Origin of the sequence: Legionella worsleiensis (assembly GCF_001467535.1) — a bacterium.
GTDB classification, from domain to species: domain Bacteria; phylum Pseudomonadota; class Gammaproteobacteria; order Legionellales; family Legionellaceae; genus Legionella; species Legionella worsleiensis.
In genome coordinates, this window is the sequence record NZ_LNZC01000022.1 from 41,960 (window position 1) to 92,915 (window position 50,956).

The window sequence follows — 50,956 nt, forward strand, 5'->3', positions numbered from 1 at the left end:
GCGACTTGAGGAGATAGGGCATCGACCACCTGTATTACGACTTCGTCTAATACAGGCTACATATGCTAAATGAGTCACAAATCCGTTGATGTAGCCTGTAATAGACGGAGTCGTATTACAGGGTGTTTAATCTGGGAATGTTTTTTCATGGCTGGGGGTTGTCGAGGTGATTCATTTGGTGCGTCTGTTTTTTTGCGACTTGAGAAGATAGGGAATCGACCACCTGTATTACGACTTCGTCTAATACAGGCTACTTTAGGGGTTTTACTTGTCAATGATATGCAAGACCGACTTGATTTAGTAAGTAAAAAAAATCCCGGCAAAAGCCGGGATCCAGGTAGAGGAGACGTTGTCAGTCACGACCTGAGAAAGCGCTTAGCAAATTAAGCAGGCTGACGAATAAGTTATATATGGATACAAATAAACCAACTGTTGCAGAAATGTAGTTGGTTTCACCACTGTGAATAATTGCACTGGTTTGCAAAAGAATTAAACCTGAGGAAATTAATACAAAAGCTGCAGAAATTGCTAATTGTAAGGCAGGGATTTGAATGAATATACCTGCTATCATGGCCAGCAGTGCAACCATCACGCCTACGAAAAGGAATCCGCCAAGGAAGCTGAAATCTTTTCTGGTTGTCAAGGCATAGCCTGAAAGGGCAAAAAATATCATTCCAGTACCGCCTAAGGCTGTTGCAATAATCTGGGGACCGTTAGAAAAACCGGCAATGTAGTAGTTTAACAGTGGGCCAAGGGTGTATCCCAAAAATCCGGTAAAAGCAAAGACGCTGACCAGACCCCAGACGCTGTTTCTTAATGCTTGGGTTAAAAACATGAGACCATAGACTCCGACTATCATCAGCAGTGGATTCATTGGGCCGGCACCGCTGGCAAAAGACATGTATGCAGTGAAGGCACTGAATACAAAGGTCAAGCTCAGCAAAAGGTAGGTATTACGCAGTACCTTGTTGGTTGCAAGCACTGATTCGCTACGTTGAGTTAGAAGAGTGACATCATTTCGGTTCATATTGAGAACTCCAGTTTATTTATGTTGAGTATAGCATATCTATGGTCTGGTTTCCTGTTTTCAAGTAATTTACTTGGGCAGTGCACTCCAGACTTTTAACTAGACGAATACTGACACGCTATTATTAAGTTGAAAATGGTGTTCTGTCAATTTAGTTATTTAATCTCAATGTATTGACGATTCTGTAGTGCTCTATACTTGAGGTATAGTACTATCGGGTTATGTGAAACTTATGGAAATAACATGAAAAAGGTTGCTTTGTTACAGATGGTGTCTTCACCCAGGATTGACGAGAATTTACAGCAGGTTGAGCATTTTATGTTGCAGGCTCGTAATGAGCGTGCCGAGCTGGTTGTCTTACCGGAAAATTTCGCATTTATGGGGCTTAAAGAGACTGATAAACTAGACCTTGCCGAAACCTACGGTGATGGGCCAATTCAGCATAAAATCAGCAAATTAGCGAAAAAAAATGGTTTATGGGTTGTTGCTGGTACTATCCCTGTTAAAGGAATGACCAGTAAAGTCAGATCAAGCTGCATTGTCTATGACGATCAGGGGCAGCATGTTGCACGTTATGATAAAATACATTTGTTTGATGTACGTGTTTCTGAGCATGAGGCTCATCAGGAATCGCTCACTGTGGAACGTGGCCACAATCTAGTCGTTGTTGAAACACCTGTTGGTAAAATTGGACTTTCCGTTTGTTATGATTTGCGTTTTCCTGAATTATATCAACAACTGGCAGCAAAAGGAGCCGAATTGTTTACTATTCCTTCGGCATTTACCGAGGTCACCGGTCTTGCTCATTGGGAAGTTCTGCTCAGAGCAAGGGCCATAGAAAATCTGTGTTATGTTGTAGCTCCCAATCAGGGTGGAGTTCATGAAAATGGCAGAACAACTTATGGTCATAGTATGGTTATAGAACCCTGGGGTAAAATTTTGGCGCAAAAGCAGGTTGGTTCTGGCATGATTACTGCCGATATTGATTTGCAACGGTTGGATCAGTTAAGAAAGCAATTTCCTTGTATGGAACATCATGTTTTAGCATGATCCTGAATAATCAACGAATAGGTAAAGAAATGACACACGCTCTTGCAATAGCAAAAAAACTGTTACTGGCTCCCGCTGCTCTTGATGAATCAGGAATAGAAAAGTTATTTAAAACCATGATGAATCATCATATTGATGATGCTGATTTGTATTTTCAAAGCTGCAGTTTTGAATCCTGGTATCTGGAAGATTCTGAAGTGAAAAGTGGAAGTTATTCTTTGGATAAAGGCGTAGGTATAAGGGCTGTTAGTGGTGATAAAACAGGTTTTTCTTATTGTGATGATATCGTGTTATCTTCCATGTTGCGAGCAGCAGATGCCGCTCGCTCCATTGCCCTAACTGGTTCCAAAGTGGTGCAACCCATTCATGTCAAGAGTTCACCGGTCAGCCGTTATGAGTCTCTTAATCCTATAGAGGGCATGACGAAACAGGAAAAAATCGCCCTTTTGGAGGCAATTGACAGAGAGGCTCGCAGTATTGATCCCAGAGTGATTCAAGTGAATGCATCCTTAAGTGGCTGTTATGAAGTAGTTATGGTGGCCGGAATGCATGGGCAATTGATTGCTGATGTTCGACCCTTAGTCAGTGTTAATGTGAGTGTTATTGTTGAGGACAAGCAAGGAAGACGTGAGTCTGCACGAACCGGCGGTGGCGGCAGGGTTGCTTATTCATATTTCACAGAACGTGATAATGCCTTGGTTTATGCAAGGGAGGCTGTTCGTGAAGCCTTGATCAATCTGGAAGCAAAGCCAGCTCCAGCGGGGACTATGCCTGTGGTCTTAGGCCCAGGATGGCCGGGAGTTTTATTACATGAGGCCGTAGGTCATGGTTTGGAAGGAGATTTTAATCGCAAAGGGCTTTCCGCTTTTTCTGGTCGCTTGGGACAACAGGTTGCAGCGCCTGGGGTTACAGTAGTTGATGACGGTACTTTGGCCAATAGACGGGGTTCATTAACCATAGACGATGAGGGAACTCCATCGCAATGCACTACCTTGATTGAAAATGGCATTCTGGTGAATTACATGCAAGACAAGTTAAATGCCAAGTTGATGGGGATGCAGTCAACAGGAAACTGTCGCCGAGAATCCTATGCCCATATTCCCATGCCCAGAATGACGAATACCTACATGTTGGCAGGACAGCATGATCCTGAAGAAATCATTCGTTCCGTTGAATACGGATTGTATGCTGTTAATTTTGGTGGTGGGCAAGTGGATATTACTTCGGGCCAATTTGTTTTTTCAGCAAGTGAAGCTTATCTAATCGAACACGGAAAAGTAACTCAACCCGTTAAAGGTGCGACTTTGATTGGGAATGGCCCTGATGTGATGAAAAAAATCAGTATGATAGGTAATGATTTGGCTTTGGATAGAGGAATAGGGGTGTGCGGTAAGGATGGACAATCTGTTCCTGTAGGCGTTGGACAACCAACTCTTAAAATTGATGCTTTAACGGTTGGTGGAACCCGCTAATTTTTTAAGTCTCTGTTTTTACGTTTATTGGTCTAAAATTATATACAACTGGCCAATAAACGGATAATCCATGCATGATGAAACAAAAGCTAACAGCTTGTTTCAGTTGCTTTTAAAAAAGGAACAGGAATCTGCCAACAGAGTGTATTTAAGACAACCTCGAAATGGGGTATGGCACGAATACACTTGGGCAGAGGTGATGCTGCAAGCACGCAAGGTAGCCCGATTTCTTCATCAGCTCAAATTAAAGAAAGGAAGCCATGTTTCCATAATTTCTAAAAATTGTGCTGAATGGTTTATTACTGATTTTGGCATTCATTTGGCCGGAATGGTCAATGTTCCCTTGTTTGCCAATCAAAATGAAGACAGTGCCCGCTATGTTTTGCACCATGGTGATGTTAAAGTGGTTTTTATAGGCAAGCTGGATCGCCATCAACAGGTTCGTCAGTACATTCCAGAAGGTTATATAACAGTAAATTTTAACTATCATTCTGATTTAAAGGTCGATTACACCTGGGCTGAGGTGATGGCGTATGAGCCTTTGGTTGATTTGAGTGAGCCTGGGCCTGATGATTTGTATACCATTATTTATTCATCGGGAACCTCTGGATCACCAAAAGGAGCGATGTATCCCAATAAAACCATAGCCAATTACCTTACTCTTTTTCCAAAAGATCTTTTGCGTGTCCAAAACGCAGCTTATTACAAACTAATCTCATATCTTCCTTTGGCTCATATTTATGAGCGCTCTGCAATCGAGCTGGCCAGTCTTACCATTGATTGTGACGTTTCCTTCGTTGAAAGTCTGGAAAAATTTGCTGAAAATTTAAAAGAAATCCAGCCTACATTTTTTACAGCAGTACCTCGTATCTGGGGCGTATTTAAGCAAAAAATTGAGCAAAAACTACCGCCTGCCAAGTTAAATCTGTTACTAAAAATACCATTTATATCCTCATTGATTAAAAAGAAAATAATCCATAACCTTGGCTTGAACGAGTGTTTGAATGCATTTTCTGGCGCTTCACATCTTCCTGTTCCTATGATTGAATTTTTTGAAAAAATAGGAATAAACATCCAGGAAGGATACGGTCAAACAGAAAATCTGGCTTATGCGACTTTAACGTTACTTAACCAACAAAGAAAGGGTTATGTAGGTACTCCAAGATTGGATGTTGCCATTAAATTAGGTGAAGATTCTGAATTATTAATCCATTCCCCCTGTCTTATGTCGGGGTATTATAAAGACAAGCAGGCATCAAAGAATGCATTTTTTGACGGCTGGTTGCGTACAGGCGACGTTGCAGAAATTGACGCAGAACAAAGGGTCAAGATATTGGGGAGGCTGTCTGAACATTTTAAAAATCAGACCGGGGAATTTGTGGCACCTTCTCCTATAGAAAAACGATTCACCACAAACAACGATATTGACCAATTGTGTCTGGTTGGACGAGGCCTACCCACTAATGTGCTTTTGATAACTCTAACTGATGCCGCTCGGTTAAACAAAAACAGGGATAAAATTAACCAATCATTACAGCACAGCTTGCATCGAGTTAATGAACAGTTAATGAAATTTGAAAAAGTCAGCCATATCATTGTGTTAAAAGATGCCTGGAGTACAAATAATGATATGTTAACGCCTACGCTAAAAGTAAAACGCAGAGTTGTGGAGCAAAAATATGAGCGTTTGATTGAGGATGTTTTGCTCAATCATCAAGCGATAGTCTGGGAGTCTTAATGCAGGCATAACTCACCTTGAGTTAACTGGTTGTCTGGTCAGAAAGATGCAACGAACTCCGGTTGACGGACTGAAAGCAGCCCTATGTTATTTTGAGTTCGTTGAGCCGGTTAATTGATTTAATAATGAATCGATTTCAAAAATACGCTCCTCGGGTACTGTGCTATCCAGAGTAAAGCGTAATCGTTGTGGGCCTTCCATCTTGTAGCGTTGGGCGTGAACTTGAATCAGATGAATTAATGCACCGGGATCAATAGCTGGTTTTTCGCTAAAATCGATTTTTCCTTGCGCTCCGCTGGCACTGATTTTATGTATGCCTAATTCTGTTGCCTTTAATTTAAGTTCCGTGATGAGCAGCAAATGTTTCACTGGTTGGGGTAATAAACCAAATCGGTCTATAAGTTCTATTTGCAGGTCATGGATCTGTTGTTTGTTTTTGGCATTGGATATACGTTTGTACATGATCAAACGATTATGGATGTCTGCTATGTAGTCTTCAGGTATGACTGCACTGATGCGTAAATCAATTTCTGGCCCCTGATGCATGGGCGCTGATAGTTCAGGAATTTTACCTGCTTTTAAATCATGTACTGCTCTATCGAGCATTTCCATAAATAAATTAAAGCCTATGGCGTGCATGTTACCGCTTTGATCTTCTCCCAGTAATTCTCCAGCGCCTCTGATTTCCAAATCGTGAGTTGCCAGGGTAAATCCTGCTCCTAAATCTTCAAGAGACACTATGGCCTCAAGACGTTTTACTGCATCAGTTGTTAATGTTTTCTCGTCTGGCGTTAACAAGTATGCATAGGCTTGATGATGAGAACGTCCAACACGGCCACGGAGCTGGTGCAGTTGGGCTAAACCGAATTTATCGGCTCTATCAATAATAATTGTATTGGCTGTGGGTATGTCTATACCGGTTTCTATGATAGTTGTGCAGACTAACACATTAAAACGATGATGGTAAAAGTCAGACATCACCCGTTCCAGTTCTCGTTCGCGCATCTGTCCATGCGCACTGCGAATTTTTGCTTCGGGTACCAGGGTTTGCAGATCCTGGCATATTCTGTTTATGGTTTGCACGTTATTATGCAGGAAAAATACTTGTCCGCCCCTGAGAATTTCCCGAAGAACAGCTTCTCTGACGACTATGTCTTTCTTTTCTTGCCAGAATGTTTTAATCGCCAGGCGTTTTGCAGGCGGCGTTGCTATCAAGGAAATGTCTCGTATGCCTGCCATGGCCATATTGAGGGTTCTGGGTATAGGTGTTGCGGTCATGGACAGGATGTCTACATGAGTACGTAATGACTTCATGTGTTCTTTTTGTTTGACGCCAAAGCGATGTTCCTCATCAATAATCAACAAGCCCAGATTTTTAAAGTTAATGCTGCTTTGTAATAATTTATGAGTCCCTATCACAATGTCAACTTTGCCTGATGATAGCGATTGCAGTACTGATTCTGATTCTTTGGTGCTGCGAAATCGAGATAGCAGCTCAATAGTAATGGGAAAATCTGCAAAACGATCGCGAAAGGATTCAAAATGTTGACCTGCCAGTAAGGTAGTAGGCACAAGGACGCAGACCTGTTTGCCGTTTTGCACGGCCACAAAAGCCGCTCGCATGGCTACTTCAGTTTTTCCAAAGCCCACATCCCCGCAAATTAATCGGTCCATGGGTCTTGGGGATTGCATGTCTTTAACGATTTGCTCTATGGCTTGCAGTTGATCTGCCGTTTCAGTGAAGGGAAACGCACTGGCAAACTTGACGTATTCACTGTGATCAAACTCATGCTGGTGTCCGGGTTGGGCTTCTCTTTTGGCATAGAGATCCAGTAATTCAATAGCAACATCGTGAATTTTTTCAGCCGCTTTTTTCTTTTCTTTTTGCCATTGATCAGTGCCCAATTTATGTAGGGGAGCATGTTCACTGTCTACTCCCGTGTAGCGACTTATCAAATGCAGCGAAGTGACAGGCACATAAATTTTATCGTCACCTGCGTAGGCAAGCACCAGAAATTCGCTGGAGATACCATTAGTGCTGATATATTGCAGTCCTTGGTACCTTCCCACGCCAAATTGGAGGTGAACTACTGGAGCACCTAATCTTAACTCCGCCATATCACGAATAATCAAATCAGGATCTACTGATTTTTGTGTTGCTCTGCGTTGTGGAGTGCTTTGTTCACCAAATAATTGCGATTCTACGATTAGGATAATATTGCGGTTATTTAATTCGCAACCGTAAATCAGTGGTCCTGTTGTAATGCTGATTGGTGCATCATCCTGAATAAAGTCAACCCATGAGTGGACTACTTTGGGAACGATGCCACTGACTTTGAGTAAATCAAGTATGACTTCACGTCGTCCGGCACTTTCAACAACGATTAAATATCTAAATGCAGTTTTTGTGCAATAGCGACTTAATTGTTCTAAAGGCTCCTGATTTTTTCTGTCTATAGGTAATTGAGGTGCTTTACCAATATCAAAATTAACCACAGCGCCTTTTTTTGAAGAGGGTTTATGGAATACACGCAATTGCTCGTATGTATTGGCATGGGTTAATAGTTCTGTGGGAGTGATGAAGCAGGCATAGGGAGTTAGTATTGGGCGGCTGATGTCATAACGTCTTTGTTCGTAGCGTTCGGTTAATTCGTGCCAAAATTGTTCGGCATTGTCCTGAATGTCTTCAATTAAACATACTTTGGAATCAGTGGGAAGGTAATCAAAAAAAGTAACGGTTTTTTCAAAAAACAAGGGAAGATAATATTCTATTCCGGCAGGAAATTGGCCATTGGAAATGGATTCATAAATGGGGCATTGACTGGGATTACCCGGAAACAGCTCTCTAAAGGTTCTTCTAAACAGCGTCTGGCTTTGCTCGTTTAAAGGAAATTCACGAGCGGGTAGTACGTTAATTTCCTTTATTTTTTCTATGGTGCGTTGGGTTTCTGTGTCGAAACGCCTTAAGCTGTCTATTTCATCATCGAATAATTCGATTCGAAAAGGAAGGCCACTCCCCATTGGATAAACATCTATAATCGAACCTCGTAGAGCATATTCGCCATGCTCCAGTACTTTATTAACGCAGTGATAGCCTGCCTGTTGCAATTGGTGTCTGAAGGTATTGAGATCGAGTTTTTGCCCCTCTTTCAGCATTAAAGCATACTGATGTAAGAATTCAGGCGGGCATAGTCGGTGCATTAAGGTGCTGGCGGAGGTAATGACTACAGCGTCTTTCACCTGCTGCATACGGCTTAGAGTGTAGAGCCGTTCAGAAATTATGTCCTGATGCGGTGAAAACTGATCATAGGGTAGCGTTTCCCAATCAGGAAAAAATAACAGTTCTTGTTGTTGTTTTTGCGGATTAAGAAAAAATTGCAGTTCGTCTTGCAGCTGACTTGCACTGAGATTGTCCTGAGCAATCAGTAGCTTGATTCCAGGCGTTTCCTGACAATATTCAGCCAAGGCAAGAGCCAGGCTGCTGCCGTAAAGTTGCCCCCAAATGTGTTTGTTTTGCGTTGGATGGTAAATCAGTGTTTCAGTATTCATGAAATGGTGATGCAGTCAAAACCTTTAGGTGAGGCATTATACCTGTATCTTGTGTATTGTGCATCTCCAAAAGAGGTACGTTCAGGGCAAACGCATCTAAATTATGAACATAAATCTCTACCATTTTGCCTACGTCCTGCGCTTTATGCGCAGGATCCATGCGATCTTAGTGCAGGCAAAGTTCTGAATTCTGCGCATAAAGCGCAGAACGTAGGCATCTGGGTCTTAGATAATACGTTTAGATGCGTTTACCCTGGAGGTGGGTTTCAGGACTGATGAACTGTCAGTGGCATTTAGAATGCAACTAATCGGTGCTTTATCTGGCAAGGAGCTGACAAATCAAGTCATCGCTTCAAACTTAGCGGGATGTCGCTTTCTGTTTATTCATTTTGCGCAAGTAACCCTATTTACTCTTCCTTGCAAAACGTTACTTAAAAGCGGGGCGTTATGACTTTGGGTTATTCTGTTTCGATTAAGTCAACTTGAGCTAATTCAGGTTCATCCAGTTCTATATCAACAGCTTCAATTTTTTGGAAACGTGAAGTAATTTTTCGAGCTGAAGTATTCACCTCATTAACATCCTGATGAGCCAGATCGATGTGTTTGGATAATTTATCCATGCGTTTCTCAAATCTTTGGAAATCGTCTGCGAGGGCATGTAAATGTTTTTGAATGATGTGAACCTGTTTTCGGGTTGCATCGTCTTTGAGTACTGCTTTAGCTGTGGTCAATACAGCCATCAGTGTGCTGGGGGATACCAGCCATACTTTCAGGCGTTGCGATAGGGAAATGAGATCAGGGTAATTGGCGTGAATTTCGGCAAAAATAGATTCTGCAGGGATAAACATCATGGCGCCATCAGTTGTTTCATTGGGAATGATGTATTTTTCCGCTATATCCTTGATGTGCTTTTGGATGTCCTGCCGAAATTGCTGTTGGATGGATTTTCTTTCTACCGACATGGCATCTGTGTTGATTAGCTTTTGATAGGTTTCAAGAGGAAATTTCGCATCAATGACTACATTTCCAGTTGGTTCAGGTAAGAATAAAATACAATCAGCACGCTTTTGATTGCTCAAAGTGTATTGCATCTGGTAATGAGATGCCGGGATCATATTGCTGATTAGGGTAGCAAGCTGTACTTCACCAAAGGCGCCGCGAGCTTTTTTATCCACCAAAACATCTTGCAAACTCACCACATGATTGGACAGTTCGGTAATTTTTTTTTGGGCTTCATCGATAATGGTAAGTCTTTTGACTACATCAATAAATGTTGATGAAGTTTTTTCGAACCCTTCGGTTAATTTATGATTGACTTGTTGGGTCAGGCTGTTTAGATGCGTTCGTATCTCTTCTGTGAGAAGCTGTAAATGAGAGGTTAGCGAACTGGCGTGTTGTCGAAAACTATGATTCATTTGCTCTCTGACGTCCGTCATTTGTTTTTGGACCGTATCGCTGATAATTTGTTGGGTAATCAGCTGACCTCGAGCTATTTTTTCATTAACACTATTTTGACTGTTTTGCTGGGATTGGCTTAAATCAAGATGCAGCTGATGCAACTGAGAGGTCAGGGCATGCTGAATTTTTTCATGAATGCATTCGCTAAGGATTTTTTGTTGTTTTTGCTTTCTGATACACCAGAGGGTAAGAAACAATTGGAGGGCAAAAGCACAGGCTATGCCCTCCATCAGGCTTAAAGAAGAAAAAAACGTCATGCACTAATCCACAAGTTGGGTGAGCTTGATGGGCTGATTGTACTGATAAACCGTTTTCAATTGCCCGTAATCTATCAAGCGTAAATAACCTAAATAGAGTGTATCGTCTGATAACTGATGGGAATTGTCAAAGGTAAACTGAATAATCTGTTTTCCGGGTTCAAGCCATTGTGCACTTTGCGAGGTTTCAATGGGTATGGGCTCGCCTGTAGCACTTTTTTTGTAGAGAACACTTTGTAAGGCGTAACGACTTGCAGTCGCTACATCTAATGTAGCAACAAAGGTTAAGGGTTTTGTTGCTAACTTTTTAACATTTAGCATACTGGCTGAGGGTACTGCATAGGAAAAAGCAGTATGCCCGCTGCGCCGAATCAGGCTGGGTCCGTATTCAGAGAGAATGTTTGCTTCAAGATACCAGTTTTCCCCATGATCATTAGTCTCGGAGTCCAGAACTGCGACTGCTTCAAATTGGTTTTTCTTAACTTTTGTTAAATCCAGTGGAATGTATTTTCCACCCGGACCAATCAGTTGAGCGTCTATGTCATAAATATCGTATTCAGTACAATCGTCGGCCAGTGTGATTTTTGCAGTCAGTTTGTCGCCATATTGATAATGAATGGAGTCAGTTTGTACTTCGAGATAAGTGGCAGAAAATTTATCAAAGACATTAACTAAATAAGTATCGGAGTCGTTTGGTAGGTTTTTTTCACTTTTAATAATAAATGTTCCAGCGCCTAATTCCGGTTTTAACTGCATCATGGTTTGGTGTGCACTGGATAAGCTTGTATCGCCAAAGGGTTCATCCTGGCTGAATAATGCTGAGGCATTTTGTGCTTTTAATAATTGATTTTTTGGGGTCTTTATGACGAGTTGTGGAATTTGTCTGTTTTTTTGCATGGGAGTAATGCGTATTACAGCTCCGGGCGCAGTTGTTGTGATCGCCACTCCGGTACGCAGCTGTTTGAGGCTTATGCGTTGTTTGTAACCGTAACTTTTTTGGCTGTTGTTAACATGCAAATTAAACGGTTCGCTGGTTATGCTCCATTTATCTTGTAAATTCTCATGAGATAATTGGCTGCATACATCACAATCGTATGATTTTACGGGCTGTCTAGGTAAGGTTAGCGCCTGCGCCTGGGTAAAACACAAGACAGAACAGAGTATCAGTTGCGTTTTTTTCATTGTACCGCTCCTTCTGTAGATAAGGTACTTATCAGAATATTATCAAAGCCAAAACAGGAGTGACGGCTTTGGTTATGACTGAGCGGCATGCGGTTTTCTGTTTTATCTTTGTCGTAGAACAACAGTTCGCCTGCAGCCAATTGCGATGTGCAATTTAAAAATCCATCGGCACAGTTATCCAGATAAAGTTTCGTAATCTTTAATCCACTGTTAAGCAAATACCCATTACAGTAACTTGACGATGAGAATGGGGATGCCTGAACGTCGGTACCAACAATGACTTTGAAGGGCGTAGACAGTGAGGGGCGGCCTTTACCACCGAGCAATAGTTCGTCGTTGTAAATGAGCATATCGCCAACACGTTGCTGCTTTACTGCATCGGAGAGATAGCCCAAAAGCCAGGCAAGGCTTGTTTCAAGAACACCGCCACCCAATACCTCATCGGCTAAAGGAGTTCCCAAACTGGACGGTGCTATGGCGATAACTTGCTTGATTTTGGGCTTTAGCGCCAGATAACGACGGTCATAGGTAGGATTGGAGAGTATCCAGCGGATGATATTGGCTCCATCCGAATGGGTATAAACAGTCATGGAGCTTATTTTTTTTTCTTTAATAAAATTAATCAGCTGATCTGCTACACAGTTTGCTGCATCTTCGTGCCACATGTACTGACTAAAGTCGCAATGCACGACAAATAAATTTTCTGGTTTGGTCAAAGCTTTAGACATACTGTCTATAAAATCAATTTTCCAATATCCGCCATAGGCATCTACTCTGTGATCACGGGTTCCATGAACCAATGCCACGCCCGGGTTGGGTTTATTGTCTGGGAGCGCCTGGGTAAATGGTGAAAATAACACGAAAAAGAGGGCGATTAGTTTGCGTAGAAAGTCCATTTCTTTAATACCTTATCTAAATCAGAAACGTATCTATATCATAATTCTCCTTAGGGGTTCAAGCAGAAAACTATAGGATCAGAGTTTAGTTTTGGTTATTCGAAACCAGGAATAAAAGTGGTAAACTGATTTTTTTTAAATCGGGAATCTTTTCAATGAGTCATGATGAAATTAAAGAGCATATTCAAGAGCTTAAAAATTTAATTGTAACCTATGATCATCATTACTACGTGCTCGATGAACCGTTGGTGCCTGATGCAGAATACGACAGAACCTTCAAAGCGCTGCAGGAACTGGAAACCCAATATCCTGAGTTTTTGACTGCAGATTCACCCACTCAACGAGTTAGCGGAACCCCTGCTGATGCGTTTATGCCTGTTGCCCATAAACAACCTATGTTATCTCTTGCCAATGTGTTTTCAGATGAGGAGCTGCAGGCTTTTATCAAGAGGGCAACTGACAAGCTGGACGAACCCAATCAACAACTTATCTTTACCTGTGAACCCAAGCTTGATGGTCTTGCTGTGAACATAACCTATGAGCATGGGTTATTAACGCATGCGGCAACACGGGGGGATGGGGCTACTGGAGAAAATATTACCGCAAACATTAAAACAATCAGCTCGGTTCCTTTGAAATTAAGAACAGATAATCCACCTGGCCTGATTGAAATTCGTGGCGAAGTGTATATGCCCAAGGCGGGCTTTGAGCAATACAACGCTAAAGCTCGGGAGGCTGGTGAAAAAACCTTTGTAAATCCTCGCAATGCCGCAGCGGGCAGTTTAAGGCAATTAAATCCGGCAGTAACGGCAAGTCGTCCCCTGGCCATATACTGTTATGGCATTGGTGCATGCGAAGGGTATCAGTTGCCTGACAGTCATTGGGAGCAGTTGCAATTACTCAAGGACTTTGGTTTTAGAGTATCTTCTGAGTCTAAAAAAGAAGTGGGAATAACAGGCTGCCTTGATTATTATCACCACATGCTGCAAAAAAGACAGCAATTACCTTTTGAAATTGATGGCGTAGTTTACAAAATAGACAGTAATTCCTTGCAGCAGCAATTAGGGTTTGTATCACGAGCTCCTCGCTTTGCCTGTGCGCACAAATTCCCTGCTTCTGAAGAAATGACCCAGTTGCTGGCTGTTGATTTTCAGGTTGGACGAACTGGTGCCTTAACTCCAGTAGCTCGCCTTACTCCGGTCAATGTTGGGGGAGTGACCGTAAGCAATGCAACCTTGCATAACATGGATGAGATCTCCAGAAAGGATATTCGTATTGGTGATACGGTGATCATCAGACGAGCAGGTGACGTTATCCCAGAAGTAGTTGCAGTTGTGACTGCCAAACGTCCTGATTTTACTCAGGCTATAGTTCTTCCCGCCCATTGTCCGGTGTGTGGTTCGGATGTGGTTCGTGAAGAGGGAGAAGCTATTGCCAGGTGTGTAGGCGGTTTGTTTTGCAAGGCGCAATTAAAGAGGATGATGTGGCATTTTGCGTCTCGTAAGGCCATGTATATTGAGGGCTTGGGATCTGTACTTATTGAACAATTGGTTGATGAGGGGCTGGTTCGTCATCTTGCTGATCTGTATGAGTTGGATTTATCAACCCTGGAAAATTTACCTAGAATGGGTAAAAAATCTGCTCAAAATCTTTTGTTAGCGTTGGAGCAAAGCAAAAAAACCACGTTTAATCGATTTTTGTACGCCTTGGGAATCAGAGAAATAGGGGAATCCAGCGCACGGGTTTTAGCAGAGCACTATTCGGATATTAGCGCACTTCAATCTGCAAGTCTTGACGAATTAATGTCTTTACATGACATAGGGCCTGTAGGAGCTTCATACATTGTTCACTTTTTTGCACAACCACATAATATAGAGGTCATTAACCGTTTAATAGCGCTTGGTGTGTGCTGGCCTAAAACCGAAAAGAAAGAAGTGAATAAAGAGAATCCATTTTTTGGAAAAACAGTAGTTTTGACGGGAACTTTGGCTGAAATGGGAAGGGAAGAGGCCAAGGCTTTGTTGCTTTCGATGGGCGCCAAGGTAAGCGGCAGCGTTTCTACTAAAACAGATTATGTTATTGCTGGAAGCGAAGCCGGATCCAAATTAGTCAAGGCCAATGATCTGGGTGTTAAAGTGCTGGAGGAAGAAGCATTCAGGGCAATGCTGTCTGCAGGGTAAAAACAGACTCGCTAAATACTTGAAGATAGGGATATACTTCTATGAATAAATTATTCAATTTAGCACAGGGATATTAAGTGCGGCATCTTATCTTAACAGCGATGTTAATTTTATTGCAGTGTACTTTGGGGCTTGTTCATGCGGGCTCCTGGGTTCTTAATAACCCATATCCAGACAGTGAGGCAGATGAGAATATTTATTATTCTTCGTTTATTGAGCAGCCCAAAACCCTTGATCCGGCAAAATCTTATTCTGCAAATGAATACCTGTTTATTGCGCAGATTTATGAGCCTTTGTTGGAATACGATTATTTTGCCAGACCTTATAAGTTGATTCCTTTAACGGCTGCTCAGATGCCTCAAATTACCTTTTTGGATGTGCATCGTAATCCGCTTTTGCCGAGTGAACAAAGTAATGCCGCATACAGTGTTTATACCATTCAAATCAAGAAAGGAATTTATTATCAGCCGCATCCCGCTTTTGCCAAAACAAAAAAAGGAGAATATCGCTACCATCATTTAGCAGCAGATTACCTTGATGAGCATGATATCAATCAGCTTTCTGATTTTAAGTACACAGGTACAAGGGAACTGGTGATTGATGATTATATTTACCAGATCAAACGCATGGCTTATCCCGGGGTGAATTCTCCCATTTACGGATTGATGCAACAGTATATCGAAGGATTTAAAGAATTCGGGCAGACGGTTCCGTACGCACCATTGTCCAATAATCATTTTATTGATTTGCGACAATATCCCCTGCAGGGTGTAAAAAAAATCGATGATTACACTATGGAGCTGACCTTAAAAGGGCAGTATCCGCAGTTTTTATTTTGGTTGGCTATGCCGTTTTTTTCTCCTGTTCCCTGTGAAGCCGATCTGTTTTACTCACAAGAAGACATGGATGATAGAAATTTATCTTTTGGTTGGTATCCTGTTGGTACAGGACCTTTTATGTTGAGTAAAAATAATCCTAACCGACAAATGGTACTGGAAAAAAATCCTAATTATCGCGAGGTTTATTTTCCGGTTGATGCTACAGAAAAAGACAGACGTGATGGATACACAACTAATATAGGCAAGAGACTTCCTCTAATTACCAAGGCAGTTTATACCCTTGAAAAAGAATCTATCCCTCGTTGGAATAAATTCATCCAGGGTTACTACGACATATCCGGAGTTAGCGCTGACAGTTTCGATCAAGCAATTCATATCAATCGTTTTGGAGAGGCAATTTTAAGTCAAGAAATGATCGATAAAAAATTGCACTTAACTCAAACTTTGGAACCTTATATCTATTATATGGGGTTCAATATGCTCGATAGTGTAGTAGGTGGACGAAGCGAAAGAGCGCGGAAATTAAGACGGGCTATCTCTATTGCCGTGAATTATGATGAAAATATTGCCATCTTTTTTAATGGTCGAGGTATTCCCGCACAAGGCCCCATACCGCCAGGTATTTTTGGATACAGGGAAGGAAAAGAGGGCATCAATCCTTATGTGTATCAATGGACGAATAATACGCAAAAACGGCGCTCTCTGGCTGAAGCCAAACGGCTCATGCGGCAAGCAGGATATCCGGGTGGTATTGACCCTAAAACCGGGAAAGCTTTAATTTTGCATTATGATGTAACCACCAAGGGGGGGCCTGAGGATAAGTCCATGCTGGATTGGATGCGTAAACAATTCGCCAGTATCGGTATTCATTTGGATATCAGAGCCACTTTGTATAACCGTTTTCAGGAAAAAATGCGTATGGGGAATGCGCAAATATTCAGCTGGGGTTGGAATGCGGATTACCCAGATCCTGAAAATTTTTTCTTTTTACTGTACGGTAAAAATGGAAAAGTGCGTTTTGGTGGTGAAAATGCAGCTAATTATGCGAATCCTGAGTTTGATCGTTTGTTTAATTTGATGAAAAATCGGAGTAATGATGAACTCCGGCAAAAGTATATAGATAAGATGATAAAGCTGGTTCAGTATGACGCTCCATGGATATGGGGTATGCATCCAGAAGATTTTATTTTATCTCAAAGTTGGGTTTCTAATGTCAAACCCAATGCAATTGCTTTGGGCACTTTGAAATATGTATCCATCAACACTAAAGAACGAAATCACTTGCGTGAGGTATGGAATCAACCGATATTTTGGCCTTTAATTCTTATCTTGCTTTTACTGGCAGCCTTAACTCTTCCATTAATTATTGCGTACCATAAAAAAGAAAAACAACCAGCAAAGAGGGCGAATATATAATGCTGCATTATTTATTTCGAAGAATGGTGTATGCCATTCCTATTTTATTTGGAATCAACCTGCTTACCTTTATTCTTTTTTTCATGATCAATACGCCTGATGACATTGCCCGCATGCATTTAGGCAACAAACATGTTGATCAACGCATTGTTGATGACTGGAAAAAGGCTCATGGCTATGATTTACCTTTATTCATCAACCAGAATAAACAGGGAATTAATGCGCTTAAAGAGACTTTGTTTTATCAAAAATCCTTGATGTTGTTTACGTTTAATTTCGGGGTATCGGACTCTGGAAGGGACATCAGCCATGACATTACCTACAGAATGTGGCCAAGCCTGGCTATTGCTCTGCCTATTTTAATTTTTGGTATTTTGATTAATATTATTTTCGCTATGGGTATGGCTTTTTTTCGTACATCTTATCTTGATTTGACCGGGGTGGTGATTTGTATCATTTTAATGTCCATATCCAGTCTTTTTTACATCATAGGAGGGCAGTATTTGTTCGGAAAAATTCTGCGTTTGTTTCCTATTTCTGGTTATGATGGCGGATTTGAAGCGCTTAAATTTATTATTCTTCCTGTCGTTGTTGCTGTGTTAAGTCAATTGGGATCGGGTTCACGATGGTATAGAACTTTATTCCTGGAAGAAATTCACAAAGATTACGTTAAAACTGCTAAAGCCAAGGGATTGTCTGAGCAACACATTTTATTCAAACATGTTTTGAAAAATACTCTTTTACCCATTTTGACCGGAGTAGTGGTAATTATCCCTTCATTGTTTATGGGCAGTTTGGTACTTGAATCATTTTTTGGGGTGCCTGGTTTGGGAAGTTACATCATAGACGCAATCCAGCAACAAGATTTTGCCATAGTGCGGGCTATGGTTTTTCTCGGCTCAATTCTCTATATCATTGGATTGGTAATGACCGATTTTTCTTATATGTTGGTTGACCCCAGGGTGCGATTGTCATGAAATCATTTACTTTAACGGACTTTAAATTGCAGATGAGCGTTGAATCATGAGCTTTGAATTTCTATGGACTGATGTGTGTTTTCTTACCCTTTTAATTTTGGGGGGATTGGTTACTTTAGCAGGCTTGCGAAAGCAACACATCAGATTATCTTTTGCTATAATCCTGCACAGACCGATGGCGTTGAGTGCGGCCATTGTATTAATGTTATTTTTGACAGTGGGTGTATTAGACTCCATTCATTTCAGAACCACCGCCGCTGGTTCTGATGTTGCTGAGTCTTTATTGGATAAAATATTAGCACCCCTGGGAACCTCTTATGAAAAAACCTATTCTGCTCCGCTTGCTTTAACGTTATTTGTAACAGAAACCGAACTGATAGATGGCATAACAAAACAAATTTATCCTCGTTTAAAGTATCCACCAAAATCCATTAAGAATGAAGCTGATAAATTTATTATTATTAAAGGAGAAATACTTCGAGCCTTGTTGTTTAGTATTGGGATCACATTTGCAGTCTGGGGAGTTGTTGTTCTGGTGAAGCTCTGGACTCAATCCAGGCCATTGTTTCGTTTAAGCAACAGAGGGTTAAGTGTACTATTAACCTTAGCCTTGCTTTCTTTTGCTGTTTTATCGAGTTATTGGTTGTCGCGGTATTTTCATGTTTTTGGCACAGGTCAGATTGGGCAGGACATCTTTTATTTTAGTGTTAAAAGCATCAGAACCGGTTTGATTATTGGCTTACTGACTACTTTGTTTATGCTGCCTTTGGCTTTGTTTTTGGGGATAGTTGCCGGGTATTTTGGTGGATTGGTCGATGACATCATTCAATACGTTTATACCACTTTAAGCTCTATTCCTGGTGTTTTGTTAATTACGGCTTCTGTATTATCCTTGCAAACCTACATAGCCAGTCATCCAGAACAATTCTCTACTTTGGCAAAAAGTGCAGACGCACGTTTATTGGCATTATGCCTCATTTTGGGAGTCACCAGCTGGACGAGTTTGTGCCGTTTGTTACGTGCTGAAGCCTTGAAATTACGTGAAGTGGATTATGTCATTGCGGCACGTGCCCTGGGAAGCAGCTGGTTTACCATTATTCATAAACATTTGCTGCCCAATGTCATGCACATCATCATAATCACCTTAGTGCTTGATTTTAGTTTTTTGGTCATGGCTGAAGCGGTATTGTCTTATGTCGGTGTGGGTGTTTCTCCCATGACCATCAGCTGGGGAAATATGATTAATGGTGCTCGATTGGAATTGGCTCGTGACCCGGTGGTTTGGTGGCCAATTTTTGCAGCTTTTCTTTTTATGTTTATTCTGGTTCTGGCCATTAATCTGTTTGCTGATGCCGTTAGAGATGCTTTTGACCCGCACCAATCGTGAATCCGGGGTGCTGTGTTTAAAAAGGGGTTTAATAAAATGATGCGGCAAAAAGAAAAATCGAAAAACCTAGTGGATCCCATCTTGCTATTTGGGGTAAAGTTGCCTAATTAGTTTTAATGAGTTTATCCTCTTATGCAACAACGTTTTGTTCATTTGCGTGTACACACAGAGTTTTCTTTGGTTGATGGCCTGGTTCGAGTGAAGCCACTCATGAAGACCTTACCTTCACGGGGAATGTGTGCGGTGGCAGTGACTGATTATTGCAATTTATTTGCGGCTGTAAAGCATTATAAAAACGCAGTCGATGCAGGAATTAAACCCATTATTGGCAGCGATCTGCCTTGTCATAATCCTGAGTTACCCGATGTCGTCTCTTCTCTCGTTTTACTCTGTCTTGATGCACAAGGCTATAAAAACCTAACCTGCCTGGTATCCAAAGCCTATCAGGAGGGACAGTATCAGGGGCAACCCCGTGTGCAGTTTGCATGGATTGAACAATATTCTGAAGGCTTGATTGCTTTATCCGGGGGCAGAGCTGGTGATATTGGGCAGGCACTTTTGGCCGATGATGACTCGCTTGCCACTGCAAGGGCAAAACACTGGATGCGTCTCTTTCCTAATCGATTCTATCTGGAGATTCAACGCACCGGCAGGGCTGATGAAGATTTATATAACGAAAAAGTAATTGCTCTGGCGGAACAATTGCAATTACCTATTGTGGCTACTAATGATGTTCGATTTCTTGACGCTGATGACTTCGATGCCCACGAAGCCAGGGTGTGTATTCATGAAGGATATACTTTGGCCGATCCTCGCCGAGTCCAACAGTACAGTGCCCAGCAATATTTGCGTTCAGCAGAAGAGATGGAGGCGTTGTTTGCGGATTTACCAAGCGCAGTAGCCAACACTGTAGAAATCAGTAAACGATGTAATGTCACCCTTAATCTGGGTAATAATTATTTACCTAACTTTCCTGTGCCAGAGGGTTCAACCGTTGAAGAGTATTTATCGCTGATTTCCGAGCAAGGGCTTGAGGAGCGATTAAGGCACCTGTTTCGCAATAAATCCGAAGAGGAGTTAAATGCCTCACGCAGTGAATACGATGCTCGTTTGCAAATTGAGTTGAAAGTCATTAATACCATGGGATTTGCGGGGTACTTCCTAATCGTTGCGGATTTTATTCAGTGGGCAAAACAAAACGGTGTTCCTGTAGGGCCAGGCCGTGGATCGGGTGCTGGATCCCTTGTTGCTTACGCCTTGAAAATCACTGATCTGGATCCTTTAGAATTTGAACTGCTTTTTGAGCGTTTTTTGAACCCTGAGCGGGTGTCTATGCCTGACTTTGATATTGACTTTTGTATGGAGGGTCGTGACAGGGTCATTGAGTATGTTGCTGAAAAATACGGCAGACAAAGTGTGTCGCAAATTATTACCTTTGGAACTATGGCGGCAAAGGCTGTGGTTAGGGATGTGGGGCGAGTATTTGGTCATCCTTATGGTTTCGTGGATAAATTGGCTAAATTAATTCCCTTTGAAATAGGCATTACTTTAAGCAAGGCAATGGAACAGGAGCCGGAACTTCGTCGTCGCTATGATGAAGAAGAGGAAGTTAAAGAGTTAATTGATCTTGCGTTAAAACTGGAAGGAATTACCCGTAATGCGGGCAAGCATGCCGGAGGAGTTGTTATTGCTCCATCGCAGCTGACTGATTTTACCGCCATTTATTGTGAAGAAGGTTCGACACAAATCGTCAGTCAATTTGACAAGGATGATGTAGAAGCCGCAGGACTGGTTAAATTTGACTTTTTGGGCTTGCGAACCCTAACTATTATTGATTGGGCTTTGGCGACGGTTAACAAACAGCGTGAAGAGTCAGGGTTGGCTCCCATAGACATTAGTCACATTCCAATCGATGACACCAGTTCATTTGATTTGCTCAAGGCATGTAAGACAACCGCCGTCTTTCAGCTTGAATCACGGGGTATGAAGGAGCTTATCAACAGATTACAACCTGATTGTTTTGAAGAAATCATCGCTTTGGTGGCCTTGTTTCGTCCGGGGCCGTTGCAGTCGGGAATGGTGGATGATTTTATAGACAGAAAACACGGAAGAGCCGCCGTTGATTACCCTCATCCTGACTTGGAACCCATTTTGAAACCAACTTACGGCGTTATCCTGTATCAGGAGCAGGTAATGCAGATTGCTCAGGTTCTGGCTAACTACACTCTGGGTGCCGCTGATATGTTACGTCGTGCCATGGGTAAGAAAAAACCCGAAGAAATGGCAAAACAACGTGAAATATTTACCAAGGGAGCGACAGAACGAGGTGTCGCAGAAGAGGTAGCGACTCATATCTTTGACTTGATGGAAAAATTCGCAGGGTACGGATTTAATAAATCGCATTCAGCCGCTTACGCCTTGGTTGCCTATCAAACAGCATGGCTTAAAGCCCATTATCCTGCTGCGTTTATGGCTGCGGTTATGTCTTCTGATATGGATAATACGGATAAAGTAGTTACTTTTATTGATGAATGCGCACACATGAAGCTCAAGGTTTTGCCGCCATCGATCAATCAATCCATGTATCCTTTTACAGTGAAAGATGATGCAACCATTATTTATGGTCTTGGTGCGATTAAAGGAGTGGGAGAGTCTGCTATTGATTGCATTGTTCAGGAGCGGAGTTTAAATGGCCCTTATTCTGATTTATTCAGTTTTTGTCAAAGACTGGATTTGCGTAAAGTCAACCGTCGTGTTTTGGAAGCGTTAATTAAAAGCGGTGCATTTGATGATTGGCACGTTGAGCGGGCGGTTTTAACTGCCTCTTTGGAAAAAGCATTAAAAGTGGCTGAAAAAGAACACCAAAATCAATCAAGCGGCCAATTTGATTTGTTTTCTCTTTTAGAAGACAAAGCCGATGAACAAGATTATTTGCCTTGCAAACCTTGGTCTGAGGCGCACAGGCTAGAAGGGGAACGAGAGGTATTAGGTTTTTATCTTACTGGTCACCCTGCAGATCAGTACAGACGAGAGTTTGGCGATTTTATTATTCCCATCAGTCAACTCAATCCATCCATGCATAAGAAAGCAAACATTTGCGCTCAGGTTACTGCAATTCGAAAAATCATTACCAAACGGGGCAAAAAATTAGTGATTATTGGTATGGATGATTCTACTGCACGTATGGATGTTGTTGTTTTTGGCGAAGTATTTGATCTGTATAGTGAGCCATTGGCTTCAGGAAGCATGTTGGTAATAGAAGGTGAAGTTGCTCATGATGATTATAATGGGGGCGTGAAAATGACGGCTAGTCAACTTCACAGTATTTCGTCCGCACGCACTCGATTTTCCCGATGTTTGGAATTAAAGTTAAGCCAGTCAAGTCAATCTGTTTTGACAACGCTGCAATCTATTTTGCAGGCTCATCAGGGCAATTGTGTGGTGCAGTTTTTATATACTAATGAATTTGCACGGGCTTACTTAAGTCTGGCGCAGAAGTGGCATGTTACTCCCAGCGATGAATTGATAGGACTTTTAAAAAATACTTTGGGCGAAGAACACGTTACAATGCGTTATTAATGATTTTCATCTTGATGGCCTGGTGATTGAGTAGGCAGTTGATGAGCGTAATCCGGGTGCGTTGCGAACGCACCCGGTTTAACTTAACTTGTAAGTTCAAGTTGAAAGGGTGAAGAACTGGCTGGTTTTGATTCTTCATGAGCGCTTTGGTCAGTTTGACCGCTTAATTGCAGTTGCAATTGTTGGATAATTTCCGCAGGAAACTGACTCTTGATATCGTCGATTAAAAATGGCTTTTGGTTAATGTAAAGATTTCCTTCTTTAAATTCAATTGCTTGAACGTCAGGGTGCAGTTCAGGGGTGGTTTCTGAGTCAGGACTGAATTTTATTTCAACACCACTTATCATGTGGGCCCCGTCTTTAATGCGAATACCTGTTGTAGTATTAGGTTTTTCCGAATAATAACTGCTAATAATTGCACAGGCTTTACAAAGTAAATTATAAGCAGCATCTAAAGGTAAGCCCACTCCAACACCAACTCCTTGTCCCATGATTCCCATTACTGTACCAAGAATGTGTGCAAGACTAATACTGCAAAAAGTTGTGATTAATTTGCATGCAATAATTTGAGAGAATAAGGCCACACCCATAGGACCTGCCGATCCTATCATCAATAACGAGCTGCCAATTAGCGCAGTAAGTTGGAATTTTACAGGAATACCTTGAACCGAGTCAGTCAATATTTGGCCACTCATACAACCTAGGGTTGCTCCTGTGTAGGCAAAGGCAGCCCCAAACATGGGTTGAGTGATGGATGTGATGGGGTAATTTTTATAGGGATTTTCCTCTTTGGCATTTTCGCATATTCCGGCGAGGTATTTACAAAAGGCATTCCACTCATCTTCTGAAAAAGGTTCCATATCGGCTTCTCGAAGTTTCTGATTGGCATGAGTAAGCGCCATGAGAGATGAGTTAATGAAGCGATTTGCAGTCATATAACAGGCTAATTTATCATCTTCTTCAAGATAATTTTGCTCATTTATACCTAAATCCCTATTGATTAAATTATATAAAACCGAGTTTTTTTTTGGTTTGGATATTTGTGATTGCACATAAATACACGCAGCAATCATGATTTTAGAGGCGATAAAATGAGCTTCCAAAGGACCGGCCCATAAGGTGGCATTCTGTTGCATGGTCTGAACTTGTTCGTCACGAAGCAGGTTTGCTGAGAAAACAACGAGCATTTTTTTAATAAATTTTGTTTGCACGTCACGTGCTACTACGTCTGTACCGCCAAGTATAATGGGTTTACCAAACATGGAAGGAGTTTTGTCCAGGTCGACTTTACGTTCTTTTTGATAATCATCACGCAAAAAACTGATACTTGTAAATACACCCGGTGGTAGAATATAACGCATAATAGACCTCATTTCCTATGATGAATTTCCTTTAGTATTTTTTATATTACTAATTCATTGATTAATTGCAATCATATTTGGTTATTTTTTATAAAATTTTTGCCCAATAAGTTTGAGTTCAGGCGTAAAAAATCTTGTTTTTTTATTTTAATTTCCAATGATATGGTTGAAGAAAAGGGTGGAGGTAGTTATTCTAGGCAAGCCTTTTGCTGATTGAGCAAGATTGAAGTGTGACGCATTTTTAGGGTAAAAAAAGGGTTGGGTTTAAAGAAGTCCATTTAATAAAGACTAAATTACAGACAGTCTCCAAAAAGGTACGATTCATGAATAGGTTAATTAATTTTTTTTTACTGCTTAGGGTATCTCATTGGAGTAAATCGGTCTTTGTTATGCTGGGGTATTTTTATACGCCTGTGCCCGGGTATTTGGTCCCCGCTTTATTGGCTTCATTGTCTTTTTGTTTGATATCCAGTGCTGTATACATTTACAATGACATTCAAGACCGGAATGAGGACAGTTTACATCCCTATAAATGCCATAGACCTCTGGCCAGTGATCTGGTTTCTGTTTCCGATGCTGTCATTATGTTGTTTTTGCTTTTGGTTGCTGGATTGATTCTGGCCGCTTTTATCTCGAAACAACTGGCGATTATTCTAACCGGGTATTTATTGGTTAATCTGGCATATAACCACATGTTAAGGTTAATACCCATTCTTGATGTAGGCTGCATTGCTTTGGGTTTTATGCTCAGAGTACTTGCTGGAACAGTGGGGATAGGACTTCCTATTTCGGGTTGGCTGATTGTTGCCGCAACCTTGTTAAGTTTATTTATCGCTTTAAACAAGCGTCAATTGGAGATGCATTTAGGATTAAAAAACTCCACTCGTATTGTTCTTAGAAAATACAAACCTGCGCTTCTTCAACAGCTTATTATTGTAACGGGAGTAGCCAGTTTTGGTACTTACTTGTTTTACACCGTATATGCACGTGATGAGTCATTTTTCTTTATATTAACTTTGCCGTTTGCTGCAATTGCATTATGGCGATTTGCCTGGTTATCTCACTGTAATGTTGAAAATGATGATCCTGTTAATGTATTTCTCGGTGACAGATTATCTCGGTTGAATCTTTATTGTTTCGTCATTTTGACTTTCATGGCTTTGACTTCATGAAATCTGGTTTGCGTTGGTATGACGGCTTTTTTGTTTTGTTGTTTTTTTATTTGCTGGTGTTACAAATTCAGGCGATTTGGCCTTTTACTGTAGATGATATGTACATTTCCTTACGCTATGCCAAAAATTGGGTGTCAGGAGATGGTTTGCTATGGAACGTTGGTTCGCCTCCGGTTGAGGGATATTCCAATTTCTTTTTTGTTGTATTAGCTGCGTGTTCTTTATTAGTCAATGCAGATCCGGTGCTTACTCTAAAATTGGCAGGTTTTGCTGGTTTGATTTGTCTTTGTATTTTTCTGTATTTATTAAGCCGATTTTGGTTCACTCCAAGGGTATCTCTTATTCCTTGCATTGTAGCCTTATTGTATAAAGGACAAATCATCTGGGCTGTTAGCGGTTTAGAAACAGCCTTTTATCAGGCACTGATTTGTGGTGCTGTGTATTTTATCTTCAGAGGAATGGGATATGCTCCATGTTGTGACGTGCGAGGAACAATCAGGCTTTTTAGCTTGTTTATTGCAGGAGTCTTACTTGCATGGGCAGGAATGACACGGCCTGAGGCTCCTGCGTTAGTTCTTTTATTTTTTCTTCTTATGTGGTGGGATAGGCCGCAAAATATGCGGGAACAGTACCAAAGAGGCATGGTGTGTTTTAGTGCTCCTGTCATTTTAATTTATTTGCCTTATTTTTTCTGGCGTTGGAGTTATTATGGATATTTGTTCCCCAATTCTGTCTATTGCAAAGGTTTTAACGAGGTATTTTTATATAACCTGGATTGGGATTATTTAAAATTAATTGCGCCTTTTGTTGTCTTGTCTATTCCTGCATTTTGCAAAGCCTGGGATAAAAGGTACTTTTTTTTGTGGCTACCCAGTCTGGTTTATCTCATTTTGCTTAGAGATGCTAATCCTGTAGTTGCCTTTGATAATCGCCTTTTCTTGCCGGCGTTTGTATTATTAATCCCCCTTGCTTTGCGGGGCCTTGAGCAACTTGTTTTACCGCTATTGAACGAGAAAAGCGCTATTAAGTCAGGACTTTTTTATGTTCTTTTTGCCTTTATACTGGTTTTGTTTATACCCATGATGTCTGTGGGGCAATATCGCTATTTTACTGAGAATCCGGTGCGAGGTGAACAGTTGCGGTACTCTGTTGTTCAGTGGTTGAATACCCATTCCAGAACTAATGATAGAGTTGTTTTGGGAGATTCCGGTTTAATTCCTTATTTAAGTGACTTGCATTTTATTGATTCTTTTTGTCTCAATAATTTAGCCATGACGCACTATTCTGTAAAACAAAGGTATAAAAAATGGTGTCAGCACCTGATGATCGAACAGCCGGAAATAATTATTTTGACTTCTTTGATAAAAAATGGTCAAGTTTTTTACGAGCCCGGTGATGAGTGTCTTAAAACAGCGCTTTCCAGTCACAGTGGCTATACAATGCGCCAATCGTTCACCGCAATAAATCCTGATTCAAAGTATCGATATGAATTGTTTACGAATTTTTAATGCGATGATGAGTAACATGGTGTAACATCCTTTTTAACTATAATGGATTTATAACTGTATATTATATGAAGCATAGAATTAAGATTTTAACAAAAAAATTACTGTCAAAATTTCCAGTTATTCTTTTTGATATAACAGCAATCCCAGTGGCATGGTACGCCGCATACTGGTTACGGTATAATATGCAGCCTTATCCAAGCATGTTAACGTCAACACATTCTTTTGTGGCCTTGGCTTTATTGTTTGTGGTTCAGGTCAGTTGTTTTTATTATTTTAAAATTTACAGGGGATTGTGGCGTTTTTCTTCTTTAAATGACGTGGTTCGTATTTTAAAAGCTACGGTTGCTGCCATGATTCTGGTCATCCCCGTATTTTATGCGACTTCAATCTTACACCATTTGTCTCGTTCTGTTTTTCCTCTGTATTGCATTATTTTGGCATCTATACTGTGCGGTGGTCGTTTGTTGGTCAGATTGCAATGGGACAGAAGAGGGCGTAGCAGTAAAATATCTGATGTAAGACGAGTTTTAATTGTTGGTGCAGGTCAGGCAGGAGAAGGGTTAGTTCGCGACTTAAAGCGAAGCAGTTACTACCAGCCTATAGGTTTTGTTGATGACAACATAAGTAAGCGAGGGCTTGAAGTTCATGGCGTCAGAGTATTGGGAACTACTCGTCAAATCGCTGACTTGGTCAGACAAAACGTGGTCGATCTGATCTTCATTGCCATTCCTTCAGCGCGCTCAGCGACCATGCGACGAATTGTAACCTTATGTGAAATCAGTAATGTGCCTTTCCGGACTTTGCCCAGTATTTCTGCTTTGGCCGCAGGACGGGTAGAGGTCAACGCTTTAAGACCCGTAAATATTGAAGATTTATTAGGAAGAGATCAGGTAACGCTCGAATGGGACAAGATAGCGACTACGATCACTGGAAAACGTGTGCTAATTACTGGTGGGGGTGGATCCATTGGTTCTGAATTATGCCGTCAGGTGATGGCCTTAAATCCACAGAGCCTTGCCGTAGTTGAAAATTCTGAATTTAATCTGTATCAGATTGAGCAGGAACTCAAAAGGAATTTTCCCGATATTCCTGTAGATTTGGGATTAATCAGCGTTACTGACGAAGTAGCGATAAATCATTTGTTTCAACGAGTTCAACCCGAAATTGTTTTTCATGCCGCAGCTTACAAACACGTTCCCATGCTACAGAATCAAATCAGAGTAGCCGTGAATAATAACGTGCTGGGTACTCAGGTTGTTGCCAAAGCCAGCGTGACTGTTGGGGTAGATAAGTTTATTTTGATTTCTACAGATAAAGCAGTTAATCCAACGAATATTATGGGTACGACCAAACGTGTGGCCGAGATTTATTGTCAGAATTTGAATACACGGGTTGAAACGCAATTTATTACGGTTCGTTTTGGTAATGTTTTGGGTTCTGCTGGCTCTGTTGTTCCGTTGTTTCAAAAGCAATTGCAAGCAGGGGGACCATTAACCGTCACTCATCCCGATATGCAACGCTATTTTATGACCATACCAGAAGCTTGCCAACTGATTTTACAAGCCATGGTTAACGGCCATGGTGGTGAAATATTCGTTCTCGATATGGGTGATCCGGTTAAAATAAGTTATCTGGCAGAACAAATGATTCGTCTGGCGGGAAAAGAGCCAGGCAAGGACATCATGATTGAGTACACCGGATTGCGACCTGGTGAAAAAATGTATGAAGAGTTATTCCATGAAACAGAACAATTAGCGCCCACCGAACATGAAAAATTGTTTAAAGCCCGGTTTCGAGAAATAGACTGGTACGAACTGACTCAAACTATGAGGATGTTAAACACGGCCTGTCATGATCATCAGGATGATGAGTTGCTTATTTTGTTAAAAAGCCTTGTTCCAGAGTTTCAACTGGATTCATTGGCTGCGGTCTAATCCAGAATTTATAAAATTTTGGAATGCAACGGCTAATAATGGACATGCGCAAGCGTGGAGTGATGAACATTTTTAGATGACGGACTTGCAAAAAAAAAGGAAGTCACGCAACAATGTATTATGGTGCTACTCTTTAAATTGTCTCCACGCTTTGACCATGCTTCACAGTGAGACAGGGAATTCTATTTAAGCAGGGATGACGACACGATTATGTCCTCTAAATCAATATTGCTGTGTACAGTAGTTTTAATGGGACTTTTTTTAGCGGCATGTAATGACAATAAACCCCTCACCAATACTCCTCGCCTTGTTCCGGTAGCCCAACTTGGTTTTACCAAAATTCCTTTAACAAAGACGTATATAGGAATTACCCAATCCGTAGCTGAGGTGGGTATTCGTGCACGAGTTGAGGGTTTTTTGGTTAGAAAAAATTTTACCGAAGGCAAACCGGTTAAAAAGGACCAGTTAATTTACGCCATAGATCCTAAACCATTTCAGGCTCAACTGGATTTGGCAAAAGGGCAGTTGGCCAAAAGCATTGCTAATATGGAATATCAAAAGGTACAGTACCAGAGATTTAAAGAGCTGGTTAAAAAAGGAGATGTATCACAAACCCGTTTTGATGAAGCCAATGCACGCTATACCGAAGCTCAGGCTGAAACCCTGGTACAAAAAGCACAAGTGGCAACTGCCGAGATTAATTTGGGTTATTGTTCCATGTTGGCCCCCTTTGATGGAATAATTGGTAAAAAATACGTGGATTTGGGAAATTTGGTAGGTGGCGCAGACAATACGCTACTGGCTAATATTGTTCAGCTAAATCCTATCTATGTTATGTTTAGTCCCAGTGTTGAAGATTATGCTATTTTTCTTAACTACAGAAAAAATATGCCTTTTCATGTTGAGGCTGTCCTGCCTTATAGTAATCAGCTCGTCTTTAAAGGTAAGGTTGATTTAGTCAATAACCAGGCAGATACATCAACTTCTACGATTTTGATGAGAGCACTTGTTGAGAATCCAGAGCAACTCCTCTTGCCTGGAGTTTATGTGACTCTTCATGTTGAACTTACCAAAGAAGAGTCGTGCATCCTTGTTCCGGCCACCGCAGTGATCGAATCGCAAGGGCAAAGAACAGTTTATCTGGTGAATAAAAAAAATCAGGTTGAGGCACATGTAATTCACACCAGCGGAATGTATCAGCAATCCTATATTGTGATCTCAGGCGTTAAAGATGGTGATTTACTTATCTTGAACGGGCTACAAAAGATTAATCCGGGTGATGCGGTCAAGCCCGAACTGCAAAAACAACACGGCTCAAATAATGGTTAGATTTTTTATTTACAGGCCTGTCTTTGCGATGGTAATCGCCATTTTAATGGTATTGGTTGGCAGTATTTGCATCTTTACACTGCCTGTCGCTCAATACCCCTCTATAGTTCCTCCTGAAGTTCAAGTCAGTGCTCAGTATATAGGCGCAAGTTCGCAGGTAGTGGCTGATACGGTGACGACTCCTCTTGAACGAAACATTAACGGTGTGGAGGGGATGATTTATATGTCTTCTAACAGCACCAACAATGGCGATTCGGTAATCAGTATTACTTTTGATGTGGGGTATGATATAGATATTGGTGCTGTTGATGTTTTGAATAATGTTAATACTGCGAATTCTTTACTTCCTCCTGAAGTGATCCAGGCCGGTATTACCATTCAAAAAGTGTCTACAGATATGGTTTTGGTGGTTAATTTAATATCACCTGACGGGACTTTGGATGATGTGTTTCTCAGTAATTATGCAGACATTCATCTTACCCCAGCAATAGAACGTATTCCTGGGGTTGGTAATGTAAATAATTTTGGCCTACTGCAATATTCAATCCGTATCTGGTTAAATCCTGATAAGCTGGCCAGTATGGGAATTTCTCCTCTTGAGGTTATCAATGCAGTTAAAGAGCAAAACCATCAAGCGCCGGTGGGAGTCGTTGGTCAACCCCCGGTTCCCAAGTCCATTCCTTTTCAGTATCAAATTACGACCTTGGGACAATTGAGCGACGTTCACCAATTTGAAGACATCATCGTTAAAACCAAAGATAATGGGCAGATAGTTCGATTAAGGGATTTGGGGCGTGTTGAAATGGGCGCACAAACCTACATCAATACATCACAACTCAATGGGAAGCCCAACGCCAGTCTTGGTGTATATCAATTACCGGGAGCCAATGCGTTACAGTTGGCTGATGGTATCAGAACACTAATGGATAAAATGAAAAGGCAATTCCCTAAAGGAATGGATTACACCATAGTTTATGATACCACCCAATTCGTCAAGGAGTCTTTAACTGAGGTAGTGCTTACTCTTTTTGAAGCAATAGGTCTGGTTTTTATAGTGGTTTTTTTATTCTTGCACAATTGGCGAACCACGCTGATTCCATGTATTGCCATTCCAGTTTCTTTGATTGGCACGTTTATTTTATTCAAAATATTCGGTTTTTCCATTAACACCTTGAGTCTTTTGGGACTGGTTCTAGCCATTGGATTAGTGGTTGATGATGCCATAGTTGTTGTCGAGAATGTTGAAAAAAAATTGGAAGAAAACGTCACGGATATTAAAGAAGCCACTTTGCTTGCAACAAAAGAGGTGCAAGGACCTATAGTTGCAACAACATTAATTCTGCTGGCTGTGTTTGTACCCGTTGCTTTCATTCCAGGAGTAACCGGGAGTCTTTATAATCAGTTTGCACTGGCTATTGCCTTTTCTGTGGCATTATCTGGAATTAATTCATTAACCTTAAGTCCCGCTCTTTGTGGTTTGTTATTGAAACAGAAAGAGCAGCCTCGGTTTTTCCTGTTGCGTTGGTTTGAGCATGCTTATCAGGTCATACTCAATCATTATGCAAAGACTATAACCTGGTGTCTTAATCACAAAAAAACCGTGATAATTATTTTTGTCCTTTTAGGTGCAGTGACCATTTTGATTTTTAAATCTTTGCCTAGCGGATTTTTACCTGAAGAGGATCAGGGGTATTTTATTACTGCTGTTAAAGGGCCTGATGCTTCTTCCCTTCACAGAACAGAAGAAACAGTCAAAAAAGTCCTTAAGATTTTAGGGGAGACAGATGGTGTTGCTAACGTAATCAGTATTAATGGGTTTAATATTATTGATGCAATTAATCAGCCTGATTCAGCGGTGCTTTTTGTCGTATTAAAGCCATGGTCAGAACGTAAAACGCCAAGGCTGAGCGTTACGGGGATTATGAATACGGTACAGGCGCAGTTTAATGATATAAACGATGCCAGAATAGGTGTCTTTAATGCCCCCACTATTCCAGGATTAGGATCTGTGGGTGGGTTTGAACTGGAAATAGAGGATGTCAACAATCAAGGTGTTAATCAATTAGCCGCAGTGGTTAATCAATTTGTGAAAGATGCGAATAATGAGCCGGCAATTCGGGGACTATTTTCTGATTTGTCTGTCGAGGTACCGCAATTATTTTTGAATATAGACAGAACAAAAGCCAAGGCGTTAAATGTGTCTATTGATGAATTACTGGCAACCTTGCAAATTTATTTAGGTTCGTTTTACGTGAACAATTTTACCAAATATGGGCAAACCTACAGAGTGATGATACAAGCTGAGGGTGATGCAAGGGCAGAGGTTACAGACATCAGTGCGCTTTATGTGAAAAGTAATCATGGTACTATGGTTCCTTTAAGCAGTTTGCTGCACGTTGAATACATTCATGGCGCTTACAATATACCTCATTATAACCTGTACAATGCTGCTGATTTGAATGGTGCCGCAGCCCCGGGTTATAGCTCTGGTGAAGCTATTGCCGCTTTAGAACACCTGGCGGCAGAAAAATTACCTAAGGGATATGCTATGGAATGGACTGGGATTACCTATCAACAGCTCAAAGCAGGCAATATGGCTGTATTGATTTTTATCTTATGTTTAATTTTTGTTTTTTTGTTTCTTGCTGCTTTATACGAAAGCTGGTCTATGCCGCTGATGATTTTATTGGTAGTTCCGCTGGCACTTTTGGGTGCTGGTTTGGCACTCATGCTCCGACATCTCGATTTGGATGTGTACGCTCAAATTGGTTTAATTTTGTTGATTGGTCTGGCGGCAAAAAATGCGATTTTGATAGTAGAATTTGCTAAAGAAAAACGGCGAAATGGTGCATCGATAATAAATTCCGCTAAAGAGGCTGCTGCATTACGTTTAAGACCTATTTTAATGACCGCTTTTGCCTTTATTTTTGGTGTAATGCCGTTGACAATGGCAACTGGGGCAGGGGCTGCCAGCCGCCATTCAATAGGCACCACGGTTCTGGGGGGCATGTTGGTTGCAACCGTTCTGAGTTTATTAGTGGTTCCAGTCTTTTATGTGGTGATTGAGACATTGAGGGAACGACATTAAAAATGCGGGAGTTTTGCAATAAACTGAGAAAAATTATAGTGATAATTTTGCAAACCCTATTCATTAATATCCGTTGAAACGAATAGGGTTTGAACCAAAAGTGATATACCTTAAGCTGTTATGTTGTGTTGCGATTCTTCGCTGAAATCAATATGTTGAAGGGTCTTTTCCAGAGTTTTTCTTAATTCATTAACTGCCTGAACAAGATCATCGACAGCGGTTTTAGGTTTTTTGAAAAACTGAGGAGTTGTTCCCCCGCTTAATAATCGAATAGTCCAATTTGCAATAGATTTTAATACATCCATGATCAGCTCCAGTCCTGTACGATTGTTTTCGAGACGTTGGGCTGCATTTTTGCCTGCTGCACAGCACGCCTCAAAAAACGCATGAAATTCTTTGGCGGTGATTTCTTCAAGCTGCTTAGGGCTTGCTGAGTTTTTGGGTTGATAAAATTGCTGCTTAGGGCTTGCTGAATTTTTTCGTTGATAAAATTGCAGCTCTTTTGCTTCCTTAATGGCAGTGTAAAAATCTGTAATAATGTTTTTAATATTTTCATCTGTTTGAGGATCTAATGAATTTACAATGTTCTCTACATTCTCGAAAGAAGGGAACCCATAGCCCAATTGTTGCAGTTGATTTTTGCGTAGCTCAGTTTGCTCGTTGATATTTTGAATTCGGGCATTAATAAAGGCATACAGATCTTTCAGCTCCATGGATTCAGGTATGTGAGTAGGCTCGTTTAAATACCAATAACACTGGGTTATTAATTGGTTTGTTGTTTCTTGTTCAATACCATTTTGAATCGGCGTTTGTCCCTCGATAACTTGCTGAATAATTCCCATAATAAAATTGGGACTTGTAAATAATTGAGCAGTCATTTCGGGATAGATGTTTTCTATGTCTTTATTAATTAGTTCTTTAGCTTTTGGAAACGCTTTGCTTAGTAATGCCAGTTTACAGAGATTTTTTGTGAGTTCTACGTCGTTTTTCCGGCTAACCCGTATTGCCTTTTTAAATAATTCATCTATTTCTTCAGCTTTAAGAAAATGTGTATCAAGACGCATGGATCTTAAATCATGAAGGGCATGATCTTTTGTTAATATGGAGCTTATAGAGTCAAGCAATGATTTATTCAAACAGATAGTTGCTCTTAAATTGTTGAGCTGAGAGTTAAGAGTTGCATTTTTTATTTTTTTTGCGAATGCTGCAATGAGCTCCACAATAACTTTAGTTTCATCTTCCTTGCTCAAAGCCCCTGCAAAAGGTAATAAATACTGTTGTGATTCCAGATAGGCAATAAATAAGGGAATCACTTTATTCGTTTTTTTATACACACTTTCTTGCATGTTTTTAGCGAGTTTGAACAGTTCGGTAGAAATGGTGTCGTTATCTGCCAGGCCATTTGTGCTTAGATGGTATTTGAGTTTACAAAGTATTGCATTAAAAAATACCTGATTTGGCAGGGGTATATCGTCTAATGAGTTGGTTAATTGTTCTAAATCATTCAACTGATGGTGATATAAACTTGACCATAAATCCGGTTGATTTTTCATTTTTAAATAAGCTTCTTCAATCATTTCCTCATCGAGTGAGAACGGTTGAATTAAGGTAATTAATCGACTAAGCTCCTGAATAATCCATGCATTTTGGGATAGCGTATCCAGGCTAGGGCATTTCCCCGCTTTGCTTTGTTGTTCTAAAATTGTAAATTTATTGAGTTCAGCTTGGCAATTTTCATTTTTACAGTCATTTTCTGTTAATTGCTGCAAGGCCTTTTCAGCGTCAGTAATACACTGAATTTCTCGTGCATAATCCTTCCTAATCGTTTGCAGCGAGCCTTTTGGATCTATGAGTTGTAAAACTCGAACAATAAAGCTCATTTTTCCAACAACTTGGCTATGATACAATTCTTCAGGGAGATTATGCATAAGACACCTATACTTCAGTTACAAATTTTAAGTGGTCAAATAATATCAAAAGTGAGGTATTATTGCAACATAATGTTAGATTTGTTTCTTTATTGTTGCATATATGTTAAGAAATGTTGTTTAAAACGGCAATGTTGCATTGTATTTTTTTCATAATTTTCAAAGAAGATAGAAAGCCTTATTATTCGTTTTTAAATGAAGTTTACTGGCCAATTAAGCATAAATTTAAAGTCTCGTTTTGAATGAGTTTCATTTTTGGCGATAGCCGCCTGTTTATGATAATTTCTTTTAAACAATAAGAGGGTCTTTATTAGTTTTCTCATTACACAAAGCACTAATCTGAATAAAGTTTTTCAGATTAGTGTGTTAGGTTTCTAGCCCCGGTTCTTCCCATTAAAAAGCTGGTGACAGAGATGTTTCTGGTTCAGAATCAGAATCAATTGGTATAATAAATTCAAGTATTGCTACTAATGTAAACATGATTAGATGCATCGGTGCCACAAATACTTCAAGACATAGAAACAAAGGTAATGACATACACAGGGTGGGAATAATTACTCCAGCACAAAGAATTTTGGCAATAATATCAATAACTTGTATTATAAGATCTTCCGATGTTTCTTCGAAAAATCCAAATTGCCTGACCCTATCTATTATTGTTTCCCTATCTTCTATGTCGGTTATATTCCAACCAGTAAGAGGAAATGTCGCAAGTCTTAGGTATGTGCGATGATGCGACATAAAATAAGCGTTTATCTCATCTGAGGCACTGTCAGTTTTTTTAATGCTCATGGTTATTTCCTCATGTATATTTTCTACTGTTTTGATTAATTATTTTTACATTTTATCTGATGAGTAGTTTAATAAATCGCAGAGCAACCCCTTCAGGGAGTAAATTTTTACGTCCAGATAGTATTGATGCTCACGTCCATAATAAAATGTTAACTGACGTCAAAGTGCATAAACCCACACGACATAGTTATTTAAAAAACAGATTGATAAATAAGGTTAGGGGCATTTTGCCCCACAGACCGTCTTTATTTAACTGGTGTTAAGCTCTTTTCTAATTCAGCATCAGAATCATTGGATACCAAATCAACCAGATTCGCTATTGTCAGAGAGAGTAAATGCGCAGTTACTGCTATTACTTCTGCAGTCACGGCAATAGCCAATGTCATGAATGTTGCAGGTAGTAATACCGGGCTAAACCACATTTTGAGCCCAATGTCTGTAGCTTGTACAATATATTCATCTGGTATTATCTGCAAGCCGAATTCTCTATTGCCTTCGAGTATCCTGTTTCTGGGAACAAAATCGGTAACAGACCAACCTGTATAAGGATATGTAGCAATATGACCAATTAACTGATGTACAGGCTTAAAAAAAGCGTTTACATTATCTACAGTTTTAGAACTTTTTTTAATGCTCATTCTATCTCCTAGTCATTTTTAACCCTATTGTACATAAATAAATCACTTGAGTCAATTGTTGATCTAAAGTATTTTTAAATTAACTACTCGGATTTATTTTTTCGGACAGAGAACGAAGGGAAACTGGCCAGGGTAAACGCATCTAAACGTATTATCTAAGACCAAGATGCCTACGTTCTGCGCTTTATGCGCAGAATCCAGATCTTTGTCTGCACTAAGATCGCATGGATCCTGCGCATAAAGCGCAGGCCGTAGGCAAAAGGGTAGAGATTTATGTTCATAATTTAGATGCGTTTGCCCTGGGAAACTGGCATTTAGGTTTTAAATTGTATTTAACGAGTAGATTTTCCCTTGAATTTGAACAGATAAGATTCAGCATTATCTAAAGTTTATTTTTTTATCTGGTGCTGATTGAAGTTCAGGTGAATAGTTTAGGTTATTCCATATCCTGGAAAAGAGCCGGATCAGGTCAGAGCGACCCTTATTATCTGCGAATGAGCGGTTATTTAAAGATAAACAGACTGTATTTATCTTGATTTGCAATAACAAAAACGTCTTGTTATGGTCTTTGGATTTAATAAAACATGATTGCGGATTTTAAAGAATCATGTGTTGTAGAACTCTTTATAATTCTGGTTGTGGCTACATTAACAAAATCATGTTGTCTGATTCATCATTATAAAGTGCAATTAACAGTGATTTTAAGAATAAAACGTTTGCAGCAGAATGTGTTCCTTTCTGCTGCACTACATTAAAACCAGTTGTTAATAAATCATTACTGTGGTGGAAATAAATCCTGAAATTTTACTCTGCTTTTTACATGCAAGGCTTTGCGCCTGTCTCTGGATAAATCGAATAATTTATAAATCACTATGGGTAACAGAAAACTGACTATTCCAATTCCAAAAGCCAGCTTATACATAGGATCTTTGTTCAGGACAAGAAAGAACAATGCAAAAAGCATAAGGATGACCGCAACGATGCCTGTATAGGGCGAGTAAGGAGTTACATAGCGCAGGTCTTTGATTGAATAACCGGCCTGATACAGTCTGTTTCTAAAGCTGATTTGAGAAAGACATAATGAAATCCAAGCTAGGGTGCCAGTAAAACCAGATACCAGAAGTAATGCAATATAAAGTTTGGTCTGACCAAAAAAATACCCAACTCCTAATAAAGCCCAAACACCAGTTAACGTAGCTATTACCGCATTTTGCGGAATGGCGTTATGATTAAATTTAGCAAAAGTATGCGGAGCCATACCATCTCTGGCAAGAGCATTGAGTGAACGCACCGTTCCATAAAATCCTGAGTTAGCGCAAGACAAAGTTGCCGATAATGTAACAAAACTAGTTACCGCACCAGCCCAATTCAAACCGTAATAGTTAAGTGCATCAGCAAATACCGAATTTGATAATCCTGCTTTTTGCCATGGGAAGATGAGCACCAGACAAAAGACCGGTATAATATAGATGAATAGAATTCTTAATGTCACATTTCTTATAGCATGAGGAATCATGCGAGCCGGATTTTCAGATTCACCAGCAGCCAGGCCAATAATCTCTGAACCTTGATAGTTTACCAAAAGCAAAACCATAGCGGTCAATAAGGACATGGTTCCATTAGGAAGAAGCCCTCCATCACCAAACATGTATTTAAATCCTATTATCCCAGGCGGTTCAGTCCCATGAACGATACCAAAGAAAATCAATAAAGCTAAAACCACAAAAGCCATTAAAGCAACAATTTTAATCAACGCCAGCCAGAATTCAATTTCACCAAAGGTATCAACTTTAGCCAGGTTGATGTATGTGATAAGAAGCCCAAAGCAAATGGCCCAAATGTAGCCGTTTATACCAGTAAACATTTCCATAATGATACCGCCAGCAACGCACTCCGCAGGGATATACGCAACCCAACTTATCCAGTAAGACCACCCGACACCGCAAGCAACAGAGGGCGATATAAAGTCTGATGTATAGGTAACAAAAGAGCCCGAAATAGGGATAGCAACCGCCAGTTCACCCATGCATAGCATAGTCAAGTAGATAATTAATCCACCCAACATGTAGGCAATAAATACAGCCGGACCAACGAGATTAATGACTTCTCCTGTTCCTAAAAAATAACAGGATCCAACGATCCCGCCTAAAGCAATCAGCTGAACATGGCGGTCTTTTAACCCACGGCGATAGCCACTGTCTTTGATGGGTTTAGCTAATGTTGGATTTTTCACGGGCTGTTTATTTCTCACATGGTAATTAAAGGTATAAACTCTAATGTTATAATTAACTTCAAAATTTTACAACCATTCTTTAATAAAAATTAAAAAATAGTTTTATGATTAATTTCTGGTCGTTAATACATCTCATCAAGCTTGCGCAAGTTTTAATTCAGGTAGAATTAAAATTTTGGGGGTTATAGCATAATATTTGTGCTTTTAAAAGAAAGTTTTTAGCTGTGTATTGTCAAACAGAAATTCAATTCAACTCACTTTTTGAGAACCCCCAAACCGTCCCAACTCCAATCACCAAAACCTCCAAAATAAATATACAAACCGGATCGTGGGAACAGTATTGCAACATCATCAAACTTAAGTATACTTTTCAATAAGCCGCTGTAGCTCAGTTGGTAGAGCAGTTGATTCGTAATCAAAAGGTCCGCAGTTCGATTCTGCGCAGCGGCATAGTAAAATCAATTAGTTACGAAATTTTATTTAGGTTATCAGTTTTTGTGTCGCAGCTGTGTCGCAGTAAATTCTTTGTTTTTTCTTAGTCTATACTCTAGGTATCAGTATTTCAGTCGTAAAGGATATGATATGAATACTAGGGTCTTTATTTCTTTTCTATCGTTAGTTGTACTGCCGCTCACATCATTTTCTGAAGATAAATTTGACAAGATAAGATGTAATGGAAAGCTAATTGAACAGGGTGATTCTCTACAATTTGTTCTTGAAAATTGTGGCGATCCAGTTAATAGAAGAAATTGGGGAAACCAATATGAGACTCAAAAACATCTCTATTTCAAAGCTCCTGGTGAATCTGGTTGTTATTACACTTTTTTTATTGATGACAAGATAGTTGTTAGTGTCTACAGAGGATATCAAGGATGTCCTTAAGATCCCACATATACAAATTAGTAATAGGATGTTTTTTTTCTGTATTACTTGTATTCCCTTTATTCACTTTTGCTAAATCAGGTTGTTGTTCCCACCATGGAGGAGTTGCGGGATGTAATTCATCAACTGGATTTTATCACTGTGTTGATGGAACAGATTCTCCTTCTTGTACTTGTGGATATTCTACCCAAGATAATTCTATCAAGTACAATCCTTTTAATGCCAATACCAATAACAATATTAGCTCACCATCACCAACTATAACTATTGGACCCATGACTGTATATAAATGGACAGATAAGAAGGGAGTTGTCAATTATAGCGATCGACCTCCTTGGTAGAAAATAAAACATTAATCTTATCGACACATAATTTAAATTTGTCTAAATATAGATATTTCATGACCCTAAACTAATAATTAATAATTTTGCTATAATTTGAATAATGGATATTACAAGGGAATTTATGTCCGTAAATAAATTGCAATCCTTTTTAAAAAAAGCTCTTCCTAACTTATCTAAAATGTTTTCCGAAAAAGAAGGTGTTCAGCAATATAGGAAAATATTAACGTATTTTTTAAAGGATGGAGTAATAGATCCTCTTGAGTTAGAGCAACTTAAGTATGTTGAAAATAAATACGAACTTACACAGGAAGAAATAAGAAAAATTCAAAGAAAGGTATTATCAACCTATTTTAGTGAGATTATATCTGATCAAAGAATTACTGAAGAAGAACGAAAATCGTTACAAGATTTATTGAATTTATTCTCTTTACAAACGAATGAAATTAATTTTGATCAGAAAATTTTCAACAAATATTATACTTTGGGATTAATTGAGCAAGGGTCATTACCATCAGTTGAAAATAAAGATGAGCTTAACATTATTTTTAAACCAGATGAAATATTGCACTATGGCGCGTCTTCCCAATTAAATAAAATAAAAAAAGTTACTAAACGAATCAATTATGGTGGCTTGACTGGTTCTATAAAAATTATGAAAGGAGTTCGTTATAGGATCGGCTCTATTGGTGTTCAAACAAAAACGGAAGAAATTCTTGATACTGAAGACATCGGAATTTTATACATTACAAACCAACGTATTGGTTTCAAAGGTAATAAAAAGCAATTTAATATCTTATTTAATAAAATTATATCTTTTGAATTATTTTCAGAAGGCATCTTTATATTCAAACAAGGCAAAGAAACTCCTTATATTTTGACTTTGAATGATTATGAAGTTCCTTTGAGCATTCTTTCTTGTCTCTTAAATAAGTAAGATAGAAAAGGATTATATTTGATGCAGCCTAGTATTTGTAAATTATGTGAATCCAAATTTCAACTTCATGAAAGCCATATTATCCCCAGATTCATTTATAAATGGTTAAAAAAAACATCTAAAACCGGTCATTTAAGAATAATGAATAAAATAAATCATAGAATACAAGATGGTTATAAAAAATTGTGGTTATGCCAAAATTGTGAAACTTTATTTGGTAAATGGGAAAAGTATTTTGCTGAACAAATTTTTATTCCAGTAATTAAAAATAATTACGCTCAATTCATTTATAACGAAAATCTTATAAAATTTTTGATATCCGTTTGTTGGCGAGTACTATTATTTTTTAAAGAAGAAAGTCTATTAAAATCTAGAGTATCGTCTCTTACAAATTCAACATTAAATCAATGGTCAAATTTTATTCAAAATAAAGTTGCTAACCCAGGTTGTAATGAAGTACATCTCTATAATTTAGTAGGATATCCTAATGATTTAACCAATATTAGTATTTATCTTTCGAGAACCATTGATTTTGATGTCATATTTTTCGGAAACGATATCTTAGTATATATAAAATTACCGTTTTTTATTATTACGGGATATTTAAATCTTGAGTCAAAATCAGAGTTAAGAGAATCTCGTATTAAATTGGGCTATGGTAATTATCCAAAAAAATTTAATTTTCCTGGGGACTTATGGAGGTATATTAACAATAAAGCATTATACACTGAACAGTGTTTAAACAACTTATCAGTTGAACAACACTCTAAAATCTTACAGTCATTACAGAAAGTCAGTCTATCAATTCCAAATTAATTTCCGATGATGCCTTCAATTGCTTTAGTCAGATCGTTAGCTTGCAAACGGGATTTAACTGATTTTAAAAGGCGGTTCTTTTATTACCATCGGGAAAAGCATGTGCCTTAGCAATACCAATGATATAGATAGCTGTTGACACAATAATATCATTAATACACTCATAATGATGATATTGTTCAGCGCAGATTTGAGTTTCCCTAAATCAGTAACAGAAGCATTAGATAATATTTCACTTTGAATAAATACAACATCTTCTACAGTTAAAAAAATTTAATTCCATTATTTATCCGCTAAAGCCTTAATAGTGGCTGCATGCCGCTCTTTTAGTTTAGCAATTGTCTGAGCACGTTTCTTGTACTTTGCTTCTTCAAGTTGAGCTTCAGTTGGTGTGCCAATTTTCCCTATGATAAAAGGTTTTTGGCCTTTGCGAGTAAAGCAGATTTGCTCACCATTGGCGATTTTTTCCATGATTTCACATAAATGTTCGCGCATATGAGTATAAGATACTGTTTGCATGGTTTTCCCCACATTTCCTGTACATGTACAGTATAGTTGTTTTTATATGCTTGATTCAAGTTAACTTGACTAAACAAAGTGCGACCTAACAAAACCTACTCAATCATTTAATCCGAGTTTTATCATATTTGGGCTCCAGCTTGTGTCGTAAATTACTGTACTTGTGCATGGGGTGTCATGGGGTTAACTCATACTGATTTGTTCATAATTCTGTGTTGTTCATTAAAAATGAACAAGATAAAAAAATGAATAAGATTACCTATAAGTCTAGAATATCATGTAAATTACTTCCTAAAAAATGGGGACACTTGGGACAAGAGGGACAACCTTGTAAACACTAAATTTTCAGTGTCCCAATTTTAAAAAATCACTTGGGACAAATGGGACAAATCCTGCCAGCAAAATTTTTTTAGTAACAAATAATATCATTTAATAACAATCAGATCAGCGTGCTTTAAAGCGCTTGACACCCTTTTAAATTCCACGCAATACTTCACCTGAGCTGTAAACTTTTGCGGATCCACGGTTCTGTAAAAGTCACGGAAAATGAAATATCACGACTATTATCCGGCCGGACAGTCAACTGATATTCATCGAGCAGGACGCATACCGTCGGCATTAAGCTGAATGAATAATCATTTGATGAGGTTCCATATGAATAAAAAACTATCCCGTTTACAATTATTAAACGAATTTGAATCTGCACCAATTTCTGCGTTGTTTAATCAACACACTTTGGCGGCTGTTTTGGATTGTTCCACCCAACTTTTAGAACGCAATCGCTGGGAAGGAAAGGGCGTTCCCTATCTTAAAATTGGTCGTAAGGTTTTGTATCGCAAAAGTGATGTGTTGTCTTTTCTCCAACAACAGAAAATCTATCGCTCTACTGGTGACCTAGGTGAGCTGCTTTCATTGGTCAACGAATAAATCCCATAGAAGAAATAGATTGTTCGCGGATGGATAGGGTTTCTATCTTCCTTGGACGTTGTCGGAGAAACAGTGATGTTGCAAAATCAAATTATTACCTTAAAAAACAAAAACGGTCATAGTCCCATTATCTGCCAATACGCTGGAGGTCATTTTAAATTAAATGAGCAGGGCGTGTCTTTCCTTGGGAAAGATAAAGACGGTAATCCAATGGCACCAAAGTGGATTTGTTCTCCTTTGTATGTAGTAGCTAAAACTCGTGATGCTAAAAGTGGCGAGTGGGGTCGATTACTCGAATGGCAGGATGATGATGGAATCATTCATCAATGGGCTATGCCTTTAGCCTTATTACAAGGAGATGCCTCCGAAGTTAGACGGGAATTGGCTAGCCTTGGTTTAACCATTTCACCTCATAGAATTTCTCGGGATTTACTGGCTACTTATTTACAAGTCTTTCCAGTTGAAGATCGGGCACGTTGTGTCGAAAAACTGGGTTGGCATGAAAACCTCTTTGTTACTCCTTCACAAATCTTTGGACACTCCTCCGAGAAAATTGTTTTTCAAAATAGCCATGCGATTGAATCTGCTATGTCTGTATCTGGAACTGTGGATGATTGGAGAGACTCAATAGGTTGTCTTGCTTCTGGCAATTCGCGGTTGGTTTTTGCTATATCTACTGCTTTTGCTCCTGCTTTAGCAAAGATTGCTGGTGAGGATTCAGGAGGATTTCATTTCAGGGGTGCTTCTTCAAGTGGTAAAAGTACCGCTTTAAAAGTAGCAGCTTCGGTTTGGGGGAATCCGCAAGCTTATTGTCGTTTATGGCGCAGTACTACTAATGGACTTGAAGGACTGGCTGCACTGCATAACGATGGCTTATTAATTCTGGATGAGTTAAGTCAGATGGATCCCAAAGAAGCAGGGGAGGCGGCTTACTTGCTAGCCAATGGTCAAGGTAAAACACGAGCCTCACGCCATGGAACAGTCAAACCATCTTCTCGATGGTCATTGTTCTTTCTCTCTGCTGGAGAAGAATCTTTAATGTCTTTGATGGCCAGAGCAGGGCAGAAAACCAATGCGGGTCAAGAAATACGTTTGGCAGATATTGAAGCCGATGCCGGATTGCATAAGGGGATTTTTGAAAAAATTCATAATCAGCTCAGTCCTGCCAGTATGGCTTTATCCTTAAAGGAATATTCCAGCAAGTATTATGGTGCTGTCGGCATGGCATGGTTGCAAAATGTGGTGGCAAATCATTCAAGTATTGCAACTGGTACTGCTGATGCGATGCAAGAATTTGTGAATAGTACTGTTTTACCCGATTCAACAGGGCAAATTATCCGCGTAGCCCGGCGGTTTGCTTTGGTTGCAGTAGCTGGCGAATTGGCTAGCCAATATGGATTGACGGGCTGGCAAGAAGGCGAGTCTACCTATGCAGCTTACAAATGTTATAGAACATGGTTGGAACATTTTGGCATAGAAGGTAACAAGGAGGACAGAGCGATATTAGCTCAAGTCAGAGCATTTTTTGAATCTCATGGTGCCAGTCGGTTTGACAATATCAGAACGCCAAACAATGAGAGGATTCAAAATCGTGCTGGATTTTACCTTACCGATGATGCAGGTTTTCGAGTGTATATGGTTTTAACGGAAGTCTTTAAAAAAGAACTATGTTTGGGTTTTGAGCCTAGAATGGTAGTCCGTGTATTAATGAATGAAGGTTGGCTAAAGCCCGCAGCAGATGGATCGCCCTCTCATAAACCAAGGATTAAGGGAGTTGGCACACCCAGACTATACATGTTTACAGATAAAATCTGGGGTGGAGAGTAATCATATCTCGATAATTAGCAAAATTTGTCCCATTATTTTTAAATGCTGGGACATCTTGGGACGGCTACAAGTCAGTATTTACAAGTCGTCCCTCATGTCCCAATTGTCCCAGCTAAATTTTTATTCCTTAAGATATAACCAAAGTGTATTTCTAGATTTTATTCCCATCTCATCACGTATCAGCCAACAAGCCTTGTAATTTTTATATTCAGGTAGCAGGTGAGAATACATTTGTTTGGCATACAAGTAGCGCCAGGTTTTGGTACTGGATAACCAGTGCTTTGCTAATGCGCTACGCCAGATGATACGGATTTCCTCATAAGATTTTAATTGGAGCAAGTTACCATTTTGTTGAGTGAGCCAGTTAAAAAGACTGAGTACCATTTTCTGGTTTTCAGTTCGTACAGGTATAGTGCGGTCGCTGGAATTAAAAGCAATGTCTCGGGTTACCCAAATAGAACATTCACGAACTTGAATATGTGGCTTAATCAGAATCGCTTCTTTGAAAGTCAGTCCGAACTCAGTTTGTAATCCCATGATTACCCTGGCTATAGGATCGCCAAGTAACTTCCAAATATCTGGAGAGATTGTTTTCTTTCTCTTTTTTCTTGCTATAGGTCTTGAGAGTTCAAGTGATTGGTTATCGATATTCGATATAGCACAATCATTCATCTGCAAAAAACGGCGAATAATGGTCATGTAGCGCATTATGGTGACTGGATTAATATTCTGCTTTTTCCAATAACGCACAAGCTTATGAATTTGTTCAGATTGCAAAGCCTGCCATGAAGGTGGCACTTGCCGGATAACAAACAAGTCATCGATCATTTTATGGATGACATAGGCACGGTGTTTTCGATATAGGTATTTACCTTGCCTATCCTGTTTGATTTGTCGGTTAGCGAATTGTCTTAAGGATTGTGTACGCATCTTCCCATCCGCAAAAAAATTATTAAAAAAGAATTTGCCCTGTGTATTGTTTAGTGTTGGTCGAGCGGTTCACTCTCTGTTGAAACCCGGCTAAAGCCGTAAAGCTCGAAGTAGGGGGCAAATCAATCGTTATAAGGCAAACGATCTCGCCTGTACTGCTAGTTTTTTATGCGTTTTTCTCCTCAATAAAAATAAAGTAAATGAAGCGATAAAGCAGAGCTTTATCTCTAATCCATGGTCAAATGAAATGACTTAGAGTCCCGAAGAACTCCCCTTACCGAATGGTAAAGGTTCCTGAAGGGTTTCCCGACTATACGTCCAGCCACAAGGTTAGGGAATGAGAGTGGCTTAGCATAAGACGCCTATGCGTTTCATCGGAATTTCACCGATTCATCAGTTATGCTTCATTTAAAAAATAGCAAAGTGCAGATCTCGGGGCAATACGATTGTAGGAAATATTTTGTCCTATCTTATCTGGTGCGTTAGGACATATGGTTATTTAAGGCTTGGTACTGGAGGGTTAGTTAAGTCGAATATTCCTGCGTCACTGCAGGGAATTGCAGTGACGCAGAATTTGTAAGGTACTGAACTATAGGTTTTGATAAATCAATTACTTAAAATGCTAGCAAGAGATTTCTCAGAAAAGCCATCAAATATAAATTTGATTTTATCTGAACCAAGATATGAATAAGTTTTTTGTATCTCAATTTTTTGTTTCTTCCTTGAAGCATAATTAATAACAGATATTTCTTTTGTATGATTCATTCTTCGGTATTGGCGAACTATATCAAATACCCACTGCCTAATATATTTATCATAATCAACTAGCGAGCAACCAATTATAATAATTTGATCATTATCGGATCCATAAAATCCTGCACCATAAAATAAGTCTTTAATTGAATCAGAATAAAGTAGTTTGCTATATGAGGGACTAAGGAGAATAGGATGTGTGAGGGCAGGTGCTTCGTTATTATCAATCCGCCCAAGTGGATTATTATAAACTTTGATGAATTCATTTAAATCTTGATCTGATAACCAATAAAGATATTTTAAATTTGTTTCAATTGTTAGTTCAATATTCATTGGGACTATAGGATTTAATTTAGGTTTATCATTACCATGATTATTGAAAATAAAATCAGCAGGTAATAATGAGTGGGGATTATTTAAATTATCAGTTCTTTGTTTCTCGTAATATTCATTTAGATTAAAGCAATTAATTGAACCATGAACTTTTAGTAACGTTACACCGTCATATGGTTCAAAATTCAATTTATCTTTATATATCCATGGAGGCAATAAACGAAACTTTTGTCCTTTTTTCTGTAAAAAATATTCGATTAGGGTGTCATAATTTAGAGTTATTACAATATCATTGTTGGTTAGAGCTTCTGCAAAGTTATTATATAAATTTGTATTATGAGCTTGCTCCTGTTTTTTTAAAAGAACGGTTGCAATTAAAACTCTTATTACTTTCTGAATGTTATTACCTTGCCTTGAGCGAGAATTTAGAGTGCCATAAAAATTTAAAAAACTTTTGTAATCAATATACTCAATAAATTCTTCAATATTAACCTCATTAATTTTTTTATTAGAGTAGTCTTGGTATTCTGTGATAGTTCCAATAAACAATTCTTTATATTCAGAAAAAATATTGTTGGTGGGGCTATCAACATAATTTACAATTTCTTGTAAAAGCTGAGTCCCAAGAGGTAAACCTGCTGGCTTGGAAAATCCAGCACCTAGTATAAATAGGCGACGAATATTATTTCGATTCATATTCTAATCATAGAGTAAATTATGACTGTTGCCTTAAATAAGGTTGAATAAGCAATTATGGAATTATTGAAATGCAGAAAATCGGGAAAAATTCTAAACCAATTGCTAAGGCTTTAGATATTAATATTCAATTTAGTGCTGCTTGATAATATTATATTATTTAATTTTGAACTATCCGGAAATTCCGGAGGGTTCATTTTGAAAATATATGCAGTGAGTTCCAAAATGGAACATACTGATGCTTGGATTTTTGAATTTGGCTGTCACTGCCTGCCAAATCCTAGACAGCTTTACTATCTATTTGTTTTGTTTCTCAAATTTGGTACACGGTGTGTTCCAAATTAGATATGATTTAAATATGGAACGCAGTGCGTTCCGAATCTATGCTATAAATTTACTTATGATTTGGATCTCATTGCGATCCAAATTGGAAAAACCTTCCCCTAATTCAGTTTATATTTGGCCTCACCATGAGCCTACAATGAATTGATGAACGGCCTCAAATTAGGGAGAAATTTCATCAAAGGGAAGGGATGATTTATCAGATTAACTTTAGTTGCAGCGTATATATTAACTTTTCAAAGCATCCAAACTGTTAGTTAATTTTTTCATTAACGTAGGATTATTTGCTTCTTTAAGTAACTCATCCCAATTATCAGGAGGATGTCCATTTTCCAGCATCTTTCGAAAAATATGATAAGCATCTGCTTTACTTTCATATGCTCTTTTAGAACTGTCATCATTAACCCAAGCATAAATAATTATTTTACTTTCTAGATGATATCTAAAAAATAACCGATATTGTTGAAAAAATTTAGCTCGAAACCAATGTTTGTGGTTATTTCCTAATGTTGAGCCTTGTCGAAATTCTGTAGCTGCAGGATCGTTTGGAATTTTTTCAAAAGCTAATTTAGCAATAGCTGCTAATTTTTTTGTCGAGTTTCGTGTATGAAAATTTAAAGGGTCCTTCTGTTTTACATTTTCTACCTCATCAGCCAGCGCCTCTACTTGTTGCAAAAAAAGAGGATGACATAAAATAGCCCAACCATTTATTGTTATTATTGAATTATCAACCATTAGCGAGGTACTCTGTTTTCAATTAATTCTTCATCCTCGGTTAAAGGTTCATCTAAATTGACTTCTACATTTGCAACCAAAGAGTGGATGCGAGTTATTAAGTCCTGACTAATAGTAGTCAGATTTTTGGGGTTATTTTGAATGTCTTTAGCAATGAAATTCAAAAATTCAGCAATTACTGGATCTTCTTCTTCCTCTGCTCGAGTCATAAGGACGTGGCCGTCAGATTGAACGGTGTATCGAATTTTATCTCTTTTTCCTAGATGCAGGGCTTTTCTTACAGCATCTGGTACAGTTGTTTGATAACGATCTGTGAGGGTGGATTCGGTTTGTAGTAATCTAGCCATGATTATCTCGGATAAAATGTATATATTATATGGTAATGCATATGCATTGTCCTGTCAAGATTTGTACATTTATAAAAATCCATGAGGCTCTTTTTTTATTTGTTCTAATGGTAGTATTTCTGCAGATTTTACTATACCCATACATTTCAAAATGTAGTCTGTAATAAGCTGCATAGGCTTTCGTAGCCGTTCAACATCAACAATAATATATCCAGCAGTCACATCATTACTCATTTTATGATTCATTAAACGCTTCAATGCATAAGCAGGGATATCGAGACTCTCTGCAATGGTGATAAAAGTCCGCCTCAAATCATGGACTGTAAACTGAACGCCTGAATTTTTTATCACATGCGCCATTGTCTTACGGGGTTCAATAATATGACCTGCTGCACCCGGTCCCGGGAAAATATAGTCGTTGATTGCTTTTTCTTTCCTGGCAATCAACAAATCATAAAGGAAGTCAGAAAGGGGGAGGGTGTGAGATTCATTGTTTTTGGTTTTATTGATAGTGAATGATTTTGCTTTTAAGTCGAGATCAGACCATTTCAATGTTGCTGCTTCTTGTCTGCGTAGGCCAGTTAATAAGATTAACAATAAATAGTCTCGTAATGTTTCATTTTGGATTTGCTGTAATCCAGCATACCACGCTGCTAGCTCATGCGATTTTATATACGTTTTTCGCCTTTCAATGCGATACCAGGCACGTGTTTGAGACAGACGCTTTACCGGGTTATCGATGAAAAGAGAGTGGCCACTGTTGTCTTCATATTGACCCGCAGCAAAGTTGAATAAAGCTCTTAGAACTCTCATGGCAAGATTAGCATAGGCTTCCCCATGTTCATTGCCCAGCTTTTCATGGTATTTCGCTATGCGATCTCTAGTGATTGATAGCATCGGTTTGCTTTTCCAGCTGGTGAAGGCTTTATCTAATATGTGTTTGTAGTTATCTATAGTTCTGGGTTTTAAGTTCTTTCTGGTTTTTAGGTAGTCTTTAAAGACTTGGTTCAAAGTAATATCTCGAACTTCGGTAGCCTTTTTCTCAGCAACCGGATCAATGCCCATGGCGATTTGCCCTAAAAGATGCAGGGCTTTGTTTTTTGCCATTTCAGCAGTCAATTCCGGGTAGTGCCCTAAAGTAATGCGACAGCGTTTTTTATTTATGAATTTTTCAACAAAAAATGCTTTTGCTCCGCCAGAGGTCACACGTATGCCGAAACCCTTCAGGTTGTCATCGTAATATCTTTTTTGTGTTGTTTTTCCTTCTTCCTTTGCTTGAGGAAGAGGGAGGTTTTCAACGTTTGTTTTGGTTATTTTCATAATTAACTTTTACACTCGTTTTTGAATGTGTCGCAACTGTGTCGCACTTGTGTCGCACAAATATTTAAAATCCATTAATAGAACTTATAACGTAATAATGCTGTAACATCAAGTAAATAAAGGGATATTAAAAGAATTTCAAAGAGTGTCTAGTTGGCTAAAACCCATAATTCACTAATTCGTAATCAAAAGGTCCGCAGTTCGATTCTGCGCAGCGGCATAGTAAAATCAATTAGTTACGAAATTTTATTTAGGTTATCA

General features: G+C 39.3%; 36 protein-coding genes and 1 tRNA gene. 20 read left to right on the forward strand and 17 right to left on the reverse strand.

Annotated elements, in window-relative coordinates:
• Positions 1–352: 352 nt before the first annotated feature.
• Positions 353–1,027: a Bax inhibitor-1/YccA family protein gene (locus tag Lwor_RS08855; RefSeq protein WP_058493531.1), complete on the reverse strand. Its 675-nt coding sequence runs from the start codon at positions 1,025–1,027 to the stop codon at positions 353–355.
• A gap of 243 nt (positions 1,028–1,270) precedes the next feature.
• Here Lwor_RS08855 and Lwor_RS08860 point away from each other — a divergent pair, with 243 nt between their 5' ends.
• The 3 genes from Lwor_RS08860 to Lwor_RS08870 all read left to right on the forward strand — a co-directional run bounded on the left by Lwor_RS08860 (position 1,271) and on the right by Lwor_RS08870 (position 5,287).
• The gene (locus tag Lwor_RS08860) at positions 1,271–2,077 is read left to right on the forward strand and encodes a carbon-nitrogen hydrolase family protein (RefSeq protein WP_058493532.1); all 807 of its coding nucleotides are present in this window, start codon (positions 1,271–1,273) and stop codon (positions 2,075–2,077) included.
• Positions 2,078–2,106: 29 nt separating this feature from the next.
• Positions 2,107–3,549 (forward strand): metalloprotease TldD, encoded by a 1,443-nt coding sequence (gene tldD / locus Lwor_RS08865; protein WP_058493668.1) that lies wholly within the window; start codon positions 2,107–2,109, stop codon positions 3,547–3,549.
• A gap of 70 nt (positions 3,550–3,619) precedes the next feature.
• Positions 3,620–5,287 carry an AMP-binding protein gene (locus Lwor_RS08870; protein WP_058493533.1) on the forward strand — a complete coding sequence of 556 codons (1,668 nt, stop codon included), beginning with the start codon at positions 3,620–3,622 and terminating at the stop codon, positions 5,285–5,287.
• A gap of 87 nt (positions 5,288–5,374) precedes the next feature.
• Here Lwor_RS08870 and mfd read toward each other — a convergent pair whose 3' ends face one another.
• From mfd to Lwor_RS08890, 4 genes are all read right to left on the reverse strand, one after another.
• Positions 5,375–8,836, reverse strand: a complete 3,462-nt coding sequence (gene mfd, locus Lwor_RS08875; protein ID WP_058493534.1) for a transcription-repair coupling factor — start codon at positions 8,834–8,836, stop codon at positions 5,375–5,377.
• A gap of 458 nt (positions 8,837–9,294) precedes the next feature.
• Positions 9,295–10,551 (reverse strand): DNA recombination protein RmuC, encoded by a 1,257-nt coding sequence (locus Lwor_RS08880; RefSeq protein WP_058493535.1) that lies wholly within the window; start codon positions 10,549–10,551, stop codon positions 9,295–9,297.
• Positions 10,552–10,554: 3 nt separating this feature from the next.
• On the reverse strand, positions 10,555–11,733 hold the full coding sequence (locus Lwor_RS08885; RefSeq protein ID WP_058493536.1) for a DUF4785 domain-containing protein: 1,179 nt from the start codon (positions 11,731–11,733) through the stop codon (positions 10,555–10,557).
• Positions 11,730–12,629, reverse strand: coding sequence for a hypothetical protein (locus Lwor_RS08890; protein WP_058493537.1), 900 nt, complete (start codon positions 12,627–12,629; stop codon positions 11,730–11,732). The genes Lwor_RS08885 and Lwor_RS08890 overlap by 4 nt, the downstream gene beginning before the upstream one ends.
• Positions 12,630–12,784: 155 nt before the next feature.
• On the opposite strand from Lwor_RS08890, the gene ligA reads away from it, so the two are divergent.
• The 5 genes from ligA to dnaE all read left to right on the forward strand — a co-directional run bounded on the left by ligA (position 12,785) and on the right by dnaE (position 23,007).
• Positions 12,785–14,809, forward strand: coding sequence for an NAD-dependent DNA ligase LigA (gene ligA / locus Lwor_RS08895; RefSeq protein ID WP_058493538.1), 2,025 nt, complete (start codon positions 12,785–12,787; stop codon positions 14,807–14,809).
• Positions 14,810–14,910: 101 nt separating this feature from the next.
• Positions 14,911–17,064 (forward strand): ABC transporter substrate-binding protein, encoded by a 2,154-nt coding sequence (locus Lwor_RS08900; RefSeq protein WP_058493539.1) that lies wholly within the window; start codon positions 14,911–14,913, stop codon positions 17,062–17,064.
• Positions 17,064–18,041: an ABC transporter permease gene (locus Lwor_RS08905; RefSeq protein WP_058493540.1), complete on the forward strand. Its 978-nt coding sequence runs from the start codon at positions 17,064–17,066 to the stop codon at positions 18,039–18,041. The genes Lwor_RS08900 and Lwor_RS08905 overlap by 1 nt, the downstream gene beginning before the upstream one ends.
• Before the next feature lie 46 nt (positions 18,042–18,087).
• Positions 18,088–19,428 carry an ABC transporter permease gene (locus Lwor_RS08910; protein WP_058493541.1) on the forward strand — a complete coding sequence of 447 codons (1,341 nt, stop codon included), beginning with the start codon at positions 18,088–18,090 and terminating at the stop codon, positions 19,426–19,428.
• Positions 19,429–19,560: 132 nt separating this feature from the next.
• The gene (gene dnaE, locus Lwor_RS08915) at positions 19,561–23,007 is read left to right on the forward strand and encodes a DNA polymerase III subunit alpha (RefSeq protein ID WP_058493542.1); all 3,447 of its coding nucleotides are present in this window, start codon (positions 19,561–19,563) and stop codon (positions 23,005–23,007) included.
• Positions 23,008–23,090: 83 nt separating this feature from the next.
• Here the strand turns inward: dnaE and Lwor_RS08920 are convergent, their stop codons facing one another.
• Positions 23,091–24,368, reverse strand: a complete 1,278-nt coding sequence (locus Lwor_RS08920) for a hypothetical protein (protein ID WP_058493543.1) — start codon at positions 24,366–24,368, stop codon at positions 23,091–23,093.
• A gap of 323 nt (positions 24,369–24,691) precedes the next feature.
• On the opposite strand from Lwor_RS08920, the gene Lwor_RS08925 reads away from it, so the two are divergent.
• From Lwor_RS08925 to Lwor_RS08945, 5 genes are all read left to right on the forward strand, one after another.
• Positions 24,692–25,540 carry a decaprenyl-phosphate phosphoribosyltransferase gene (locus Lwor_RS08925; protein WP_058493544.1) on the forward strand — a complete coding sequence of 283 codons (849 nt, stop codon included), beginning with the start codon at positions 24,692–24,694 and terminating at the stop codon, positions 25,538–25,540.
• Positions 25,537–27,048, forward strand: coding sequence for a hypothetical protein (locus Lwor_RS08930; RefSeq protein ID WP_058493545.1), 1,512 nt, complete (start codon positions 25,537–25,539; stop codon positions 27,046–27,048). Before Lwor_RS08925 ends, Lwor_RS08930 begins: the two co-directional genes overlap by 4 nt.
• 65 nt (positions 27,049–27,113) lie before the next feature.
• Positions 27,114–28,982 carry a polysaccharide biosynthesis protein gene (locus Lwor_RS08935; RefSeq protein WP_058493546.1) on the forward strand — a complete coding sequence of 623 codons (1,869 nt, stop codon included), beginning with the start codon at positions 27,114–27,116 and terminating at the stop codon, positions 28,980–28,982.
• A gap of 210 nt (positions 28,983–29,192) precedes the next feature.
• The gene (locus tag Lwor_RS08940; RefSeq protein ID WP_058493547.1) at positions 29,193–30,311 is read left to right on the forward strand and encodes an efflux RND transporter periplasmic adaptor subunit; all 1,119 of its coding nucleotides are present in this window, start codon (positions 29,193–29,195) and stop codon (positions 30,309–30,311) included.
• Positions 30,304–33,399, forward strand: a complete 3,096-nt coding sequence (locus Lwor_RS08945; RefSeq protein ID WP_058493548.1) for an efflux RND transporter permease subunit — start codon at positions 30,304–30,306, stop codon at positions 33,397–33,399. The genes Lwor_RS08940 and Lwor_RS08945 overlap by 8 nt, the downstream gene beginning before the upstream one ends.
• A gap of 110 nt (positions 33,400–33,509) precedes the next feature.
• Here Lwor_RS08945 and Lwor_RS08950 read toward each other — a convergent pair whose 3' ends face one another.
• From Lwor_RS08950 to Lwor_RS08965, 4 genes are all read right to left on the reverse strand, one after another.
• Entirely contained in the window at positions 33,510–35,327 is a 1,818-nt protein-coding gene (locus Lwor_RS08950; protein WP_058493549.1) for a hypothetical protein, read from the reverse strand.
• A 393-nt stretch (positions 35,328–35,720) separates the two neighbouring features.
• Complete coding sequence (locus Lwor_RS08955; protein ID WP_058493550.1) at positions 35,721–36,119, reverse strand: hypothetical protein; 399 nt, start codon at positions 36,117–36,119, stop codon at positions 35,721–35,723.
• Between the two features lie 245 nt (positions 36,120–36,364).
• Positions 36,365–36,757: a hypothetical protein gene (locus tag Lwor_RS08960; protein WP_058493551.1), complete on the reverse strand. Its 393-nt coding sequence runs from the start codon at positions 36,755–36,757 to the stop codon at positions 36,365–36,367.
• A gap of 775 nt (positions 36,758–37,532) precedes the next feature.
• Positions 37,533–39,008, reverse strand: a complete 1,476-nt coding sequence (locus tag Lwor_RS08965; protein WP_058493552.1) for an amino acid permease — start codon at positions 39,006–39,008, stop codon at positions 37,533–37,535.
• A 359-nt stretch (positions 39,009–39,367) separates the two neighbouring features.
• Here Lwor_RS08965 and Lwor_RS08970 point away from each other — a divergent pair.
• The 5 genes from Lwor_RS08970 (at position 39,368) to Lwor_RS08985 (ending at position 41,966) form a co-directional block, all read left to right on the forward strand.
• Positions 39,368–39,440: transfer RNA gene (locus tag Lwor_RS08970), tRNA-Thr, on the forward strand.
• A gap of 132 nt (positions 39,441–39,572) precedes the next feature.
• Positions 39,573–39,872 (forward strand): DUF2845 domain-containing protein, encoded by a 300-nt coding sequence (locus Lwor_RS08975; protein ID WP_058493553.1) that lies wholly within the window; start codon positions 39,573–39,575, stop codon positions 39,870–39,872.
• 275 nt (positions 39,873–40,147) lie between these two features.
• Positions 40,148–40,213, forward strand: coding sequence for a DUF4124 domain-containing protein (locus tag Lwor_RS14330; protein WP_420798142.1), 66 nt, complete (start codon positions 40,148–40,150; stop codon positions 40,211–40,213).
• A gap of 124 nt (positions 40,214–40,337) precedes the next feature.
• On the forward strand, positions 40,338–41,150 hold the full coding sequence (locus Lwor_RS08980; RefSeq protein ID WP_058493554.1) for a hypothetical protein: 813 nt from the start codon (positions 40,338–40,340) through the stop codon (positions 41,148–41,150).
• Positions 41,151–41,171: 21 nt separating this feature from the next.
• On the forward strand, positions 41,172–41,966 hold the full coding sequence (locus tag Lwor_RS08985; RefSeq protein ID WP_058493555.1) for a hypothetical protein: 795 nt from the start codon (positions 41,172–41,174) through the stop codon (positions 41,964–41,966).
• A gap of 64 nt (positions 41,967–42,030) precedes the next feature.
• Here Lwor_RS08985 and Lwor_RS14335 read toward each other — a convergent pair whose 3' ends face one another.
• A complete protein-coding gene (locus tag Lwor_RS14335) occupies positions 42,031–42,156 on the reverse strand; it encodes a Fic family protein (protein ID WP_083501611.1) in 126 nt (41 codons plus the stop codon).
• Between the two features lie 92 nt (positions 42,157–42,248).
• Complete coding sequence (locus tag Lwor_RS08990; RefSeq protein ID WP_035893860.1) at positions 42,249–42,485, reverse strand: hypothetical protein; 237 nt, start codon at positions 42,483–42,485, stop codon at positions 42,249–42,251.
• A gap of 654 nt (positions 42,486–43,139) precedes the next feature.
• Between Lwor_RS08990 and Lwor_RS08995 the strand changes: the two genes are divergently transcribed.
• Both Lwor_RS08995 and Lwor_RS09000 read left to right on the forward strand, forming a co-directional pair.
• Positions 43,140–43,412: a MerR family transcriptional regulator gene (locus tag Lwor_RS08995; protein ID WP_058493556.1), complete on the forward strand. Its 273-nt coding sequence runs from the start codon at positions 43,140–43,142 to the stop codon at positions 43,410–43,412.
• A 75-nt stretch (positions 43,413–43,487) separates the two neighbouring features.
• Positions 43,488–45,239, forward strand: coding sequence for a DUF927 domain-containing protein (locus tag Lwor_RS09000; RefSeq protein ID WP_058493557.1), 1,752 nt, complete (start codon positions 43,488–43,490; stop codon positions 45,237–45,239).
• Between the two features lie 120 nt (positions 45,240–45,359).
• On the opposite strand, the gene Lwor_RS09005 is transcribed toward Lwor_RS09000, so the two are convergent.
• From Lwor_RS09005 to Lwor_RS09030, 5 genes are all read right to left on the reverse strand, one after another.
• On the reverse strand, positions 45,360–46,169 hold the full coding sequence (locus tag Lwor_RS09005; RefSeq protein ID WP_058493558.1) for a hypothetical protein: 810 nt from the start codon (positions 46,167–46,169) through the stop codon (positions 45,360–45,362).
• Between the two features lie 606 nt (positions 46,170–46,775).
• Positions 46,776–47,951 carry an SIR2 family protein gene (locus tag Lwor_RS09010; protein WP_058493559.1) on the reverse strand — a complete coding sequence of 392 codons (1,176 nt, stop codon included), beginning with the start codon at positions 47,949–47,951 and terminating at the stop codon, positions 46,776–46,778.
• A 570-nt stretch (positions 47,952–48,521) separates the two neighbouring features.
• Complete coding sequence (locus Lwor_RS09020; RefSeq protein ID WP_058493561.1) at positions 48,522–49,028, reverse strand: type II toxin-antitoxin system YhaV family toxin; 507 nt, start codon at positions 49,026–49,028, stop codon at positions 48,522–48,524.
• On the reverse strand, positions 49,028–49,375 hold the full coding sequence (locus tag Lwor_RS09025) for a type II toxin-antitoxin system PrlF family antitoxin (RefSeq protein WP_058493562.1): 348 nt from the start codon (positions 49,373–49,375) through the stop codon (positions 49,028–49,030). The genes Lwor_RS09020 and Lwor_RS09025 overlap by 1 nt, the downstream gene beginning before the upstream one ends.
• Positions 49,376–49,444: 69 nt before the next feature.
• Entirely contained in the window at positions 49,445–50,695 is a 1,251-nt protein-coding gene (locus Lwor_RS09030; RefSeq protein WP_058493563.1) for a tyrosine-type recombinase/integrase, read from the reverse strand.
• Positions 50,696–50,956 lie beyond the last annotated feature (261 nt).

Bases quoted from the DNA above. Each gene is read 5' to 3' on its own strand.
- Lwor_RS08855 (WP_058493531.1), bottom strand. From the start codon at position 1,027: ATGAACCGAAATGATGTCACTCTTCTAACTCAACGTAGCGAATCAGTG.
- Lwor_RS08860 (WP_058493532.1), top strand. From the start codon at position 1,271: ATGAAAAAGGTTGCTTTGTTACAGATGGTGTCTTCACCCAGGATTGAC.
- tldD (WP_058493668.1), top strand. From the start codon at position 2,107: ATGACACACGCTCTTGCAATAGCAAAAAAACTGTTACTGGCTCCCGCT.
- Lwor_RS08870 (WP_058493533.1), top strand. From the start codon at position 3,620: ATGCATGATGAAACAAAAGCTAACAGCTTGTTTCAGTTGCTTTTAAAA.
- mfd (WP_058493534.1), bottom strand. From the start codon at position 8,836: ATGAATACTGAAACACTGATTTACCATCCAACGCAAAACAAACACATT.
- Lwor_RS08880 (WP_058493535.1), bottom strand. From the start codon at position 10,551: ATGACGTTTTTTTCTTCTTTAAGCCTGATGGAGGGCATAGCCTGTGCT.
- Lwor_RS08885 (WP_058493536.1), bottom strand. From the start codon at position 11,733: ATGAAAAAAACGCAACTGATACTCTGTTCTGTCTTGTGTTTTACCCAG.
- Lwor_RS08890 (WP_058493537.1), bottom strand. From the start codon at position 12,629: ATGGACTTTCTACGCAAACTAATCGCCCTCTTTTTCGTGTTATTTTCA.
- ligA (WP_058493538.1), top strand. From the start codon at position 12,785: ATGAGTCATGATGAAATTAAAGAGCATATTCAAGAGCTTAAAAATTTA.
- Lwor_RS08900 (WP_058493539.1), top strand. From the start codon at position 14,911: ATGTTAATTTTATTGCAGTGTACTTTGGGGCTTGTTCATGCGGGCTCC.
- Lwor_RS08905 (WP_058493540.1), top strand. From the start codon at position 17,064: ATGCTGCATTATTTATTTCGAAGAATGGTGTATGCCATTCCTATTTTA.
- Lwor_RS08910 (WP_058493541.1), top strand. From the start codon at position 18,088: ATGAGCTTTGAATTTCTATGGACTGATGTGTGTTTTCTTACCCTTTTA.
- dnaE (WP_058493542.1), top strand. From the start codon at position 19,561: ATGCAACAACGTTTTGTTCATTTGCGTGTACACACAGAGTTTTCTTTG.
- Lwor_RS08920 (WP_058493543.1), bottom strand. From the start codon at position 24,368: ATGCGTTATATTCTACCACCGGGTGTATTTACAAGTATCAGTTTTTTG.
- Lwor_RS08925 (WP_058493544.1), top strand. From the start codon at position 24,692: ATGAATAGGTTAATTAATTTTTTTTTACTGCTTAGGGTATCTCATTGG.
- Lwor_RS08930 (WP_058493545.1), top strand. From the start codon at position 25,537: ATGAAATCTGGTTTGCGTTGGTATGACGGCTTTTTTGTTTTGTTGTTT.
- Lwor_RS08935 (WP_058493546.1), top strand. From the start codon at position 27,114: ATGAAGCATAGAATTAAGATTTTAACAAAAAAATTACTGTCAAAATTT.
- Lwor_RS08940 (WP_058493547.1), top strand. From the start codon at position 29,193: ATGTCCTCTAAATCAATATTGCTGTGTACAGTAGTTTTAATGGGACTT.
- Lwor_RS08945 (WP_058493548.1), top strand. From the start codon at position 30,304: ATGGTTAGATTTTTTATTTACAGGCCTGTCTTTGCGATGGTAATCGCC.
- Lwor_RS08950 (WP_058493549.1), bottom strand. From the start codon at position 35,327: ATGCATAATCTCCCTGAAGAATTGTATCATAGCCAAGTTGTTGGAAAA.
- Lwor_RS08955 (WP_058493550.1), bottom strand. From the start codon at position 36,119: ATGAGCATTAAAAAAACTGACAGTGCCTCAGATGAGATAAACGCTTAT.
- Lwor_RS08960 (WP_058493551.1), bottom strand. From the start codon at position 36,757: ATGAGCATTAAAAAAAGTTCTAAAACTGTAGATAATGTAAACGCTTTT.
- Lwor_RS08975 (WP_058493553.1), top strand. From the start codon at position 39,573: ATGAATACTAGGGTCTTTATTTCTTTTCTATCGTTAGTTGTACTGCCG.
- Lwor_RS08980 (WP_058493554.1), top strand. From the start codon at position 40,338: ATGTCCGTAAATAAATTGCAATCCTTTTTAAAAAAAGCTCTTCCTAAC.
- Lwor_RS08985 (WP_058493555.1), top strand. From the start codon at position 41,172: ATGCAGCCTAGTATTTGTAAATTATGTGAATCCAAATTTCAACTTCAT.
- Lwor_RS08990 (WP_035893860.1), bottom strand. From the start codon at position 42,485: ATGCAAACAGTATCTTATACTCATATGCGCGAACATTTATGTGAAATC.
- Lwor_RS08995 (WP_058493556.1), top strand. From the start codon at position 43,140: ATGAATAAAAAACTATCCCGTTTACAATTATTAAACGAATTTGAATCT.
- Lwor_RS09000 (WP_058493557.1), top strand. From the start codon at position 43,488: ATGTTGCAAAATCAAATTATTACCTTAAAAAACAAAAACGGTCATAGT.
- Lwor_RS09005 (WP_058493558.1), bottom strand. From the start codon at position 46,169: ATGCGTACACAATCCTTAAGACAATTCGCTAACCGACAAATCAAACAG.
- Lwor_RS09010 (WP_058493559.1), bottom strand. From the start codon at position 47,951: ATGAATCGAAATAATATTCGTCGCCTATTTATACTAGGTGCTGGATTT.
- Lwor_RS09020 (WP_058493561.1), bottom strand. From the start codon at position 49,028: ATGGTTGATAATTCAATAATAACAATAAATGGTTGGGCTATTTTATGT.
- Lwor_RS09025 (WP_058493562.1), bottom strand. From the start codon at position 49,375: ATGGCTAGATTACTACAAACCGAATCCACCCTCACAGATCGTTATCAA.
- Lwor_RS09030 (WP_058493563.1), bottom strand. From the start codon at position 50,695: ATGAAAATAACCAAAACAAACGTTGAAAACCTCCCTCTTCCTCAAGCA.